This is a genomic window from Vibrio sp. UCD-FRSSP16_30 (assembly GCF_001676025.1).
GTDB lineage: Bacteria > Pseudomonadota > Gammaproteobacteria > Enterobacterales > Vibrionaceae > Vibrio.
In genome coordinates, this window is sequence record NZ_LZFW01000008.1 from 1 (window position 1) to 57,671 (window position 57,671).

Annotated in this window: 48 protein-coding genes and 6 tRNA genes (1 of these 54 running past the window's edge); 30 read left to right on the forward strand and 24 right to left on the reverse strand. The window is 41.0% G+C overall.

The window, feature by feature from the left end; translation table 11 throughout:
- Positions 1-65 precede the first annotated feature (65 nt).
- From A9260_RS05620 to lolB, 10 genes are all read right to left on the reverse strand, one after another.
- A tRNA-Leu gene (locus A9260_RS05620) sits at positions 66-150 on the reverse strand.
- 69 nt (positions 151-219) lie between these two features.
- A tRNA-Met gene (locus A9260_RS05625) sits at positions 220-296 on the reverse strand.
- A gap of 80 nt (positions 297-376) precedes the next feature.
- A tRNA-Gln gene (locus A9260_RS05630) sits at positions 377-451 on the reverse strand.
- 29 nt (positions 452-480) lie between these two features.
- Positions 481-565 (reverse strand) — tRNA-Leu (locus A9260_RS05635).
- 53 nt (positions 566-618) lie between these two features.
- Positions 619-695, reverse strand: a tRNA-Met gene (locus A9260_RS05640).
- Between the two features lie 320 nt (positions 696-1,015).
- Positions 1,016-2,107 carry a redox-regulated ATPase YchF gene (ychF, locus tag A9260_RS05645; RefSeq protein ID WP_068697034.1) on the reverse strand — a complete coding sequence of 364 codons (1,092 nt, stop codon included), beginning with the start codon at positions 2,105-2,107 and terminating at the stop codon, positions 1,016-1,018.
- 10 nt (positions 2,108-2,117) lie between these two features.
- Complete coding sequence (pth, locus tag A9260_RS05650; protein WP_068697036.1) at positions 2,118-2,708, reverse strand: aminoacyl-tRNA hydrolase; 591 nt, start codon at positions 2,706-2,708, stop codon at positions 2,118-2,120.
- A gap of 198 nt (positions 2,709-2,906) precedes the next feature.
- Positions 2,907-3,854 carry a ribose-phosphate pyrophosphokinase gene (locus tag A9260_RS05655; protein WP_068697038.1) on the reverse strand — a complete coding sequence of 316 codons (948 nt, stop codon included), beginning with the start codon at positions 3,852-3,854 and terminating at the stop codon, positions 2,907-2,909.
- A gap of 26 nt (positions 3,855-3,880) precedes the next feature.
- Entirely contained in the window at positions 3,881-4,753 is an 873-nt protein-coding gene (gene ispE, locus A9260_RS05660; RefSeq protein WP_068697039.1) for a 4-(cytidine 5'-diphospho)-2-C-methyl-D-erythritol kinase, read from the reverse strand.
- The gene (gene lolB / locus A9260_RS05665) at positions 4,750-5,376 is read right to left on the reverse strand and encodes a lipoprotein insertase outer membrane protein LolB (RefSeq protein ID WP_068697040.1); all 627 of its coding nucleotides are present in this window, start codon (positions 5,374-5,376) and stop codon (positions 4,750-4,752) included. The genes ispE and lolB overlap by 4 nt, the downstream gene beginning before the upstream one ends.
- Before the next feature lie 114 nt (positions 5,377-5,490).
- On the opposite strand from lolB, the gene hemA reads away from it, so the two are divergent.
- The 8 genes from hemA to ybaK all read left to right on the forward strand — a co-directional run bounded on the left by hemA (position 5,491) and on the right by ybaK (position 13,036).
- Complete coding sequence (gene hemA, locus A9260_RS05670; protein WP_068697041.1) at positions 5,491-6,741, forward strand: glutamyl-tRNA reductase; 1,251 nt, start codon at positions 5,491-5,493, stop codon at positions 6,739-6,741.
- A 15-nt stretch (positions 6,742-6,756) separates the two neighbouring features.
- The gene (gene prfA, locus A9260_RS05675) at positions 6,757-7,845 is read left to right on the forward strand and encodes a peptide chain release factor 1 (RefSeq protein ID WP_068697042.1); all 1,089 of its coding nucleotides are present in this window, start codon (positions 6,757-6,759) and stop codon (positions 7,843-7,845) included.
- A gap of 3 nt (positions 7,846-7,848) precedes the next feature.
- Complete coding sequence (gene prmC / locus A9260_RS05680; RefSeq protein WP_082957066.1) at positions 7,849-8,709, forward strand: peptide chain release factor N(5)-glutamine methyltransferase; 861 nt, start codon at positions 7,849-7,851, stop codon at positions 8,707-8,709.
- On the forward strand, positions 8,709-9,092 hold the full coding sequence (locus A9260_RS05685; RefSeq protein ID WP_068697043.1) for a SirB2 family protein: 384 nt from the start codon (positions 8,709-8,711) through the stop codon (positions 9,090-9,092). Before prmC ends, A9260_RS05685 begins: the two co-directional genes overlap by 1 nt.
- Positions 9,093-9,095: 3 nt before the next feature.
- Complete coding sequence (locus A9260_RS05690) at positions 9,096-9,905, forward strand: SirB1 family protein (RefSeq protein WP_068697044.1); 810 nt, start codon at positions 9,096-9,098, stop codon at positions 9,903-9,905.
- A gap of 25 nt (positions 9,906-9,930) precedes the next feature.
- Positions 9,931-10,782, forward strand: a complete 852-nt coding sequence (gene kdsA / locus A9260_RS05695) for a 3-deoxy-8-phosphooctulonate synthase (protein ID WP_068697046.1) — start codon at positions 9,931-9,933, stop codon at positions 10,780-10,782.
- Between the two features lie 110 nt (positions 10,783-10,892).
- Entirely contained in the window at positions 10,893-12,548 is a 1,656-nt protein-coding gene (ushA, locus tag A9260_RS05700) for a bifunctional UDP-sugar hydrolase/5'-nucleotidase UshA (protein ID WP_197485255.1), read from the forward strand.
- A 14-nt stretch (positions 12,549-12,562) separates the two neighbouring features.
- Entirely contained in the window at positions 12,563-13,036 is a 474-nt protein-coding gene (ybaK, locus tag A9260_RS05705) for a Cys-tRNA(Pro) deacylase (protein ID WP_068697047.1), read from the forward strand.
- Between the two features lie 40 nt (positions 13,037-13,076).
- On the opposite strand, the gene A9260_RS05710 is transcribed toward ybaK, so the two are convergent.
- A complete protein-coding gene (locus tag A9260_RS05710; RefSeq protein WP_068697048.1) occupies positions 13,077-13,709 on the reverse strand; it encodes a LysE family translocator in 633 nt (210 codons plus the stop codon).
- A gap of 112 nt (positions 13,710-13,821) precedes the next feature.
- Between A9260_RS05710 and A9260_RS05715 the strand changes: the two genes are divergently transcribed.
- Positions 13,822-14,265 carry an Lrp/AsnC family transcriptional regulator gene (locus tag A9260_RS05715; RefSeq protein ID WP_068697049.1) on the forward strand — a complete coding sequence of 148 codons (444 nt, stop codon included), beginning with the start codon at positions 13,822-13,824 and terminating at the stop codon, positions 14,263-14,265.
- 78 nt (positions 14,266-14,343) lie between these two features.
- Here A9260_RS05715 and rluF read toward each other — a convergent pair whose 3' ends face one another.
- Both rluF and smrA read right to left on the reverse strand, forming a co-directional pair.
- Positions 14,344-15,345 (reverse strand): 23S rRNA pseudouridine(2604) synthase RluF, encoded by a 1,002-nt coding sequence (gene rluF, locus A9260_RS05720; RefSeq protein WP_068697050.1) that lies wholly within the window; start codon positions 15,343-15,345, stop codon positions 14,344-14,346.
- A gap of 8 nt (positions 15,346-15,353) precedes the next feature.
- Entirely contained in the window at positions 15,354-15,947 is a 594-nt protein-coding gene (smrA, locus tag A9260_RS05725; RefSeq protein WP_068697051.1) for a DNA endonuclease SmrA, read from the reverse strand.
- Positions 15,948-16,359: 412 nt separating this feature from the next.
- Between smrA and A9260_RS05730 the strand changes: the two genes are divergently transcribed.
- Positions 16,360-16,436: transfer RNA gene (locus A9260_RS05730), tRNA-Pro, on the forward strand.
- Between the two features lie 211 nt (positions 16,437-16,647).
- The gene (locus A9260_RS05735) at positions 16,648-17,631 is read left to right on the forward strand and encodes a hypothetical protein (protein ID WP_068697052.1); all 984 of its coding nucleotides are present in this window, start codon (positions 16,648-16,650) and stop codon (positions 17,629-17,631) included.
- A 35-nt stretch (positions 17,632-17,666) separates the two neighbouring features.
- Here the strand turns inward: A9260_RS05735 and A9260_RS05740 are convergent, their stop codons facing one another.
- From A9260_RS05740 to A9260_RS05755, 4 genes are read right to left on the reverse strand one after another with little or no spacing between them, the layout of a single operon-like run.
- Entirely contained in the window at positions 17,667-18,206 is a 540-nt protein-coding gene (locus tag A9260_RS05740) for a hypothetical protein (RefSeq protein WP_231892570.1), read from the reverse strand.
- A 10-nt stretch (positions 18,207-18,216) separates the two neighbouring features.
- Positions 18,217-18,861 (reverse strand): C39 family peptidase, encoded by a 645-nt coding sequence (locus A9260_RS05745; protein ID WP_068697054.1) that lies wholly within the window; start codon positions 18,859-18,861, stop codon positions 18,217-18,219.
- A gap of 52 nt (positions 18,862-18,913) precedes the next feature.
- Positions 18,914-19,237 carry a carbon storage regulator gene (locus A9260_RS05750; protein WP_068697056.1) on the reverse strand — a complete coding sequence of 108 codons (324 nt, stop codon included), beginning with the start codon at positions 19,235-19,237 and terminating at the stop codon, positions 18,914-18,916.
- A gap of 23 nt (positions 19,238-19,260) precedes the next feature.
- The gene (locus A9260_RS05755) at positions 19,261-19,755 is read right to left on the reverse strand and encodes a hypothetical protein (RefSeq protein ID WP_068697057.1); all 495 of its coding nucleotides are present in this window, start codon (positions 19,753-19,755) and stop codon (positions 19,261-19,263) included.
- Between the two features lie 527 nt (positions 19,756-20,282).
- Between A9260_RS05755 and A9260_RS05760 the strand changes: the two genes are divergently transcribed.
- The 3 genes from A9260_RS05760 to A9260_RS05775 all read left to right on the forward strand — a co-directional run bounded on the left by A9260_RS05760 (position 20,283) and on the right by A9260_RS05775 (position 24,943).
- Positions 20,283-20,927, forward strand: a complete 645-nt coding sequence (locus A9260_RS05760; RefSeq protein WP_068697145.1) for a helix-turn-helix transcriptional regulator — start codon at positions 20,283-20,285, stop codon at positions 20,925-20,927.
- Between the two features lie 175 nt (positions 20,928-21,102).
- Positions 21,103-21,663 (forward strand): outer membrane beta-barrel protein, encoded by a 561-nt coding sequence (locus A9260_RS05765; protein WP_068697059.1) that lies wholly within the window; start codon positions 21,103-21,105, stop codon positions 21,661-21,663.
- A 628-nt stretch (positions 21,664-22,291) separates the two neighbouring features.
- Positions 22,292-24,943, forward strand: a complete 2,652-nt coding sequence (locus A9260_RS05775) for a beta-N-acetylhexosaminidase (RefSeq protein ID WP_068697062.1) — start codon at positions 22,292-22,294, stop codon at positions 24,941-24,943.
- A 607-nt stretch (positions 24,944-25,550) separates the two neighbouring features.
- Here the strand turns inward: A9260_RS05775 and A9260_RS05780 are convergent.
- On the reverse strand, positions 25,551-26,363 hold the full coding sequence (locus A9260_RS05780) for a DUF2057 family protein (protein WP_068697064.1): 813 nt from the start codon (positions 26,361-26,363) through the stop codon (positions 25,551-25,553).
- A gap of 215 nt (positions 26,364-26,578) precedes the next feature.
- A complete protein-coding gene (locus tag A9260_RS05785) occupies positions 26,579-27,634 on the reverse strand; it encodes a porin (protein ID WP_068697065.1) in 1,056 nt (351 codons plus the stop codon).
- A gap of 1,439 nt (positions 27,635-29,073) precedes the next feature.
- On the opposite strand from A9260_RS05785, the gene A9260_RS05800 reads away from it, so the two are divergent.
- On the forward strand, positions 29,074-29,766 hold the full coding sequence (locus A9260_RS05800) for an oligogalacturonate-specific porin KdgM family protein (RefSeq protein ID WP_068697077.1): 693 nt from the start codon (positions 29,074-29,076) through the stop codon (positions 29,764-29,766).
- Positions 29,767-29,881: 115 nt separating this feature from the next.
- Here the strand turns inward: A9260_RS05800 and A9260_RS05805 are convergent, their stop codons facing one another.
- Positions 29,882-30,706, reverse strand: coding sequence for a DUF2797 domain-containing protein (locus A9260_RS05805; RefSeq protein ID WP_082957068.1), 825 nt, complete (start codon positions 30,704-30,706; stop codon positions 29,882-29,884).
- 591 nt (positions 30,707-31,297) lie between these two features.
- Between A9260_RS05805 and gltX the strand changes: the two genes are divergently transcribed.
- From gltX to A9260_RS05855, 10 genes are all read left to right on the forward strand, one after another.
- Positions 31,298-32,725 (forward strand): glutamate--tRNA ligase, encoded by a 1,428-nt coding sequence (gene gltX / locus A9260_RS05810; RefSeq protein ID WP_068697078.1) that lies wholly within the window; start codon positions 31,298-31,300, stop codon positions 32,723-32,725.
- Between the two features lie 191 nt (positions 32,726-32,916).
- A complete protein-coding gene (locus A9260_RS05815; RefSeq protein WP_068697080.1) occupies positions 32,917-38,289 on the forward strand; it encodes a response regulator in 5,373 nt (1,790 codons plus the stop codon).
- Positions 38,290-38,301: 12 nt separating this feature from the next.
- On the forward strand, positions 38,302-39,363 hold the full coding sequence (locus A9260_RS05820; RefSeq protein WP_068697082.1) for an HD-GYP domain-containing protein: 1,062 nt from the start codon (positions 38,302-38,304) through the stop codon (positions 39,361-39,363).
- 446 nt (positions 39,364-39,809) lie between these two features.
- Entirely contained in the window at positions 39,810-41,111 is a 1,302-nt protein-coding gene (gene tig, locus A9260_RS05825; protein ID WP_068697083.1) for a trigger factor, read from the forward strand.
- A gap of 111 nt (positions 41,112-41,222) precedes the next feature.
- Positions 41,223-41,846, forward strand: coding sequence for an ATP-dependent Clp endopeptidase proteolytic subunit ClpP (gene clpP, locus A9260_RS05830; protein ID WP_068697085.1), 624 nt, complete (start codon positions 41,223-41,225; stop codon positions 41,844-41,846).
- A 67-nt stretch (positions 41,847-41,913) separates the two neighbouring features.
- Positions 41,914-43,191: an ATP-dependent protease ATP-binding subunit ClpX gene (clpX, locus tag A9260_RS05835; RefSeq protein WP_068697086.1), complete on the forward strand. Its 1,278-nt coding sequence runs from the start codon at positions 41,914-41,916 to the stop codon at positions 43,189-43,191.
- 396 nt (positions 43,192-43,587) lie between these two features.
- Complete coding sequence (gene lon, locus A9260_RS05840; protein WP_068697088.1) at positions 43,588-45,933, forward strand: endopeptidase La; 2,346 nt, start codon at positions 43,588-43,590, stop codon at positions 45,931-45,933.
- A gap of 245 nt (positions 45,934-46,178) precedes the next feature.
- Positions 46,179-46,454 (forward strand): HU family DNA-binding protein, encoded by a 276-nt coding sequence (locus tag A9260_RS05845; RefSeq protein ID WP_068697090.1) that lies wholly within the window; start codon positions 46,179-46,181, stop codon positions 46,452-46,454.
- A 157-nt stretch (positions 46,455-46,611) separates the two neighbouring features.
- Positions 46,612-48,468 carry a peptidylprolyl isomerase gene (ppiD, locus tag A9260_RS05850; RefSeq protein WP_068697092.1) on the forward strand — a complete coding sequence of 619 codons (1,857 nt, stop codon included), beginning with the start codon at positions 46,612-46,614 and terminating at the stop codon, positions 48,466-48,468.
- Positions 48,469-48,641: 173 nt separating this feature from the next.
- Positions 48,642-48,947: a ComEA family DNA-binding protein gene (locus tag A9260_RS05855; RefSeq protein ID WP_068697094.1), complete on the forward strand. Its 306-nt coding sequence runs from the start codon at positions 48,642-48,644 to the stop codon at positions 48,945-48,947.
- A 21-nt stretch (positions 48,948-48,968) separates the two neighbouring features.
- Here A9260_RS05855 and rrtA read toward each other — a convergent pair whose 3' ends face one another.
- Positions 48,969-49,520 (reverse strand): rhombosortase, encoded by a 552-nt coding sequence (gene rrtA / locus A9260_RS05860; RefSeq protein ID WP_082957069.1) that lies wholly within the window; start codon positions 49,518-49,520, stop codon positions 48,969-48,971.
- 5 nt (positions 49,521-49,525) lie between these two features.
- Between rrtA and A9260_RS05865 the strand changes: the two genes are divergently transcribed.
- Entirely contained in the window at positions 49,526-50,140 is a 615-nt protein-coding gene (locus tag A9260_RS05865) for a tRNA-uridine aminocarboxypropyltransferase (protein ID WP_068697098.1), read from the forward strand.
- Positions 50,141-50,164: 24 nt separating this feature from the next.
- Here the strand turns inward: A9260_RS05865 and A9260_RS05870 are convergent, their stop codons facing one another.
- The 3 genes from A9260_RS05870 to A9260_RS05880 are packed head-to-tail and all read right to left on the reverse strand — an operon-like array spanning position 50,165 to position 53,360.
- Positions 50,165-51,478 (reverse strand): anti-phage deoxyguanosine triphosphatase, encoded by a 1,314-nt coding sequence (locus A9260_RS05870; RefSeq protein ID WP_068697103.1) that lies wholly within the window; start codon positions 51,476-51,478, stop codon positions 50,165-50,167.
- 23 nt (positions 51,479-51,501) lie between these two features.
- The gene (yfbR, locus tag A9260_RS05875) at positions 51,502-52,089 is read right to left on the reverse strand and encodes a 5'-deoxynucleotidase (RefSeq protein ID WP_068697106.1); all 588 of its coding nucleotides are present in this window, start codon (positions 52,087-52,089) and stop codon (positions 51,502-51,504) included.
- Between the two features lie 56 nt (positions 52,090-52,145).
- The gene (locus A9260_RS05880; protein ID WP_068697108.1) at positions 52,146-53,360 is read right to left on the reverse strand and encodes a pyridoxal phosphate-dependent aminotransferase; all 1,215 of its coding nucleotides are present in this window, start codon (positions 53,358-53,360) and stop codon (positions 52,146-52,148) included.
- A 226-nt stretch (positions 53,361-53,586) separates the two neighbouring features.
- On the opposite strand from A9260_RS05880, the gene A9260_RS05885 reads away from it, so the two are divergent.
- The 4 genes in view from A9260_RS05885 to menC are tightly spaced (at most 49 nt apart) and all read left to right on the forward strand, a layout consistent with a single transcriptional unit that may run on beyond the window.
- Positions 53,587-54,891 (forward strand): isochorismate synthase, encoded by a 1,305-nt coding sequence (locus A9260_RS05885; RefSeq protein WP_068697109.1) that lies wholly within the window; start codon positions 53,587-53,589, stop codon positions 54,889-54,891.
- Positions 54,888-56,624 carry a 2-succinyl-5-enolpyruvyl-6-hydroxy-3-cyclohexene-1-carboxylic-acid synthase gene (gene menD, locus A9260_RS05890; protein ID WP_068697110.1) on the forward strand — a complete coding sequence of 579 codons (1,737 nt, stop codon included), beginning with the start codon at positions 54,888-54,890 and terminating at the stop codon, positions 56,622-56,624. The genes A9260_RS05885 and menD overlap by 4 nt, the downstream gene beginning before the upstream one ends.
- Positions 56,625-57,464: a 2-succinyl-6-hydroxy-2,4-cyclohexadiene-1-carboxylate synthase gene (gene menH / locus A9260_RS05895; protein ID WP_082957070.1), complete on the forward strand. Its 840-nt coding sequence runs from the start codon at positions 56,625-56,627 to the stop codon at positions 57,462-57,464.
- A 49-nt stretch (positions 57,465-57,513) separates the two neighbouring features.
- Positions 57,514-57,671, forward strand: partial view of an o-succinylbenzoate synthase gene (gene menC, locus A9260_RS05900; protein ID WP_068697111.1) — the start only. 838 nt of this gene lie beyond the right edge of the window; the window shows 158 of its 996 coding nt (coding positions 1-158); its start codon is at positions 57,514-57,516; its stop codon lies beyond the right edge, outside the window.

Consider the following 57,671-nt stretch of genomic DNA (forward strand, 5'->3'; position numbering starts at 1 on the left):
CAAAAGCCAGTGCCTTACCGCTTGGCGATAGCCCAACAGTGATATCATTTAAGATATCTAAATAATGGTGCGGTCGGAGAGACTTGAACTCTCACACCTTGCGGCGCCAGAACCTAAATCTGGTGCGTCTACCAATTCCGCCACGACCGCAGCAAAGCTTTTACTCTAGCGAAGAGTATAGTTAAGAAGACTCATGGTTCGTCTAAATAACATTGTAAGTGGTGGCTACTGCGGGATTTGAACCTGCGACCCCATCATTATGAGTGATGTGCTCTAACCAGCTGAGCTAAGTAGCCACTTTAATTTTGAGCGAGTGAGGATAAACTAAACTCGCTTTATTTCCAATGATTTTCTTTGAAAATCTAGAAATAAATAGTGGCTGGGCTACCTGGATTCGAACCAGGGAATGCTGGCATCAAAAGCCAGTGCCTTACCGCTTGGCGATAGCCCAACAATGATATCATTAAGATATCTAAATAATGGTGCGGACGGAGAGACTTGAACTCTCACACCTTGCGGCGCCAGAACCTAAATCTGGTGCGTCTACCAATTCCGCCACGTCCGCAGCTTATTCTGTAGTTTTACTGATCAATTGGTTAATCAATAAAGCATTGTATATGGTGGCTACTGCGGGATTTGAACCTGCGACCCCATCATTATGAGTGATGTGCTCTAACCAGCTGAGCTAAGTAGCCATTTATTACCTTTTCTCAATGCTGCAATACAGCGTCGAGAACGGAGCGCATTATGCGTATATAGCCGGAAACCGTCAATAGTTTTTTTGAAGATTTCGTCTGTAACGGTCTGTTCGAACTTTTTTTAAACAAAGCGTCCTGTTTTTATGCAAAAAAGTCGATGAATCATCGCCGTTCTTATCAAATTGAGACGAGTGACTTAGCATAAAGAGCAACGTGATAAACAAGATGAATATTGCGAAATAAATTAAACCGTCGATAAAACAAAGAAAGATCGCCAAAGCGATCTTTCTAATTTAGGTCAAGTATCAGGTAATAGGTTAAACGTTAAAGCGGAAGTGAATAACATCACCATCTTTAACGATATAATCTTTACCTTCTAGACGCCATTTACCGGCATCTTTAGCACCACTTTCACCCTTGAATTGAATGAAATCATCGTAACCAACAATTTCTGCGCGGATGAAGCCTTTTTCAAAGTCTGTGTGGATCTTACCTGCAGATTGTGGCGCTGTTGCCCCAATAGGGATAGTCCAAGCGCGAACTTCTTTAACACCGGCTGTGAAGTAAGTTTGTAGTGTTAGCAGATCGTAACCAGAACGGATCACGCGGTTTAGACCGGGTTCTTCAATGCCCATATCAGCAAGGAATTCAGCACGATCTTCATCGTCAAGCTCTGCCATTTCAGATTCGATAGCGGCACAAACAGGAACAACTACGTTGTTTTCTTTTTCTGCAAATTCACGAACTTGATCTAGGTATGGGTTATTTTCAAAGCCGTCTTCAGCAACGTTTGCAATGTACATTGTTGGTTTAAGCGTTAGGAAGTTTAGGTAGCCAACTGCTGCTAGTTCTTCTTTGCTTAGCTCAAGAGTACGAGCCATGCCGCCTTCAGTTAATACTGGAAGTAGCTTTTCAAGAACCATTAATTCAAATTTAGCGTCTTTATCGCCGCCTTTTGCTTTCTTAGCATTACGGTGCATTGCACGTTCACAGCTGTCTAGATCGGCAAGCGCAAGTTCAAGATTGATGACTTCAATATCTTCAATTGGTGATACTTTACCTGAAACGTGAACGATGTTTTCATTCTCAAAACAGCGAACAACGTGACCGATCGCATCAGTTTCACGGATGTTTGCTAGGAATTTGTTACCTAGACCTTCACCACGAGATGCTCCAGCAACCAGACCTGCAATGTCTACAAATTCCATTGTAGTTGGCAGAACTTTTTGTGGATTTACGATTTCAGCAAGAGCGTCTAAACGTAGATCGGGTACAGGTACTATCCCTGTATTTGGTTCGATAGTACAAAACGGGAAGTTAGCCGCTTCGATACCTGCTTTAGTAAGTGCATTGAATAGTGTTGATTTACCAACGTTTGGAAGACCAACGATGCCACATTTAAAACCCATGATTAAAACCTTATTCTGCTTTGAACGTGTGTAAGCGATTTTGTGCTTTAGTTAAACCGTCTTTTAGCAATATCTCTAAGCTGCGAACGGACTCGTCGACTACTGCATCTAGGCATTCTTGCTCTTTCGTTGGAGCTTTGCCTAATACATAGCCCGCAACTCGGTCTTTATGACCGGGATGACCTATGCCTATGCGTAGTCGGTAAAATTCTTTGTTGTTACCTAATTTGCTAATGGTGTCTTTTAGTCCATTGTGACCGCCATGGCCACCGCCTTTTTTGAATTTGCCAACACCTGGTGGTAGATCAAGTTCATCGTGGGCGACCATAATCTCTTCCGGTTTTATTTGATAAAACTTAGCCAGTGCCGCGACTGATTTTCCTGAAAGATTCATGAAGGTGGTTGGAACCAAAAGGCGAAGATCGTAACCACTGGCAGTGATTCGACCGGTTAAACCAAAAAACTTAGGTTCATTTTTTAGTGTCACATTGTGTATACGAGCTAATTCTTCGACTACCCAAGCGCCTGCATTGTGACGTGTTCTCGTATATTCAGGTCCGGGATTTGCCAGACCGACAAGTAATTTGATTTCTTGGCTCAAGATTTCGCTCTCGTAATAGGTGACAATGATAGTCTGTGACAATAAAAAGCGCGATATGATAGCACGCAACTGAGTTTAGGGTAAGAAATAGCTAAGAGTAAAAAATCCCGGCGCTTAATAGTAAGGACCGGGATTCTTGAATTTATTTTGGTTCGCTAGAACTAAATGTATAACAACTCAACGAGTTGCTAAGCATGATTAGTTGCTGAACATCGCTGAGATAGACTCTTCGTTGCTAATGCGACGAATAGCTTCTGCAAGCATGCTAGACAAAGTTAACTGAGAAACTTTACCTGTAGCGGCCATCTCTTTGCTCAATGTAATTGAATCGGTAATGATCACCTGGTCAAGTACTGAGTTTTTGATGTTTTTAGCTGCACTACCAGAGAATACTGCGTGTGTAGCGTAAGCAAATACTCGTTTAGCGCCACGCTCTTTAAGAGCTTCAGCTGCTTTACATAAAGTACCGCCAGTATCAATCATGTCATCAACGATAACACAATCGCGACCTTCAACATCACCGATAAGGTTCATTACTTCAGAAACGTTTGCACGAGGACGACGCTTATCAACGATAGCGATATCGATATCGCCTAACGCTTTAGCCGTTGCACGAGCGCGTACAACGCCACCTAGATCAGGAGATACCACAACTGGATCTTCTAGACCACGGTTAGCCATATCTTCTAGAAGAACTGGAGTACCGAAAATGTTGTCTACTGGTACATCGAAGAACCCTTGGATTTGCTCCGCGTGTAAATCGATAGTTAGAACGCGATCAACACCAACGTTAGATAGGAAGTCAGCGACTACTTTTGCTGTAATTGGCACACGAGCAGAGCGCACACGGCGATCTTGGCGAGCGTAGCCGAAGTAAGGGATTACAGCTGTAATACGGCCGGCAGAAGCACGACGCATAGCGTCAATCATTACTACCAATTCCATCAGGTTATCATTGGTAGGTGCGCATGTAGATTGGATGATAAATACATCACTACCACGAACGTTTTCATTAATTTGTACAGCGACTTCGCCGTCAGAAAAACGGTCTACAGTAGCATCACCTAGAGAAATATATAGGCGATCAGCAATGCGTTGGGCTAGTTCAGGTGTTGCGTTACCAGCAAATAGCTTCATATCAGGCACGGTGGAAACCTCAAGGTTGCGTCCAGTTAATCGGGTTGATTTTGGGCAGAATACTGCGCCAATGTCAGGTGCAAAGGAGATATATTGTTTCCTTGTGCAACAAATGCTGTTGTATTTTCGGGGAGTTGTCTTAGTATGGCTTTTGCTTCTTGTTGAGTATTAAACTCTGCAAAAACGCAAGACCCTGTTCCCGTCAATCTTGACGGCGCATATTGTAACAGCCATGAAAGTTGCTTATCAACCTCTGGATACAGTAAACGCACAATTTTTTCGCAATCGTTTTCGTAAGGACTACTTTTTAGCTCTTGCCAACTGCGTTTTATACTATTTCGGGTCAAATCTGGGTGTGAGAATATGTCCGCAGTTGAAATGCTCACATTCGGTCTTACTACTAAATACCATTTCTGTTGTGGGTCAACTTTAGTCAAGCTTTCACCAACCCCTTCAGCAAATGCGGAAAACCCCTGCACAAAAACGGGAACATCAGCCCCTAATTTTAGACCTATTTGTGCCAGTTGCACTAAAGGCAGGTTTAATTGCCATAAATAATTTAGGGCAACAAGAGTGGTGGCCGCATTAGATGAACCACCACCGATACCTCCACCCATTGGCAGTATTTTATTAATCTGGATATCTGCGCCTAATGACGCGATGCCAACTTGCTCTCTTAGGGCAACCGCCGCCTTCCAGATAAGATTTTGCTGAGTAGGAACACCCTCTAACTGCGGCGTGATCGAGATTTCACCACTGCTATTAGCCTTAATCGTTATCTCATCACCAAAGTCGATAAACTGAAAGAGAGTTTGTAAGTCGTGATAGCCATTAGGGCGACGACCAGTGATGTATAAAAAAAGATTGAGCTTGGCAGGGGAGGGCCATGTGCTAGAGGTGCTTATCATTGTGTTTCCCACTTGCTGATGATGATATTCAGTTTGATAGGGGGGCTAGAAAGCGTCATCTTGTTGGGTAAGATAACATTATCCACTTCCTGATAGCCTTTATAATCCATTATCCAAGTTTGCTGTGCTTGGTTTTGTTCTAAAGAGGCCAGTGTGCCGTTGTCAGATACTTGAAATGCATCAGCGCCGGTGGGTTGCCCCTTGATCCAATCTCGCATATGGATAATGGGTAAGCGCATTCCGGTTAATTGATAAAATAACAGGTCCGCATCTTTATCAAAGTAGCGTTTACCCTGCATATCCGTCACTTTAGCACCGTCTTGATCCATGACTAGACTCAGCACTGTTTTACCTAAAAAAGTAGATAAGCGCAGTTCACTACTGTCTGGGGATTGTTTCCAATGGAAGTTGAGGCTTTGGCGCTGTGTTGGGCCTATATAGCCAAGCTTTCCAGATATTTTAAAGTGGCTGAGAGCCGCTAGTTTCTGTTGGTGAGCTTGATATTGAACATTATGAATAGGTGTATGCTGAGTACTTTCACACCCAAATAGTGCTAGTACTAGCAAAACCGGTGTAAACCTGACCAACCATTTCCAAAAAAAAGGCGTTTGAGTGATTTGCATATCAAGAATTCGCGCTATGATTCAAGGTTTGAGGCAATGATACAATAAAGCCCCTTTTATTGCTGTAGTGCTTCAAGTAAAATTACCCCTTTGTTTTGTCTGTCTAAGTAATCCATGCCGCTATTGACCATAGGTATCAATCACAATACTGCTTCAGTTGATCTGAGAGAGAAAGTCGCATTTTCTCCAGATAAGCTGAACGATGCCTTTCAACAGTTACATTCCATGCCAACGGTCAAAGGAAGTGTGATTTTATCTACCTGTAATCGCACAGAGCTGTATGTTGATACAGAAAATAGTAATGATATTGTAGATTGGCTGATAGGTTTTCATCAAGTGAAGGCCGATGATTTAAAGCCGAGTCTTTATACTTATACAGGTGAAGAGGCTATTCAGCATTTAATGCGAGTGGCTTGTGGTTTGGACTCTTTGGTTTTAGGTGAACCTCAGATCCTTGGACAAGTAAAAAAAGCTTATGCTGACGCCAAAGAAAACGCCACTGTACATGGCAATCTAGACAAGCTATTTCAAAAAGCATTCTCAGTTGCGAAACGTGTGAGAACAGAAACTGACATTGGTGGCAGTGCGGTATCTGTGGCTTACGCCGCTTGTACTTTGGCTAAACATATATTTGAATCATTAGATCGTTCTAAGGTGCTATTAGTTGGCGCTGGTGAAACCATTGAGCTTGTAGCAAAGCATTTATCTGATAATGGTTGCCGACAAATGACAGTGGCAAACCGAACTCGAGAACGAGCGTCAAGTTTAGCCAACCAGTTTGATGCGCAAGTTATCAGCCTAAGTGAAATACCATTAGCACTGGCAAATGCTGATATAGTCATTAGCTCTACCGCAAGTCCTCTTCCTATTATAGGTAAAGGTATGGTAGAAAGTGCCCTTAAATCTCGCAGATATAAACCGATTCTATTTATAGACATTGCAGTGCCACGAGATATAGAAGCGCAAGTGTCAGAGTTAAGTGATGCGTATTTGTATACTGTTGATGATTTACAATCCATTATTGACCAAAACATAGAACAGCGTCGTTCCGAGGCAGTTCAAGCAGAAAAGATTATCGCGATTGAGAGTAAAGAGTTTAAAAGCTGGTTACGTTCTCGAAAAGCGGTAGAAAGTATCCGAGATTACCGACATGCATCTGATGTGGCGCGTCGAGAGCTGTTAGCAAAAAGTTTACAGACCTTGAGCTCCGGTGGTGATCCAGAAAAAGTATTACTAGAGTTAAGCAACAAACTGACCAATAAACTTATCCATGCTCCGACTAAAGCGCTTCAAGAAGCAGCAGAGCAGGGAGAGTTAGACGATTTGGCTGTATTAAGAAAAGGCCTTGGTCTTGAAGACCTATAACCAATTAAGAAGAATATGAAAGCATCTATATTAGTAAAATTGGAGACGCTAGTTGAGCGTTATGAAGAAGTGCAGCACTTACTTGGTGATCCTGGTGTTATCGGTGATCAAAACAAGTTCCGCGCGCTCTCAAAAGAATACTCTCAGCTAGAGGAGGTCACTAAGTGCTTCCAAGCCTATCAGCAAGCTCAAGAAGATCTTGAAGCGGCGCAAGAGATGGCAGCTGAAGATGATCCTGAGATGAAAGAAATGGCTCAGGAAGAAATAAAAGATGCAAAAGCTAACATTGAATCGCTAACGGATGAGTTGCAAATTCTTCTGTTACCAAAAGATCCAAATGATGAGCGTAATTGTTTCTTAGAAATTCGTGCAGGCGCTGGTGGTGATGAGGCCGGTATATTTGCGGGTAACTTATTCCGTATGTATTCAAAATTTGCTGAAAAGAAAGGCTGGCGTGTTGAAGTAATGAGTTCAAATGACTCTGAGCAAGGCGGCTATAAAGAAGTCATCGCTAAAATTTCTGGTGACGGCGTATACGGCACTATGAAGTTTGAATCTGGTGGTCACCGCGTGCAGCGTGTACCAGAAACTGAATCTCAAGGTCGTGTACATACTTCTGCGTGTACTGTGGCAATTATGCCTGAAATTCCAGAAGCCGATCTTCCAGAAATTAAAGCCAGCGATCTGAAAATAGATACCTTCCGTTCATCAGGCGCAGGTGGTCAGCACGTAAACACCACCGATTCTGCTATTCGTATTACTCACTTACCAACAGGTACAGTAGTAGAGTGTCAGGATGAGCGTTCTCAGCATAAAAACAAAGCTAAAGCAATGTCGGTACTTGCCGCTCGTATTAACCAAGCTGAAGAAGCTAAGCGCGCTGCGGAAGTCTCTGATACTCGCCGTAACTTATTAGGTTCAGGGGATCGTAGTGACCGTATTCGTACTTATAACTACCCTCAAGGCCGCGTTTCAGATCACCGTATCAACCTGACTTTATATCGTCTAAACGAAATATTGGAAGGGGATTTACACGCCCTGATCGATCCTGTTATGACAGAGCACCAAGCGGACCAACTTGCTGCATTGGCAGAGAATCACTAAGCAGTGCCTTTTGCTAGTATTCAAGAGTCGCTAAATTTAGCGACTCTACGTTTAATGGAGTCAGGTTCAGAGTCTGCCAAGCTTGATGCATCCGTATTGCTTTGTCATGCGTTGCAAAAGCCTCGCAGCTATTTACTGACTTGGCCTGAACGTCAGTTAACAGAAGTTGAATCTGAACGTTTTGATGCACTATTAAAACGTCGTATAAGTGGAGAACCGATCGCTTATATTGTCGGCGAACGAGAGTTTTGGTCGCTGCCGTTTAAAGTTTCTCCGACAACCTTAATCCCTCGCCCTGATACCGAACGGTTAGTGGAACTCGCGCTCGATAAAATCATATCGTCAAGTGCTTTAAAGGTACTTGATTTGGGCACTGGAACAGGTGCAATTGCGATTGCACTAGCATCAGAGTGTCCAAATACTGAATTTATTGGTGTTGATTTGCAGTCAGATGCTCAACGTTTGGCCACCGAAAATGCTCATCATTTAGGTATCAATAATGCTTGTTTTTTACAAGGAAGTTGGTTTGAACCTGTCGTGGACGATGGGCCTTTTCAAGTGATTGTTTCTAACCCTCCTTATATTGATGAGCACGATCCGCATTTATCCGCCGGTGATGTTCGCTTTGAGCCAGACTCAGCTTTGATTGCTGCAGACAATGGCTTTGCTGACCTACGCTATATCGCGAGGCATGCTAGGGAATACCTTGCAAATGACGGTTGGTTATTAATGGAACATGGCTTTGAGCAAGGCGAAGGAACACGACAAATATTAATCGATATGGGTTATCAATCCGTATCTACCGAGCAAGACTATACCGGTCAAGATAGAGTGACTTTAGGACAATTTAAGGGAATAAAATAATGTACGTTGCGCTAAAACATATTCATTTAATGTTAATCGCACTGAGCGCAGGACTGTTCTTGACTCAGTATATTTTAATGGTGACAAAATCACCGTTACAAGAGAAGAAATTCATTAAAGTTGTACCGCATGCTGTTAATGGCCTGCTTATCCTTTCTGGCATTATGTTATTGCTTGTGACCGGCTGGGTTCCATTTAAGCCGGGTTCTGAGTGGCTAACAGAGAAATTTACTTGCCTGCTTGCGTATATCGCTCTTGGCGTATTTGCATTGCGAATGGGTAAAAACCAACTGCTACGTGGTTTTGCATTTTTAGGTGCAATGGGTTGGTTATTAATGGCATTTAAAATTGGTATGACAAAGATGCCAATATTAATGGGGTAAGAAATGCCAGATCTGTGGTTTAAAGGTCTTGATGATTTAGAGTTAGTGGAAGGCGCTTTGCGTCTTTGCGCTCAAGTCGATCCAGAAGTGAATGCCACTTGGGTTGAACTTCAGTTAGAAAAAATGCTCGATGAAGCCGAGCAGGTTTTATCGAAAGAAACTCATGAGAAAGCGCGCTTTGATGCCTTATTACGTCTGTTTTATCAGCAATGGGGCTTTGAGGGGGATTGCGAAAATTACTTCTCATCAGATAACGCATTTATTGAAAAAGTATTGCAACGCAAAAAAGGCATTCCTGTCAGTTTAGGGGCTTTGTTGCTTTATTTGGCCCGTAAGCTTGGCTTTCCAATTAAAGGGGTGAGTTTTCCAACTCAGTTTTTATTAGTTGTTGAGTGGCCGGGAATGAAGCCTGATTATATTAATCCATTTGATGGTGAGTATGTCGCTAAACACACCTTACAGTCTTGGCTGAAAGGGGCGGAAGGCAACGCGGCAATGTTGAAGCCCGAGCACTTATCGATAGCTGATACCTCCACCATTATTGGTCGTTGGCTTGGCGTGCTAAAAGGCGCTTTGATGCGTGAAGAGCGCTATACTCAAGCTCTAGCTTGTAGCAATATTGCATTAAGCTTAGTTCCAGAAGATCCGTATGAAATCCGTGATAGAGGGTTTATCTATCAGCAATTAAATTGTTTTCAAATTGCCAGACAAGATTACGAGTTCTTCATCGATAACTGTCCTGAAGATCCAGCAGCCGACATGTTAAGACTGCAGCTAAACGCCATTAACGATGAGCCAGTGGTTCTGCACTAGCTATCAACAATTAAGAGAGATGAATATGCAACAAAAAATTGTTCAGGTTGGTGATATTCCTGTAGCCAATGACAAGCCTTTTACTCTATTTGGTGGGATTAATGTTCTTGAATCCCGTGATCTTGCGATGCGCGCTTGTGAGCAGTACGTTGAAGTCACCGATCGTTTAGGCATTCCTTACGTATTTAAAGCTTCATTTGATAAAGCTAACCGTAGCTCTGTTCATTCTTATCGTGGTCCAGGCCTTGAAGAAGGGCTGAAAATCTTTGAAGAGCTAAAAGCAACATTTGGCGTAAAGATCATTACTGATGTGCATACTGAAGCGCAAGCTTTGCCTGTGTCTCAGGTAGTCGATGTGATTCAATTACCTGCATTCTTGGCTCGCCAGACCGATCTTGTTGAAGCAATGGCTAAAACGGGTGCGGTGATCAATGTGAAGAAACCGCAATTCATGAGCCCAAATCAGGTGGGTAACATCGTTGATAAGTTTGCTGAATGTGGCAACGACAAGATTATTCTATGTGAACGCGGCGCGTGCATGGGCTATGACAATCTTGTGGTTGATATGCTTGGTTTTGGCGTAATGAAAAAAGTATCAAACGGCAGTCCAATCATTTTTGATGTCACGCACTCACTGCAAATGCGCGATCCAAGTGGCGCAGCTTCAGGTGGTCGTCGTGAGCAAACGGTTGAACTTGCAAAAGCCGGTCTAGCAACGGGTATTGCCGGTCTATTTATTGAAGCGCACCCAGATCCAGATAATGCACGCTGCGACGGACCTTCAGCATTACCACTTGATAAGCTTGAACCTTTCTTAGCTCAAATGAAATCACTAGATGATTTAATCAAGAGTTTTGCGCAGATCGATATCAAATAGAGTTTATATTTCTACACTCTGTGATTGTTATAATAAAAACGGGCATTGCATTCGCAAGCCCGTTTTTTTGTTGCTATTTTTCTAATATATTTCATTAGAAAAGAAGCGCTATGGAACAGTTAAGTATTAAGTCATTGCTACTGGCAGCTGCGGTAGGAGGATTAACCGTAGGCTGTGCATCAGAGACAATTGTCGAGACTGATAAGGCACAAAATCTAACAATCTTGCACACCAATGATCACCATGGGCGTTTTTGGCCTAATAAATACGGTGAGCTTGGGATGGCGGCAAGAAAGACGCTCATCGATCAAATTCGCAATGAAGTGGAATCTGAAGGTGGCGTGGTGTTATTGCTGTCTGGTGGTGATATTAATACCGGTGTTCCTGAATCTGACTTACTTGATGCCGAACCTGACTTTAAAGGAATGACGCTTTTAGGCTATGACGCAATGGCCATTGGTAACCATGAATTTGATAATCCGTTGTCAGTCTTAGAAAAGCAGCAGCAATGGGCTCAATTTCCGATGCTGTCTGCCAATATTTATGACAAGCAAAGTCAAATGCGTAAATTTCAACCTTATGAAATGTTTGAAAAAGACGGCTTAAAAATTGCGGTTATTGGTCTCACTACAGAAGATACTGCCAAGATTGGTAACCCAGAATATATTCAAGGATTGGAGTTTAGAGACCCAAAACCTGAAGCGAAACAATTACTGCAAGATATAGAGTTAACAGAGCAGCCCGATATTACGATTGCAGTGACCCACATGGGCCATTACCAAGATGGCAAGCATGGCGGCAATGCTCCAGGTGATGTGGCTTTGGCGCGTTATCTTCCTCAAGGTGCATTGGATATGGTGATTGGTGGGCATTCCCAAGAGCCTGTATGTATGGAAGGTCCCAATTTAGTTAAACAACAATTTAAGCCCGGTGATGAGTGTCAGCCAGACCAACAAAATGGTACTTGGATTATGCAGGCTTTCGAGTGGGGTAAATACGTTGGTCGCGCCGATTATGAGTATAAAGATGGTGTACTAAATCTTGTTCACTATGAGCTTGTGCCTATTAACTTAACTAAAAAAGTTAAAGTCGATGGTAAGAAACAGCGCGTTATTGTCGGTGAGAAAATTGAGCCTGATTCTGATGTCGAAGATTTTTTAGCGCCTTATCAAGAGCAAGGTCAAGCGCAGCTGAATGTAAAAATCGCACAATCTAATGGCAAGCTCGAAGGCGACCGTAATAAAGTCAGGTTTGAACAAACCAACCTTGGTCATCTTATTGCAACAGCGCATATGCAGCGAGCTAAAGCTGATTTTGGGGTGATGAACTCCGGAGGGGTTAGAGACTCTATTGCACAAGGGGATATTACCTATAAAGATGTTCTCACTGTCCAGCCGTTTAGCAACATCATTACTTATGTCGATATGACAGGCAAAGAGGTCGTTGAATATCTGAATGTCGTCGCGACAAAACCGACAGATTCTGGCGCGTATGCGCAGTTTGCAGGCATTAGCATGACAGTGACTCAATCCGGCGTGCAAGACATTAAAATAGCCGGTAAGCCTCTCAATGAAAACGAAATCTATCGTTTTAGTATCCCTAGCTTTAATGCCGCTGGTGGCGATGGGTATCCAGTACTTACTCAACATCCCGGTTTTGTAAACACAGGTTTCGTTGATGCCGAAGTATTGAAGGAGTATCTTAAAACTCATAGTCCAATTGATGTAACTCAATACGCTCCGACGGGAGAGGTGAGTTACCCATAAAATAAGAGAATACTATGACACCTGCTGTGCGTTTATTGAAAAAGAACAAAGTACCTTTTGAGCTTCATCAATATAAGCATGATCCAAACCATAACAGCTTTGGCTTGGAAGCGGTTGAAGCGACAGGTAAACCCGCAGAGCAGGTGTTTAAAACGTTACTCTTTTCCTTAGATGGCAGCGCCCAAGGCCTTGCAGTCGCGGTTATTCCCGTCAACAAAAAACTCAACCTTAAACTCGCGGCAAAAGCCAATAAGTTAAAAAAATCGGCCATGGCTGATCCTATCTTAGCGCAAAAGATTACAGGGTACTTAGTTGGTGGCATTAGCCCGCTGGCGCAGAAAAAAAGCCTACCCACCTTTATTGACCAAAGTGCAGAGTTACTAACGACGCTATGTATTAGCGGTGGTAAGCGTGGTCTTGAAATTGAAATGTCCCCGCAACATCTCGCTTTGCAAGTCCAAGGAAGCTTTACTGACTTAGCTGAGTGACTATTCATAATAGACGCTACAACTGATGCTATAACGTACGTTACAACATAGGTATAGCCGTTAATAGCAGCAGGGATGCCATTGCGATATTAAATCCTCTTATCCGTAACGGCGTTGTCAGCCATTGTTGCAACTGACTGCCTGCTACTGTCCACAGCGTAACGGATGGGATGTTAGCAAGGGTGAATGCACCCGCAACGATGATTAGCTCTATCCACGCACCAGAGGCGGTAAATAAGGTAATAGCAGTTAGAGCCATTGACCAGCCTTTTGGGTTGAGCCATTGAAAACTGGCCGCAGCTAAGAAACCCATTGGTTTAAAGGTGGTATTAGCTTTTTCTGCATCGTTAGTTTTTACTTTATTGCTAGTGACTACTTTATTACTTGTTATTTTGCTACTGGCTATTTTGAACGCCAAATAAAGTAAATACCCTAAGCTGACATATTTTAATACTGCGTGGCTTTGAGGATAGCTATTGAATGTCCCGATAAGCCCAATGCCAACCAGGATCAACATCAAAGCAAAGCCAATCGTTATCCCTAACATGTGTGGAATGGTTTTCTTAAAACCTATGTTAGCGCCTGAACTCATCAGCATGATGTTATTTGGTCCAGGAGTGGATGTGGATACCAATGCAAAGAGTAATAGCGCACTAAATTGTTGAAGTTCCATGATGTCACTTTTCAATATTGGGTGATTTATGAAACAATTTTAAGTGGAGGTTAGTGCGATTATTTGCTTATATTAATGCTAATTCCCTTATATGTGACAATAAAAATTCAATATGGATAGTTTTGACGAAAGAATATTGCAGGCACTAAAGAAATCAGGAAAGGTGGCTAATGTTGAGCTAGCTAATCAAGTGGGATTATCAGCCTCTGCAACATTAAGAAGAGTGCAAGATCTTGAGCGCAAAGGGGTGATTAAAGGCTATAAGGTTGTGCTTGATCATTCTCAGCTAGGCGTTGCTTTTATTGCTTATGTTTCTATTGGACTTTCTTCTCACAGTAAAGCGGCGCAACTGGCGTTTGAAGAGCATGTATATTTTGTCGATGAAGTGGTGGAATGCCACAACATCACCGGGGCAAATGAATATTTATTAAGAATAGAAACCTGCGATCTTGCGTCGTATAAACGCATTCATGCCGATGTTCTGGGGGAGTGTGAATATGTTAAGTCCATCACCACTATGGTTGTGATGGACTCACCTAAAGATGAAAGGCAATAAACTGCGCTTAAAATCTACTCATTGCGCAGTTAATCGGTTGCCAGTCATTTAGTGTTAATGGCTTTATTAACGCTGAATCTATCTTTTAAGCGTTAATGTGCCTTTGATGCGTGGCTTAGGTGCATCACTTGAAGTCGATGGCTTAGCCTTGACATAGCTTTTTTTGCCGGCAGGTTTACCAGTTGATGATTTATCATTAGGTCTATGTCTGCTTGGTGAAAACTTACCATCGAACACTTGTCTCTGATCATCACGGTTACGACGTGCACGAGACGCTTGGTTTTCTTCTCGGTTGTCATACAGTTTAGCGTCAGTTGCTCTTCTTATGCGCTGACCTTTAGCATCTTGCTTAGATGCTTCTTCGGTACCGACCGAACCATCACTTAGCTCAAGTAAGGTTTTGACCTCATCGTCTGATAGGTAACGCCATTTACCGTTAGGAATGCCATCAATTGTAATATTCATTATGCGTACGCGACGAAGCTTGAATACTCGATAATCTAATGCTTCACACATACGTCGAATTTGACGGTTTAAACCTTGAGTTAATACGATACGGAAACTGTATTCGGATTCTTTAGTAATTTTACACGGCAAAGTGACTGTATCTAGGATTGATACACCGTTGCCCATTTTCATTAGAAATTCAGGCGTAATCGCTCGATCAACACGAACAACGTATTCTTTTTCGTGGTTATTACCGGCACGTAGAATTTTATTTACGATATCACCATCGTTGGTTAAAAAGATAAGCCCGTCAGAAGGCTTATCTAAACGTCCGATAGGAAAGATACGTTCTTTATGTCCGATATAATCAACTATGTTTCCTTGTATATCGCGCTCGGTGGTACAGGTAATTCCTGTTGGTTTATTGAGTGCAATATAAATAGGTTTACGTTTTGCTCTCAAGGATTTGCCATCCACAAGAACGTCATCTTCAGGCAGAACTTTCGTGCCCATCTCTGGTATTTTACCGTTAATGGTTACTCGGCCTTGTTCAATCAGTTTGTCAGCTTCTCTACGTGAGCAATAACCTGTCTCACTGATGAATTTATTTAATCGCTTTGCGTTGTCGGACATAGTTCTCTCTATATGAGTTTGCCAAGACGTTTTTGGTGTCGTTCTCGGTTCTCTAGTTTCTTTTCTGTGTTCTTTTTCAGCATAACGTATACAGCGCCACTTCCACCATGAAAAGGTTGAGCTGAATGAACACAAAGTACTTCATTGAGTTGTTGTAGCCAAAAAGAAACATAACTTTTCATCAGTGCTGGTGGCGTGGAGTTATGCCCTTTGCCGTGCACAATAATGAGTGTTCTAACTTCTAGCCTTAAACATTGTTTAAGGAAATGGACTACTTCGTCTCTTGCTTGGGTTAAAGTTCTTCGATGCAAGTCTAGCTTTGCTTGGATAGGGTACTTTCCAAGTCTTAGTTTTCGATAGACACCATCTTGAACACCACTAAGTTTAAACTCAATAATGTCGTCTGGTTTTAGCATCGGGGCATTATCAAGCGTTAAATATTCAGGCAATTCTTCTTCAATACTCACTGCCGCTCTTTGCCTCAATAGGTGATTTTCATCCGTTATATGGGCTTTTTTATGTACAGCAGTATTGTGTGAGAGAGGTTTTACGTCTCCCATCATTTCCTGAAAGGAAAAATCATTGTCAAATTCTTCAGACATAGAAATCAAGAAATTGTTTGAGATAGGGAGATTATAATTGGAAAATGACGAACGTCACTTAATAAATAAAAACCGAGGTAATAGATTACCTCGGCGCAACAACCGGTTGCTAACAGATGTAGTGAGGAGATACACATTCATAACTGAATGAGTAATTCATGTTAAGTGCTGAGTAAAATGCTGTCATGATCCAGATCAAGTGTCATCAATATGAAACTGATTGTCATTGGTTGTGGCGGTTAATTTTGATTTATATGCGATATAGAGCAATAAATAGGCATATAAAATAAACATTAGATAATTTCTAAAATTAGGTGTTGCACCGTACGAAAATATCAGTATTATACGGCTTCTCAACAGGAAAGAGTGATTGTTCTGGTTGAGTTTTAGGAAGTTCCTAAATAAAAAATATCGGTGAATAGCGCAGCTTGGTAGCGCATCTGGTTTGGGACCAGAGGGTCGGGGGTTCGAATCCCTCTTCACCGACCACATTTAGAAGCCCCGCACTTGTTGCGGGGCTTCGTCGTTTCTGAACGTCAAAACTGTTATTTTTAATTATCCCTTCTGCTTTTTCCATTCTACTTTTGCTGCCTCATTACATTTCTTTATACCCTGCAATTGATTTATTTTTAACCAGATATTTGCCTTTAAGTGAAAAATTGTCTAAAAATTAAACACTGCGCGTAAGAGGGAGCTTGGGATGTTAGGCAAACTGAATATCTGGTGTGGCACAGCTCTACTGTGTATGAGTCAAAATATTTTTGCAGAAGAGAGCAATGATGTCACTTTGACAGTCAGTGATGTTATAGACAAACCTGGCGTCCTCTCCCCTAAAGGAACTTGGTCATTAGAAGGATCTCTTAGCTTTACTCAAAATACTTCAAATCGAGTTTCAGTTGTGGGTTATACCGTTCTTCCAACATTAATTGTTGGGCGTATAGAGGTAAGTGATGCTGACTATGTAACGACAACATTTGGTTTAACAGCAAGGCTTGGCTTAACCAATGCGACTGAGTTCGAGTTACGTTTACCTTACGTATATCGCAATGATCAGGTCATTGTTCGACCTATCGAAGATGGTGCCAGTGACGTGATTAATCTATCTAATAGCGGTGGCTCTATTGGGGATTTAGAAGTTGGATTGCGCCATCAGTTTAACTTTAATAGCACTCCCTATTGGATAGGGGGTTTAAGAGTTAAAACGCGCACAGGTCGCTCTCCTTATGAAATAGATATTGATGAATCGACCAATACGCTAGAAGATGTTTCAACAGGTTCTGGTTTTTGGAGTGTCGAGCCTAGTCTGACGATGCTTTACCCTTCTGATCCAGCAGTCTTATTCGTCAATTTAGGCTATATCTATAATATCGGTGATACGGTAGAGATAGGTGGCGATAAACAGAAAATCGAGCTAGGGGATACTATTTCTCTTGGTGGGGGGATGGGCTTTGCAGTAAATCCAGATCTTTCGTTTTCATTAGGTGTTAGCCATAAAACAATTTTAAAGAGTAAGATCAATGGACAGAAATCTGATGATGCTAAGTTACTTCATTTAGATTCTTTAACGGTTGGGATTAACTTGAGAATGAATGAGCGCTCTTCTTTGAACGTGAGTGCGCAAGCTGGATTAACCGAAGATACTCCTGATTTTCAGCTTGCTCTAAGAGTGCCGTATTACTTCTAATATGTAGGTTTACTTTTTCGACTATCAAACATGGGTTAATAATGATGATTTAGCATAGAGCTTTTAAGTCTAAGATCATCTTGAATCTGCTTGTTTACTCCTTTCACCTGTGCATCGATATCAACCACTGTATCTAAACCGAGCACACTATTGTCTAGTGTATTTTGAATAATATTGATAATACTAGAACTGGTGACTGTAGCAGAAGCCTGTGACTGCTCATAAGGCGCCTGTGTGTTGGCAATGACATTGCCTTTACCAACTTGAACTATATTGACCAAACTTGAATTTACTGCGGTTTCTTGAGCTTGTTTGGTTGAGCCGGCTGTTAGCGTCCCATTACGAAATACAAGATTGGCAATGGTCGTTCTATAAATGTTTTTACCGTTTACTGCTGCGCTGATACTAATTCCGATATCGACAATATAATCATTTGCCAATTTGAATCCACCACGCATAGTAGACAGTGTTGTATCATCTATAACATGACTACTTGGAAGGTTAATTTCATTGGCATATGACAAGCCACTATGTAAAAGATACAAAGCCAATGCTGTAGTGAGCTTACTATTCATAATATTACTCCTAGTAGTCGCCTGAGACTGGTAGTGTAATGCTAAATACCCCTAAAGATTCTCTAGATATCCCTGTATCTAAAGGAGAAGATTGATAAAGAGAGTAGTTCTCATCTTGAATAAAGCCTTCTCGACCTATGTTAGCTTCATTGCGAACTAACAGGACTAACCCTTGATAGTAAGGGGCAAAATCTTCAATTGAAATCACTAATGTTCCACGAGAGGGATCACCCAAAATTACTTTGTTATCGGTTATGCCTTTAATAACAACAAAGTGCATATACCCATCGAAATTTATAAGGGTAATTCCAGGAACACCAAGTTCTCGTATTGTCTTTAAGTCGATTCTAAATCCGTCAGCATTTAAGCCAATCGATCCTAAGTAGTTCTTCATATCAAGAAGTGAGAATCCGCTTTTATTGATAATTTCTTTATCGCCTTGCTCGTACATTACATCAAATATTTGTTGTTCTTTGAGTGGACGCTGATAGTGAAAGTGTAGCAGTGAGGCTAGGGCTGCAGATCCACAGCTAAAGTCGTATTGCTGAAGATACACATCACCAAATACATTTTCTTTGTAACTTTTTACAGGAATAGAGTAGTTCGCCCTATGGGGTAGAAAGTCGATAGCAAAAGTTGATGCTGATAGACTCATCAGCATCAACGTTATTAGACATTGCCTTATTTTTTCCATAACGATATCTAATCTACTTAATACTCAGGTTCACTATGGTTGAATTCTGAATTAGGACATTATTACCTGTGTTTTGAATAACACTTGATATACCAGAATTATCCGAAAATGCGCCTGAAGCCATGATATTACTACCACTTACCGTGTTGTCGGCTACGTTACCATCAATAGCACCATCGATATCAGAAGCTAAACTTGTGAAATCCATCTCCACGTGTTTTTTTCCTCTAGATTGCTCCATGATATCGATAGATACTGCCGAGCTAGGTAACGCGATTTCTTCAGCCTGTACATAGAAGGTCAGTATTAAACTTAGTGTATACAGTGCCGAGCGCATCGTTACCTCCTAGCTACTTTGGTTTAGTTGCTGTGTAAGCTGGCATTGGTATTCACAGATTGTTGAACAAGTGAGTTTGCTCCAGCATTTTGCGCAACTGTTGTAATACCAGCAATGTGACTCATACCGTTTATAGAATTTGAAGTAGTAACATTGAGTGCACCTGCGGCTGATCCTGTAGGAGGTACATCTTTGTCTTTGCTTGGCTTATCCTGACTACTACCAAAGTTACCATTAACATTGGCATCATTACCTCTGACGGCTCCCTTTAGATCTGAATTAGCGACAACAACATTTGCTTTGACGTCGATACTATTACGTTCATCATATGTAAAACTATCTCTAATATCCAATGTTGAAGTTGTTTGTGATGCAGCAGCTTCTACTGGGTCCTCTGAATCACCGCCACCACCATTACCACCACCACCATTACCACCACCACCACCACCAGCTAAAGCACTACCACTAAGTAAAATGGCCGCAAAGGCAATTGCTAGGTTTGTTTTGTATAGACTCATAATAATTTCCCCGTTTCCTTTCTTCTTCAGTTGAGGTTTGTTGCAAAATACTACGTTACTCTCACAGCTCCTCGAGAGTTCTGTGATTATAGGTAAGAGAAATTAATCTGGGGTTGAGCAAATGGCACTGATCGTATGGATTGATGTTTTATTAATATTAATTTCTTTTAAATCAGTTAATTAACGTGGTTTTTTTGAAAGGTTGTTTTGAGTATGAATAGGAATGTTAAAATAGTTTGACTAAGGTTTAGAGTGAAAATTATCAGTGAATGACTTAATTTACGGGTACTAATGATTCGAATGTTTTTACCTCCGAAAAACAAGTTCTTAACAGTAAGTATGAGCCGTTTTCGTTAGAAGAATTACGGCATGTTTAAGGCTTAGATTGGGCATGAACTCAGTCTTAGTTAGTACTAATTGCTTTCTCTATGGTTAACTTTGAACTATATTTTTGTATAAATATTAACCAGCACAAAGGATGGTGGCATAGCTAAGTTGTCATGTTAGCCACTACTAGAGCGTTACCAATGAGCACTAGAAATCTACTGATCTTAGCGGAGAAGAATCTACAGACGAGTTTGTTAGAAAAACAACTGTCATCTTGTCTAGATTTAAATGTATTAGTCTATTTACCAGAGGAAGCCATTTCAAAAAGTCATAGTTTGGTGACTGATCTTGTATTAATTGAACATAGCTATTTATGTGCGATGGAAGGGCGGTGTTTGCTTCCGGACTTTGACGTGCTCAATTGGCCTTTGCTGGTGCATGATGTTCCTGCAAATTTAGTTGATGAAGACATTTTACGTTGGAAGCAATTGAAGGGAGTTTTATCGAAAAACGCATTAATAAAGCACATCAATGAAAGTATTGAATATATTTTAAATGGAGGCTTATGGTTGCCACGCCCTTATATGGAGCGATTAGTCTCTAATTATCGATGCAGTGATCTTTCTAGTGAACAACAAGATTCAGGTCTAACATCTCGCGAGCAACAAATTTTGGATCTTCTTGCCTACGGAATATCCAATAAACAGATCGCATCTCGCTTATTTTTATCTGAGAGTACTGTAAAAAGTCATATCTATAAGCTGTATAAAAAACTCAATGTTCATTCTCGACATGACGCTGTTAGGTATGCGCGAATGAATGATTACTCATTGACTAAATCCTAGCAGCTTACCTTTACTCTATTCTGAGTATTCAATTCATCGTGTAGATAGATCACATTTTTAACGCAAATTTTGTTTTAAAGCTACAATTGACCCTAAGTAGAAAGGTTTGATTAATTACAAGGTCTACCATTAAGGATGGTTAGATCTTGAAGTAGCTTAAAAGGATATAAAGCTAATGAAAAAGCACATTCTCACGATTCCCCTGATGCTGTTGATTTCATCAACTGCATCCTCAGCTGAGTCTGACAATATTACATTCTCTCATTTTTATGGGGGAGTAAAATTAGGCAGTGCTAACTATGGTGACTTAGGATCATCAGTTACCGATGCTACCAGTGTCGATGACTCCCCTTTTTCTTGGGGCGCATTTTTTGGTATTCAAGCCTTACCATGGTTGGCGTTTGAGTTAGGTTATCATGACTTAGGTAAAGCCGATTTAAAGGATGTTTCGGGTAGTTATGATGCAAAAACACTGGATTTAACCGCGAAGGGATCTTACGAATTGGTGGATCGCTTATCGGTATTCGGCAAAGTAGGCTTTCAAGCCTATGAATGGAATGCAAATGGTGAAAATGTCTATGAAGATGACAAAGGCTGGACTCCTCATTTAGGTATTGGGGTTGAGTATCAACTTCATAAAAAATGGTCAGGAGCACTAGAGTACACTTGGTATAATGATATTGGTGGTCCAGATATAAATTATTACGGCATTTCAGCAACTTATCATTGGTTCTAACCAGTCTCACACAGTAACGGTATACAAATGCATTGGTTTAAGAATAAGCCAGTGCATTTTTTTGCATGATACTAATCAGCATCCACAGACACCTCCCAGCTTGATTTACTCTCCTTTTATCTCTTACTTTAAAGTTAATTCTCAATGAAAATTTAGTGTTTGAGCACATTTTATTATGAAAGAATGGCTTAATCAGTGTGGTCGATCTTTTTATTGGTGTGATTTCTTTTTTTTGTGATTTATTCCTGAAAAACAAAATATTGTTAGTTGTTGTTATTAGTATGTTTTTTTGCTTGGTCACTATTTCATACAGTAACTTTGTATTTAGAGTTAAAAGTAAGTTGTTGGCAATATTATTTGTGATGTGAATCAATTTACCTTTGCAACATTGCCGTGTTGATAGTCACACTTTTGATATAAAAATAGTTTCATTCTATGTTTGATTTATGGTGAAATCGACTTTTATTTTTGATTTTAATTATTAAAATCAATTACTTAGCATTGATTTGGGGCGATATTCTAATCGTTTTCTGGCTTACAACTAAATTTGCAAAGCAAATTAACTCAATTTAAATTGTAGGTAGAAATTAAAATAAATAATAAATTTTGAATATAGAAGGGATGGACAATGTTAAAGAAGAGTTTAATCGCTACCTCTGTGATTACCGTGCTTGTGGGCTGCTCATCGGCGCAGAACTCAGTGCAAACTACAGTAGATCAACTGGCTAATAATCTTGATATTAAATATGAAGTATTAACTAACCATGGAGCAAACGATGGTCTGAAGTGTCAAGACCTAGGTGCGGAGTGGGCATCATGTAACCAAGTTAAGATGACACTGACCAATGATGGTGAAGCAGTGGATTCAAATGACTGGGCTATTTATTTCCATAGCATTCGTTTGATTCTAGATGTCGATAGCGATCAATTTAAGATTACTCGTATTACCGGTGATCTACATAAACTTGAACCCACCGATAAATTTGCTGGATTTAAAGCCGGTGAGAGTGTTGATGTTGTCTTTACTGGCGAATACTGGCAGTTATTTGAAACTGACTTCTTCCCAGGCGCATTTGTTACAGCTGACAATGCAACGCCAAAACAATTAGTGTCTCTAAGTAATGTAGACATGACGGACTTTGTTACTGGTCTTGAAGGCGACAACCTAAAACGTACACCTGGCGATAATAATGTCTTTGCTACAGCAGCAACACGTTTTGATAAAAACAGCGACGTGAAAAAAGAAGACGTTTCAGCTGCTATCATTCCTGCACCGGCATACACCAAAGTAAAAGAAGGTACTTTAGATATCGCTGGTGGTTTGAAGCTTGATACGGCGGCATTCTCTGCTGATCAGGTACAAGCATTACAAACTCGCGCCGATCTATTAGGTGTGAACTTACAAGGTAAAACCCCACTTAAAGTGGCTATTACGCCAGCTGAATTTAAAGACGAATTCGCTAAAACAGGTGCATACACTTTAGATATCGCAAAAGATCATGTTGAAATTAAAGCATTCGATGAAGCAGGTGCTTTCTACGCAATGCAGTCTATCTTTGCTTTAGTGAACCTTGATGCACCAACGCAGCTTCCTTTGCTAGATATTAAAGATGCTCCACGCTTTGATTACCGTGGCGTAATGGTTGATGTCGCACGTAACTTCCACTCTAAAGACGCTATCTTAGCAACGCTTGATCAACTTGCGGCGTACAAGATGAATAAACTTCACCTTCACTTGTCTGATGATGAAGGCTGGCGTTTAGAAATTCCTGGTTTACCAGAGCTTACAGATATCGGTTCTAAGCGCTGTTTCGATCTAGAAGAGAAAACGTGTTTGTTGCCACAGCTAGCATCAGGTTCTACGACAGACAACTTTGGCTCAGGACACTTTAGCCGCGCAGACTACCTTGATATTTTGAAGTATGCGAAAGCGCGTAACATCGAAGTTATCCCTGAGATCGATATGCCAGCACACGCACGAGCGGCTGTTGTTTCTATGGAAGCTCGTTACGATCGTCTGATGGCGGAAGGTAATGAAGAAGCCGCTAACGAATATCGTCTAATGGACCCGCAAGATACGTCTAACGTTACTACGGTTCAGTTCTACGATAAGAGAAGTTTCATTAACCCATGTTTAGATTCTTCATCTCGCTTTGTAGACAAAGTGATTACTGAAGTTGCTGCTATGCACAAAGAAGCAGGCATGCCACTAACAACTTGGCACTTCGGTGGTGATGAAGCTAAAAACATCAAGCTAGGCGCTGGATTCCAAGACATTACCGCAGAAGAAAAAGTGGGCTGGAAAGGTAACATTGACCTAACAGTACAAGACAAGCCATTTGCTAAGTCGCCACAGTGTCAGGCGCTAATTAACAGCGGCGCAGTTAACGACTTTGAACATATCCCAAGTCACTTTGCAGAAGAAGTATCAAAACTGGTTGCTAAGCACGGTATTCCAAACTTCCAAGCGTGGGAAGATGGCTTGAAATACAGTGAAGGTCCAGAGTCATTTGCGACTGAAAATACTCGCGTAAACTTCTGGGAAACACTGTACTGGGGTGGCGCAACTAATGTTTATCAGTGGGCAGACAAAGGTTATCAAGTAATCGCCTCTAACCCTGATTACGTGTACATGGATTTCCCATACGAAGTTGATGCAAAAGAGCGTGGTTACTACTGGGCGACACGTGCAACTGATACTCGTAAGATGTTCACATTTGCACCTGAAAACATGCCACAAAATGCTGAAACTTCAGTAGACCGTGATGGTAATGGCTTTGCTGCGAAGGGCGAAGTTGCAGCCAAACCTTTCCTTGGTTTGTCGGCACAACTTTGGTCTGAAACAGTTCGTACCGATGAGCAGTATGAATACATGGTATTCCCTCGCGTACTTGCAGCTGCAGAGCGTGCATGGCATGCCGCTAGCTGGGAAAATGAGTACAAAGCAGGCGTTGAATACTCACAAGAAACCAGCCTTGTAAATAAAGATGCATTGCTATCTGATTGGACTCGTTTTGCCAATGTTATGGGTCAACGTGAACTGGCTAAGCTTGAAAAAGCAGGTATTGACTATCGTTTACCAATTCCAGGAGCAGAAGTTGTTGATGGTAAATTAGCGATGAATGTTCAATTCCCAGGTGTTGAACTGCAATACTCAGTTGATGGAACAAACTGGGTAACGTACCAAGATGATAAGCGTCCATCTGTATCAGGTGACGTTTGGATTAAGACTGTCTCTGCAACAGGAGAGAAAGAAAGCCGAGTTACAATGGTGAAGTAACGTTAAAGTAGGGTGTTTACTTCCTTTTTGGCCAGCACTAGTTGCTGGCCTTTTTTATGCCACCAATAGACGGCTTAATTTCGCTCATTTCTTTTCAATTATTTTTCTTCAAACGAATGTATCCCACCAGTTTCATCGTGAAGCATTAATCGTCGGTTTCTATTTGATAAACTAGCCTTAGAGTCGCTTGATTACAGACTGATTAGAATTCTATGGCAGTTAAAGACATGTGGTCAGGGTGAGATCACGAACGTTATTTGAACAAAATCATGTGCATTATAGGAACAACTCTTTGTGGAATGGATTTGTGGAATGGATGCCACAATGAAGCCATCAGGATGATTTCACGGCGTCTTGTGGAGATGATGCAGATGATTGTCGATATGTTCACTCATGCGTTCGCCCTAGGCGTGTGGTAGGTTGAGGTTGATAGATTGTGTAGGGCGGGAGAGGGTAATGAGTGTCAAGTACGTTGAGTTTTATGGCATATACAAAAGAGGCAGTGTCATTCCTTAAATATTAGGAATTAACACTGCCTTGTTTGATTAGTTAATGACTTTATTTGATTGTTTTTAAAGTATTTTCATGGTTGCTGATCAAAGCGATATTATTGCTCTAATAGCCATTTTAAAATGGCAATCTTCTCTTCTTTAGATGACTTTTCGTACCAATAAGACATCATTTCTGTTGGTTTAGCATCGCTTTTGAGCTGCGTAGTTATGTCAGTTCTATTTTCAAACGCCCATGTGCTAAATGCTTGTTGTTGTTGCGGCGTAGCTTCTGCATACCAGTACTGAACCATTTCTTCTGCTTTAGAGGTAGCAACTACTTGAGTTGTTTGTGGGGCTGCAGTGACGGCAACTGTTGGCGCTTTGTTCGCGTTCGCTTGCGCTGTTTTATGGACAGTGTCTATGTAGCCAGCTGGAACTGAAAACTCTGTGGTCATTGTTGAATTACTTGAAACTAAGGTGAAATCTAACCCCTTTGCAGAAGCTAAACTAATATTTTCAGGGCTCATTGGAAAGGTAAAGTACTGGGTTGCAGTACAGTGCTCATTACAGCTAGAAGTAGATTGCAGTGTTCTTTTTAATGGAAATTGCTGACCGTTATAAGTGACGGTTTTGTACTCATCATAGCTTTGGAAATAGCTTACATTCATGGCTATATAAGATGACGATGTAACATTATTATTTAGTGGGTAGTTGTCTACAAAATTCAGTGAAGATTTCAGAATACTTGGGCCTTTAATTGCTTTGAACTCAGGCTTATATTCCTTACCAGTCACTTGTACATGGTTCAATTGGGTATCTACGCTTGCAATCGAATTGCTGAAGTCACTAGATGAATCCAGTGCTGTACACGCACTTAGAGCCAAAGGTGTTAATGCAACAATCCACGCCTTATTTTTATACAGCATCATAAACTCTCTCGTTTAAATTAAAGTCATTTCACAAAGGATATTGGCTATCAAATATTCGTATACTTGTCGTCCTATTCATTGGCAATATTGAACCTTAATAGTGACTAACATTTAGTTAAATGGTGATAGAAATAAAAAACGCTGACTTTAGTCAGCGTTTTGATTTTATGTCAGTTACTGAGCCTTAATATAGGGCTAGCCTTCAGAAATGAGACTTAGAAGCCGTATTCAAGACCGAAGCGAGTAACGATATCTGTGTCTTTTTCTGCAGTGAAGTCAGAGCGAGCTGCAACACGTACGTATGGTACAAAGCCGTTAATTACGCCCATAACCTGAACAGATGCGATGCTGTTCGCATCATCTTGTGAAGTGCCATTTGTTTCTGAGTCAAAGTTAGCCGCGTAGCCTGCTTTGATACCTAGAGGACCATTCCACCATTGACCAATCACAGAGATAGAGTCTTGAGTTTGCTTGCCTTTAGATACGTCAGCTTTGTTATCAACTTCTTCGTGTTTAAATGCTGCTGCGATACCAAATCCTGCCGGAAGACCTGCTTCAAAACCAACGATGTAAGCTGAAGTTTCATCTAGGTTAGCACGAGTTGCTGCTTCTGCTGCACCCATTAGAGTTACAGTGCTGAAGCTATATTTAGCATTACCACTGTAGAAGTATGCATCACGAGTTGCGCTACCGCCGCCATTGTCGTTGTCATCACGACCAACAGACGCTGCAAAAGTGAAACCGCCGTAGTTTGCTGAGTCAAAACGAACTTGGTTCGATTGACGATCGTAGTGACCGCTGATGCCGCCCCAATCAAACGTTGCACCAAGACCTGGGTTAGAGAACGGCCAGTCAACAATTTCGTATAAAGGAGTTAGAACACGACCAACACGTAGGTTACCCCAGTCGCCTGAAGCGCCAAGGAAAGTATCACGGAAGCCAAGCACACCGCCAGAAACGCCGCCATGACCCCAATCTGTGTTATCTACATAACCAGATTCGATCTGCATAGTGATTAAGAAATTATCAACCATTTCTTTAGAAGCACGGAAACCAATACGTGATTCATTCTCAACTGCGAAACCAGAACTTGCATCACGGTTGTCAGAGACGTTGTAGTTGACCACAGATATTGCAGCAACACCGTACACATCAACATTAAAATCAGAAATAACGCCCACTTGGCCTGTTTCTGCAGCTGCTACGGAAGCTGTAGCTAACACACTTGTTAGTGCAATAGCGATCGCTGTTTTATTGCATACCTTCTTCATTTGTAACTCCTTGTATAGATACTTGTAGGTTGCTTCTCAGCCACTTTCTAATGTGGGGTGCGACTGTAGATGCATATAATGATGAACACTTTGTAAACTTTCAGATTTCTTTTGTTGTTTGTCGTTTATCAGTTTGTTCTGATGGAGTTATATTCGTTGCTGCTGTAAAAAACTGCAATCTAAACTTAATTTTCATCTCGAAAAATGGGATCAAGTGCACCCTTTATGTGAAAGTGGGCTCAGGATCACTATTTAAAATTGAACTTTTGTTTTCTTTGATTGGTTTAATGTTTTTTATGTATAAGTTGTTGTTTTTTATCGGATTTTATTTTGTGTGATAATATATAAATCATAATATAAATATATTAATGAAGTGAATAAGGCGGAATTTTATTATCTACAAGCCCATGCAATCACGATGATCATGTGTGATTTGCAACTTAATTTTTTATGAGAAATAAATTGATTCTGATAATGAAATTGAATCGCTTAGTTGGTTGTTTATTGTAACTTTATGATAAGTATCACATAATCATATAGAAACCATGTTGCTTGAATAATCACAATACTGACTTTTTATTCCATGAATGGCCATTTCATTGCAATTTGTGTTAATAAACAGTCTAAGTCGGGCATGTATACCAAAACCAAAGCTATTGATGCAGATTAAACCCTTAAATTCGGGGATGGACTGTGGTGATAAGAACTAATGACTATAACGAATTGTATACAAATCTTAGGGTTTTCAGCGGATGAAGGGTATGCAATCAGGAATTAATGGTGAGATTATGCACTACTCGCTATATTGCAGCTTTTGACTATCACGCTAGCTATTCGGTTCTCTCTTTAAATTCAGTGAGAGTTGTGCATTTTTATAAATTGATTCACCGCTTATATGACTTTAAAGGCGATTTTAAAGCCTTTAAATCGAAATTATTGAAAGGTTTAAGAGGTGACTGATTTCATTTATCAAGAGCAATGCAGCCACAGTTGACGTGATCGACTTCACTGTTTTACTTTTCTCAATATAAAGGCAACTAAATTCATATCAATCTCATATGAAGCGCATCTCATTAATGTTGCATATTGCATCTTTATCTGTGATCAAGCGCTTGTTTCTATTTTGTTGGTGAGTTCTAAAGCTATTTTATATAACGAGTAAGCTTTTGTTTTATCAGAGTTAATTATCTTTTTGATTTTTTATGAGTGCGCTTGCTGTGATGCATGTTGTATTGTGGCGGAGTGTGTTTGTTTTTAAAGATAAACCTGCACAGGATATACCCAGTCATAAGAATCTAGTGTCATGTGAAATCTAAAGTAATTAGTCATATGGCATAGACAAGTCAACGGATTTTGACTCTTAGGCAGTCAAACGAGCATAACAAGCTTATTGCTTGATGATTCTAATAATTTCAGTTGGTTAAAACACAGGTATATTCATGAAAAAAATTATAGGCTTAAGTGCATTAGCATTAGTTGTTTCATCTCCAGTTTTTGCATCGTCTTATGTGACGGGTAATATTCAGTTCCATGATGATGGTCGTATCCATGGTTCAGAAACCACATCCACATTAGAAGCCGGTCATACTTTTGATAACAGTCTTGGCGGACTGACGCTGTACACTGAGTTTGATGGTATTCAGCTAGGCGAAATTGTTGATGACAACGGTGGGGCAGGTAGACAAGGTACTTATGTGACTGTTGGTGGTGAACAATCATTTAATTTGACCGATCGCTTGTGGGTTGCGGCAGGTTATCAGCACCTAATTCAAGAAGGTGACTCAATTCAATATCGCCCATTGATTAAAATTGGTTATAACTTTGATAATGGTCTTTCAATTAGTAACCGTACCCGTGCGCATATTGATGCAACCGACAACGATGCTGATACTGATTACCGTATGGATAACTACATTGGCTATACGTTCTCAAACACAGAACTGAAGTTAAGCTACAACAACGTTTATATGATTGATGCTGAAACCATGGATCACGAGGTTCGTGCTACTTGGACTCGTAGTGGTGTTCAGCCTTACTTTGAGTTCCGTAGTCAAGCTCATGGTGCAGACAATGCTGCAGGTAATAGCCTAGTGAACAATGCGTTTGTGTTTGGTGCATCATACGGCTTCTAACATCTATTCCTTAATCGGACACTATTTTTATTGTCCTCTATACACCTAGTCTGTTTGTTAGTGTGTTATTTGCCGAGCTGAATATTTAGCTCGGCCTTTTTACTACGATAGGCGTTTAAAACTCTGCGGTTATCTCATAGGAGGTAAATTTACGCATGTTAATCACACCCGTATCGAAGTATAAATATTGTCCCTTGATACCAAGCAATATTCCACCAACCTCTGCGGTCTTATCAAAATTTAATGAGCTGATCTTGCTTGGATATTCAGTCACTGGAAAATCGATCTCCACGACATCTTCATCCAATCGTTGTATCGCATCTTGACCAAACTGCAGTTGCAACTGTGACAGCTTTTCTTCTATTTGTGGAATCAAATCCTCAGCGCGCTGTTTTAAGTCAATATGTTCAGCTTTACCTTTGAGCATATTTCGCCAATTTGTTTTATCAGAAATAAACTCTTTTAGCGCAGTTTCAACTAATCCTGATTGTAAACGAGAGCTTACCTTAAAAATAGGAAGGGCTTGGTTGGCTCCTTGATCGATCCAGCGTGTAGGAATTTGTGTATGACGTGTAATGCCGACTTTTATTGCGGTGGTGTTTGCTAAGTAAACATAATGCGGAACAAAGCAATTATCCTCACCCCATTGCGGCTCTCGGCAAGTCCCCTTATCAAAATGACAGGTCTCAGGCTTCATGATGCACATATCGCATTTCGCAAGCTTAGTCATGCATGGGTAGCAAAAACCTTGGGAATAACTTTTTTTCGTTTTTCTTCCACATTCTTGGCAGTGAATACGCCCAGAGTGTGTCAATTTTAGAGGTTTACCGATAAGTGCCATCAAATCCAGTGACTGATCATCGAGAGGTAATTGGTAACTGACTTGACCATCAGTTAATACCGAAGTCATTTTACGAATATGACCAGTTATTTGAGTCATGTTTAGATCCTTTAATTCTTAGCCATTGTAGCAATCTTAGTATTATACCGAGTAAATATAGACATTAGTTGCAAAGTTTTATGATATTACCTGAACTGGCTAGTTATTGATTTTGTTATTAAATGTCCTTTGGTAAACACAGTAAGTGTGATCCGTGTTACGTTTATTGCCTTGAATGCCATCAGTGTCATATTAATGACATATTTCGATTGTAACGGCGTGAGATGTAACGCATATTGGTTGCAGATGTTAAATAAATTAAAGGAATGCAAATGAATCACCCAACTATGATTGAACACTCTGAATTTGGTCTTATCGGCCGTATCGCTTTATTCTCTCTTACTGCTCTTGTTGGTACTGTTAGCTTTATACTGTAATCACGTCACTTTAGACGTGGATTCGCTATAAAAGAATCAGATTCAACCTGCAATTATTCTGTAATTGTAAATCATCTACGACTTTTAGTTTGTGCAAATCTTACTGTCTTTACTTAGATCCAGTTCCTGACCGTTGTACATTTATACTTCGGTGCTAAAATAGCGGCAAATTATGCGCTTATCCAAGCAACTGGACTGTTATAAGGTAAATTCAATGACGGTAAAAACTCGTTTTGCCCCAAGCCCAACCGGCTATCTACACGTAGGTGGTGCACGTACTGCACTTTACTCTTGGCTTTATGCTAAAAACCAAGGCGGTGAATTTGTACTGCGTATCGAAGATACTGACCTAGAACGTAACTCTCAAGAAGCAGTCGATGCCATTCTTGAAGGTATGAAGTGGATGGGTTTGGATTGGGACGAAGGTCCTTACTACCAGTCTAAGCGCTTTGATCGTTACAATGAATGTATTGATCTACTTCTTGCCGAAGATAAAGCTTATAAATGTTATGCATCTAAAGAGCTTCTAGAAGAGATTCGTGCAGAGCAAGAAGCTAACAAAGAAATGCCTCGTTATGATGCTGAACATCCTCAAATTGTAGCCGCAAACGCAGCCGCAAAAGACGGTGATGACTTTGTTGTTCGCTTCCGTAATCCTAAGCAGGGCAGTGTTATTTTTGATGACCAAATTCGTGGTCATATCGAAATTAGCAACACGCAGCTTGATGATCTGATCATTCGCCGTACTGATGGCGCACCAACCTATAACTTTGTTGTTGTGGTTGATGATTGGGATATGGGAATTACGCATGTTGTGCGTGGTGAAGATCATATCAACAATACTCCTCGTCAAATCAATATTTATGAAGCACTAGGTGCACCTGTACCAACTTTTGCACACTGTGCAATGATCTTGGGTGACGATGGCGCTAAATTATCTAAACGTCATGGCGCAGTATCGGTTATGCAATACCGTGACGAAGGTTACTTGCCGAATGCACTTAACAACTACCTAGTTCGTTTAGGCTGGTCTCATGGTGACCAAGAGATCTTCTCCGAACAAGAAATGATCGAATTCTTTAGCCTAAATGCAGTTTCAAAATCAGCTTCTGCGTTTAATACAGACAAACTATTATGGCTTAACAACCATTACATTAAATCTTCAGAGCCAGAATACGTTGCTAAATATCTACAATGGCATTTAGATCAACAAAACCTGAATACTGATAATGGCCCAGCGCTTACCGAAGTTATTACTCTTGTAGGCGAGCGTTGTCATACGCTGATTGAGCTTGCACAGCAAATTCGTTACTTCTATGAAGACTTTAGTGAGTTTGAAGCGGGCGCTGCTAAGAAACATCTTCGCGGTGTGGCAAGAGGACCACTTGAACTGGCTCTAGCAAAAGCTGAGGCATTAACTGACTGGACTACTGAGTCTATTAAAGATGACATCATTAAAGCGGTCTGCGATGAGCTAGAAATTGGCATGGGTAAAATTGGTATGCCACTTCGCGTTGCCGTTACTGGCGGTGGTCAATCACCTTCGGTAGATGCAGTGATGGAACTCATTGGTAAAGAGCGTGTTGTCGCTCGTATTAAACTGGCTCTTGCCTTTATTACTGAGCGTGAGGCTAATGCTTAATTAGCATTACTACTTTATTGACCAGTTAAATCACTCAAACCGCTAACTTTCAGTAAGTTAGCGGTTTTTTTGTATTATAGTTACCTAGTGGCATATTCTGTTAGGTACTATTTTTGAAATTCTCCCCAAGTATACATTTTAATAGCTTTGCTATTTATCTTTTGTCGTTTGTTTCGCTGTTGTGTTCATCAATGAGTTTTGCTGATATTCAGTTTTCTGAAGATGAGCGTAGTTGGCTTAGAAAAGGGCAACAAATCAAAGTTGCGGTGTTTGATAATCATTACCCTTATATCTATTTAAATGATAGGGGAGAGTATGCAGGGATTGTTAATGATTACTTGCAATACATTGAAAAGAACACTGATATAGACTTTGTTGAAGTCCCAGTTTCGAACCTCGATGATGCGTATCGCGATACAGAAAATGGCATTATTGATCTGTATCCCATGACGTTTGATTTTAAAGATTCAAAGCTAGATTTAGCTTATACCACCGCTTATCTTCCTTACCATTATTTTGTATTTACTAATATCAGCGCCAATATTGACCCCAATCCTAATAGCATTGATGCGCAAACACTTGAGTTGGCCGTGATTAAAGGTAGTGCTGTTGAGCGCTATCTAGATGCGCATACGTTCTCTTTTACTCGAAAATACTTTGTTGATGATAGGAGTGCGTTAAAGGCGCTTGATGAAGGGAAAGTCGATGCCTATATTGGTGAGAAAGTGTCTTCCGAAAGCTTAATTCAAGGGTTGAACCTCAATAGAATCAAACCACTGCGCTCAACAAAAGAGTTGTACGGAATGAGGCTACAGATGGCGGTTCATCCTGAGGCAACGCAATTACTTTCCATTATTAATAAATCGTTAATGGGTATGCCCTACGATATTCAAAATGGCATCATGGCACACTGGTTTGATCATCAGCCGTTTAAAAATAAGCTTAATGGCTACCTCTATTTCAACCGAACGCCTTACACATTTATTGCTGATTCTGCGATTGGTTTAGAGTTTTCAATATTGCAGGATTTATTCGAATCTATGGGATATGAAAGCGGTAACCTTGCTCCGGCAGATAAAAGCTTTGATTATTCGCAAAAGCTTTTATCTGACAACATGGATTATGTGGCAACGCAATTTCTTTCTGAACAAGATATTAAAAATGACAATGGTGGGCTTGATAAGAATGGTCTTTATTACTCTGAGCCTTACCTTACTCAAGAGTATCGTTTAATTTCTCGTCTTGATGACAAGATTTCTTTTGAGTCTGTGGTTGATAAACAAATAGGTATGGTTGCAGCGGTAAATAACATTGTCGCATCTCAGGCTATAAAAATGCTTGAAACGAGATTTGGACAAAATGTTGATGAACGTTATTCCGATCTAAGTAGTGCGCTTAATGAACTGCAAAATAAAGAAATCGATTACCTACTAGTAGACTCAAGAGAGTTTGCGGTTCATTTAGCTCGCAGCTCTTCAGATTTGCGCGTAAATATCACTCATGATCAAAACACTCGCTTTCGTATACCGCTAAGAGTTGCTTTTAGAGATCCTATATTACGAGATAAGTTCAATGCCGAACTGGTTGGGTTTATGCGCAGTTCTAAATATCGCCGATTAGAGAAACTGTACGAAAATGCAAATTTTCAAGCTAAAGCTCAAAGTAGTGCATTGCTCGCTGATATTGTCAGCTATTTGATACAAGTAAATAGGCTAGAGCTTATTGATCGAGTGCTAGAAGCGTTCAGTTTTTCAGATGGTTTTAACGCCATAGCGCTGCAAGTTGGTGATAACCCTAATCACATTCTAAAATACACGAATAAAAATGGTCAGTTATTAAAGGTTGATGAATTTAGCCGTCAAGGGTTGGTTTATCTTATCAAACCTCTATTACGAGGTGATGGTATTGAGCAAGTCGCTATCGGTGAATTAACCATCTACTCCGAGCTTGATAGCAGTGCTTCCTTTAATCAGAATTACATTCCACCACTTAGTATTTTTGAGGGGGCGAGTTCCACCGATTATGACAATATTCGCAAAATATATGAACGAGCTAATCTGCATGTTTTTTCGTTAAATCTTACCGCCGCAGAGCTTGAGTGGATCAAGCATAATCCCGTGATTCCAGTAGGTATTGATCCTGGTGCATTACCCTATGAGGGGGTTCAAAACGGAGAATATCGAGGTATTGTCGCAGATATCTTACAGGAGATGAGTGAAAAGGTAGGGGTAACTTTTGAACCTATTATGGTCAACTCCTGGCGAGAAACCGTAGATAAAATCGAAGCAAATGAAATCCCTATGGTTTCAGCTGCGATGGAAAATAAAAGCATGTCTTATGACTATGTGACCTCACTACCTCTATTTACGGATCAACTTGCTGTCGCAGGGCATACAGGGGTTGAATATAGCCATGGTTTGGAAAGCTTTAATGGTCGACGAGTGGGTATTCATCATGGTGCATCCAATACACCAGCGCTTATGGATAACTACCCGGAAATTGATTGGGTCATGGTGGATAGTTCAGCCATAGGCTTAGAGATGCTGTCTAAAGAGCAGCTTGATGGTTATGTTGATACCAGTTATGTCATCAATTTTATTTTTAACGAACATTCTTATCGAAACCTATCTATAGTCGATCGCCTAAATTACACCGTGACCCCTACCTTCCATACCTTAAAAAGTAGACCAATATTAGGCTCGATAGTGACCAAGGCCGTTCGCTCAATCAGTGCGAGTCAAAAACAGCAGATAATCAATAATTGGGCATCCAGCCGCGTGATAGAAAAAGTGGACTATCGCATGATCTTGATTGTATCGAGTGTTCTATTGCTGGTTTTATCTGTTTTTTATATTTCCAATCGAAGACTCAAAAAACAAGTTGCGGCAACCAAAGCGGCGCAGCAAGAAGCATTAGCCAGTCGGAATAGGCTGTTTGATATTCTCAACACATCGAGTATTGCGGTCATAATTGTACAAAATGAGCGTATTGCTTACTCAAATAATCGAGCGCTAGAGCAGTTTAAATTAACCAGTGAAGAGTCATATGGTTACTTCATATCTCGGATTTATGTTGATTCGATTGATAGAGAGGATGTGTATCAAGAGCTTGATTTGAAAGGTAAACTTATTGATCGAGAGATGGTGTTTCAACGTGAGGATAGCACTCAATTTACGGCGCTATGTAGCTTCTATTTGATTGATTATCATGATGAGCCAGCGGTTCTTTTTTGGAGCTATGATATTTCAGAAATTAAGAAGCTAAACCAAGAGCTCGCTGATGCCACTATGGTTGCTAACATAGCCAATCAAACTAAAAGTAATTTCTTGGCTAATATGAGCCATGAAATACGTACACCAATGAATGCAATTATCGGCATGTCATATCTCGCTTTAGAAGGGGAGTTGAATCGAAAAGCACGAAACTATATCGGAAAAGTGCATCAATCAGCGCAATCTTTATTGCTTATCATCAATGACATTTTAGACATATCTAAGATTGAATCTGGGAAGTTAGAAATAGAGCAAAGGTCTTTTTCATTAAAGGATATGTTGAGAGACATTGCTAATGTATTAAGTTTTAGAATTGCAGAAAAGAATGTTGATTTCATTTTTAATATTGATAGTTCAATCCCAAGAATGGTTATCGGTGATGAGTTAAGACTCTCTCAGGTGCTGATTAACTTAGGCAACAATGCCACCAAATTTACTGAAGAAGGTGAGATTCTTATTTGTCTTGAAGCGAGTCCAATCCAAGCAGATAAGAATGTCTATCGCTATCATTTTATGGTTCAGGACACGGGAATTGGTATTGCTCAAAACAAAGTCGATACTTTGTTTGAATCTTTTCAGCAAGCCGATGTATCGACAACTCGTGAGTATGGCGGTACAGGGTTAGGCTTGAGTATCAGCAAGCAAATTATCGAATTAATGGGCGGTAAAATCTGGGTGGAAAGCCAGCTTGGCATCGGCAGTAGTTTTCATTTTGAAGTGGAGCTAGAAATTGCCGATAGCAATCACGGTTTACTAGACGATGCTCGGTTAATTACAGAGAAAATTAAACACCAATCTCTGTTTATTGTTGAGCCAACAGAAAAAGGCGTCCAAGCATTAAATAGTGCATTGGCTGCGGTTGAGATAGAGGCACAAGTTACTCATACCTACATGCAACTGCTAGACCTACTGCGAAAGAGTAACGGGAGAGAGCATCTTATCTACATAGCAGATCCCGCTCTTGCCTGTGACTTAATCCAAATGCAGCAAGAACTCGCAACATTAGCTGGTTTTGGTCGGATATTGCTAAGTAGTGCAAATGAAGATAGATGTACTTTAGCTCGTAAACAAGGCATAGAAATATTACCAAGACCTTGGTTGCCATTTGAACTGTTGTCTCAATTAAGTGGTGTTAATGTTATTGATCACGACCTGCAAATTTCTCAGCAACGTGATGATAAGGCCTTGCTTGACGGCATGCGGGTATTATTGGTTGAAGATAATCAATTAAACCAAGAGCTAGTCCTTGGCTTACTTGAGTCGTATGGCCTAGATATTGATGTGGTTGAAAATGGATTATTAGCGGTAGAAAAAGCCAAACATCATCAATACGCCATTATTTTAATGGATATTCAGATGCCAGTGCTTGGGGGATATCAAGCAACGGAGCAAATTAGGCAGTTTGATAAAGTGACCCCCATAATTGCGATGACCGCCAACGCCATGGTCGGTGATAAGGAAAAAGCCACGGCTGCGGGAATGAATGGTTATATTGCAAAACCAATCGAAGTAACTCGATTGATACAAGTATTGGTTAATGCGGCTAAACAAGAACACGATGAGACGGTTTCGTCCGCTTTGCCAATGCTAGATTCGGGTTTAGAGCCAACCTCGGATCCAGAACCAATCTCAGACCTATCTAACGCACCTATATTGAGTGTTGTTCAGGGCTTACAAACCTGTAATCAGAATTTATCTTTGTACATTAAGCTAATGAAAACTTACCTCGTCAATGCTCCCCTGCGCATAGCCGATTTTGAGTCTGCATTAAACGATGCTAATTGGGAGGTTGCTCTGCGTGAATTACATACCTTAAAAGGCACTTCTGCTAGCATCGGCGCTTTAGCTATCGCTCAGCTTTGCACAAACAACGAGCAACAATACTCTTTAACGCCAGAGCAGCTCTCTTCACAATTAGAGCCATTGCGTCATAGCTTAGACAACACCCTTGCTGAAATTAAAAGCTATTTAGAACAGGTTGAATTAAAGCAGAGCGAAGCACTAGCCAAATCCGCTAGCAATAAAAGCACAAGTGATGCTGATTTAGAGAGTGATAAGGGTGATTTATCTGAATGTAATTATGATGAATTGCATGAACAAATAAAATACCTAGGCATTTTGGTCGACAATTATGACTTGCAAGCACTAGAAAAAGTACAAGTTTTAAGGGAGCAACATAGCCAAGCCGAACTACTGCAATTATTTGATAAATTAGAAAGTTCTCTATCAACTTATCAGTTTGATGTAGCGCGTAGTGCTATCGATGACTGGATTACTCGCAATACACAATAAATAGGAATGTAAATGCAAATTGAAACAACAGCTTCATTTTCTCAGCTACAAAAGCCCTTGCTATTGATTGTTGATGATACCCCTGAAAATATTGATGTATTAGCGGGGTTACTCAAAGATGACTATCGGATTCGTGTTGCGACTAATGGTGAGTTAGCACTAAAGCTTGCGCAAGTAACGCCATTACCGGATCTGATCTTACTTGATATCATGATGCCCGGTATCGATGGCTTTGCGGTATGTGAGAAGCTCAAGCAGCAAAGTAATACCCAGCATATTCCTGTTATTTTTGTGACCGCAAAAATCTCATCTGATGATGAAATTAAAGGCTTGCAGTTGGGCGCGGTAGATTACATTGCTAAGCCAATCGTACCGCCGATTGCAAGGCAAAGAATTGAAACTCACTTAGCGTTATCCAATCAAAATAAGCTGCTGTACGTCAAAGTGAAAGAGCAAACAACAGTCATTAAAAATACCAATATTGAGCTTCTTAAAAGATTGGGTAGGGCGGCTGAATTTAAAGACAATGAAACGGGGATGCATGTACTTCGTATGGCCAATTATGCTTATCTATTGGCCAAGTCCTGCGGTATGTCAGATGAACAAGCCGATATATTAAAAGAAGCGGCCCCGATGCACGACATCGGAAAAATAGGTATTCCTGATGGCATCCTCCTTAAGCAAGGCAAATTGGACGACGAAGAATGGCGAGTGATGCGCAACCACGTACAAATTGGTGTCGAGATATTAGGCGATTGCAGTAGTTCAAAACTAATGGAAATAGCTCGTATTGTCGCGCTCACCCACCATGAAAAGTGGGACGGTTCAGGTTATCCCAATGGGGTGTCGCAAGAGGAGATCCCTCTAGAAGGACGCATTTGTGCAATCGCTGATGTGTTTGACGCTCTTACTTCTGTGCGCCCTTATAAAAAGGCTTGGACAGTAGAAGATGCGCTAAATTTGCTCATTGAAGAGAAAAATAAGCACTTTGATCCTGCGCTGGTGGATTTATTTTTACAACAAGAGCCACAAATTCGAGAAATTATGCGCCTTTATGCGGAGCCAGATTGCTAACTTTCACAATCGGTATGAGCATCTAGTTCATGCCGGTTTTAAACTTAATGACCGTATAGCAATATGGAAGTTTGAGAGAGATCTCGTTTTTTGAACGAATACATCAATTTTTGGGTTTACTATTGATTTTAGTAAACCTGCCCCCATTGTATCTTTCAGTGAGATTATATTTATGTCTCACAGTGATTATTTAAGAGTGTTTAGGTCACATCTCGACAGAGCCAGTCTATGTCGGTAGAATGTCGCGTCAATTTATTACTCTGAGGTTAATTGGAGATGTCTTGAGTTTAAGGTATCGCTAATTGATTCGTTGTTGCGTTAAGCTGCAGCGACACTCTCTTTTGTATTTAGTTGCCTCTTTGAGGCGCACACTAGGATGTTGTCACTCTCATTAGGGTCGTGACACGATGCTCAGATAACTGAGCTTTTGTTGAGGTTTAAAAATAATGCAAGCTACTGTTGAAACTCTAGAAGGTCTTGAGCGCCGTCTAACTATCACTGTTCCTGCTGCTAACATTGAAGATGCAGTAACAGCTGAACTACGTAACATCGCTAAGAATCGTCGTTTTGACGGTTTCCGTAAAGGCAAAGTGCCTATGAAAATGGTAGCGAAAATGTACGGTCAAGCGGTACGTAACGACGTTATGGGTGAAGTGATGCAGCGTCACTACATCGAGTCTATCGTTAAAGAAAAAATCAACCCAGCGGGTGCACCAACTTTCGCACCAGTAGAAACAGCTGAAGGCCAAGATGTTGTATTTACTGCAACTCTAGAAGTTTTCCCTGAGATCGAACTTAAAGGTCTAGAAAACATCGCTGTTGAGAAACCAGTAGTAGACGTTAAAGAAGCAGACGTAGAAAACATGCTTGAAACTCTACGTAAGCAACAAGCTACTTGGACAGAAGTTGATTCAGCTGTTGAAGAAGGCATGCGTGCTACTATCGATTTCACAGGTTCTATCGACGGTGAAGAGTTTGAAGGCGGTAAAGCTGAAAACTTCCCACTAGAAATGGGCCAAGGCCGTATGATTCCTGGTTTTGAAGACGGTATTGCAGGTAAAGTTGTTGGTACTGAGTTTGAAATCGACGTTGCTTTCCCAGAAGATTACCACGCTGAAAACCTAAAAGGTAAAGACGCTAAGTTCACTATCAAAGTGAACAAAGTTGAAGCACGTGAACTTCCTGAGCTAACTGACGAGTTCGTTGCTAAATTCGGTGTTGTAGAAGGCGGCGTTGACGCACTTAAGACTGAAGTACGCAAGAACATGGAGCGTGAACTTAAGCAAGCTGTTAAGACTCGCATCAAAGATCAAGCAATCGACGGTCTAGCTAAAGAGAACGACATTACTGTTCCTGCTGCACTTATCGAGCAAGAAATTGGTGTTCTTCGTCAGCAAGCTGCTCAACGTTTCGGTGGCAACACTGACGCGGCTGATCAACTTCCTCGTGAATTGTTCGAAGAGCAAGCTCGCAAGCGCGTAGTTGTAGGTCTTCTACTTGGTGAAGTAATCAAAGCTGAAGAGCTAAAAGCTGATGATGAGAAAGTGAAAGCACTTATCACAGAAATGGCGACAGCGTATGAAGATCCTTCTGAAGTGATTGCATACTACGAAAGCAATGAAGAAATGATGAACAACATGCGTAACGTTGCTCTAGAAGAGCAAGCAATCGACGCTATCATTGCTAAAGCTCAAGTGACTGACAAAGAAGAGTCATTTGATGCAATTATGAACCAACAACCTGCATAAGGACGTTGAGTTTGCGTAGAGGGTTGACTTTTAAGTGAGTCTTCTACTAATAATGGTCCGTATGAGATAATCATTCGGGCCATTTGTTTTTAGGGATAGGGGTATAACATTATGAGCTACCAAGAAAAAAATGTAATGTCGCCAATTGTCGATGCACTCGTACCTATGGTGGTAGAGCAGTCGTCACGCGGTGAGCGTTCTTACGATATTTATTCTCGCTTGCTTAAAGAGAGAATTATCTTCCTGACTGGACAGGTTGAAGATCACATGGCCAATCTGGTAGTGGCTCAGTTGCTGTTCCTAGAATCAGAAAATCCAGAAAAAGATATTTTCCTATACATCAACTCTCCAGGCGGTAGTGTGACTGCAGGTATGTCTATTTATGACACCATGCAATACATCAAGCCAAATGTGAGCACAGTCTGTATGGGGCAAGCATGCTCTATGGGTGCGTTCTTGTTAGCTGGTGGTGCACCGGGTAAGCGTTTTGCGCTTCCAAGTTCTCGTGTGATGATTCACCAACCACTAGGCGGCTTCCAAGGCCAAGCATCTGATATTCAAATTCATGCTCAAGAAATTTTGACTATCAAAAACAAATTAAACACACTTCTTGCTGAACATACAGGTCAGCCAATGGAAGTGATTGAGCGCGATACCGATCGCGACAACTTTATGTCTGCAGAAGACTCTGTTAAATACGGACTTGTAGACTCAGTATTGTCTCGAGGCAAATAAGCCGTCGGTTCAAGATTTTTTGATGTAAACTTTAATATATTAAAGTTTAAAGCTAAGAGGTTAGCTAATGACAGATAAAAGCAAAGAGAGTGGCAAGCTTTTGTACTGCTCTTTCTGCGGAAAAAGTCAGCATGAAGTTCGCAAGTTGATCGCGGGACCGTCCGTTTACATCTGTGACGAGTGCGTTGATCTTTGTAACGATATTATTCGTGAAGAGATCAAAGAGGCTCTACCTAAGAAAGAGTCAGAGGCTTTGCCGACTCCACGAGATATTCGTGAACACCTTGACGATTATGTTATTGGACAAGAATTCGCGAAGAAAGTGCTTTCAGTAGCGGTTTATAACCACTACAAGCGCCTACGCAATGGTGATAAAACTGCTGAAGGTGTTGAGCTTGGTAAGAGTAATATCTTGCTGATTGGCCCAACAGGTAGTGGTAAAACGTTACTTGCAGAAACGCTAGCTCGTTTCCTTGACGTACCATTTACTATGGCCGATGCAACAACATTAACAGAAGCGGGTTACGTGGGTGAGGATGTAGAAAACATCATCCAGAAACTGCTTCAAAAATGTGATTATGACGTTGCTAAAGCTGAACGCGGTATCGTGTATATCGATGAAATTGATAAAATTTCACGTAAAGCAGAAAACCCATCGATCACTCGTGATGTGTCTGGTGAAGGTGTACAGCAAGCACTACTAAAACTGGTTGAAGGTACAATTGCTTCAGTTCCGCCTCAAGGTGGTCGTAAGCACCCTCAACAAGAATTCTTGCAAGTTGATACCTCGAAGATCTTATTTATCTGTGGTGGTGCATTCTCTGGCCTAGATAAAGTGATTGAACAACGAGTTGAAACAGGTTCTGGTATTGGTTTTGGCGCAGAAATTCATGCCAAAAATGATACTAAGAGCGTTAGCGAGATGTTCCAGAAGGTAGAACCAGAAGATTTGGTTAAATATGGCCTTATCCCTGAGTTTATCGGTCGTCTTCCAGTGACTACTACTCTAACTGAACTTGACGAAGCTGCTCTAATTCAGATTCTTAGCCAACCTAAGAATGCTCTGACTAAGCAATATGCTGCGTTGTTCGACATTGAGAATGTAGAGCTAGAATTCCGTGAAGATGCACTAAACGCTATCGCGAAACGTGCAATGGAGCGTAAAACTGGTGCTCGTGGTCTTCGTTCAATTCTTGAGAACGTACTTCTTGATACCATGTATGAATTGCCTTCGTTAACAGACGTAAGCAAAGTCGTGATTGATGAAAGCGTAATCAATGGTGAATCTGAACCGCTGATGATTTACAACTGTGGCGATAACCAAGCTGTGATTGCTGAATCATAATAAGAAACTCATGCAGTAAAAAGCGAGCAGTAGCTCGCTTTTTTTATATCTGATGATCTAGAGTTAACAGCTGAGTTATTGCTAATTCTATGTTTATACCAATCGTAGCAATTCTCTGATCAGCCTAGCTGGTTAAAACACTTGATAACCGCGTTGAAATTTTTGATTGTAGAATAACTACTTATCAAAAATATTCGCCTTGTTCTCAAGTGTTTTTCCTGCGCTATTTCTGATCATTTAATTACTGTGATTGGTATTATCCAGCAAATTCAATGAAAACACAGCAAAATGAGCACTATTTAGTTAAGTTAAGTGATTCTTATTGTGACAGGTATTGATTCTACTGAAAGTGACCTTATATAAAGAGCATAAGCCGAAAACGGAAGAGAGAGATTTATGAACCTGGAGCGTTCCGAGCGTATTGAAATACCCGTGCTGCCATTACGAGATGTGGTTGTTTATCCACATATGGTCATTCCTCTATTTGTTGGTCGTGAAAAGTCGATCAACTGCCTTCAATCAGCAATGGATAACGATAAGCAAATCCTGCTAGTTGCCCAAAAAGAAGCCGATACAGAAGAGCCGACCAAAGACGATTTATTCCAAGTAGGTACTGTCGCCACTATTCTGCAGTTATTAAAACTGCCTGATGGTACTGTTAAAGTACTCGTAGAAGGTCAGCAACGCGCTAAGCTTCACTCAGTACGAGATGATGAGTTCTTTGTTGCTGATGCCGAGTTTCTTACCACACCAGAAATGGATGATAAAGAACAAGAAGTGGTTGTGCGTACTGCACTGAGCCAGTTCGAAGGTTTTATTAAACTGAACAAAAAGATTCCACCAGAGGTATTAACCTCTCTTAATGGAATTGATGATGCCCCACGTCTTGCCGACTCTATTGCCGCTCACATGCCACTAAAACTTGCTGAGAAACAGCGAGTACTAGAAATTGTAGATGTTAACGAACGTCTAGAGTTTCTAATGGGAAGCATGGAATCAGAGATTGATATCCTACAGGTAGAAAAGCGAATTCGTGGCCGCGTTAAAAAGCAGATGGAGAAATCCCAGCGCGAGTACTATCTGAATGAGCAAATGAAAGCGATTCAGAAAGAACTTGGTGATATGGATGATGCACCTGACGAATTTGAAGCACTAAAGGCTAAGATTGAAGAATCTAAAATGCCTCAAGAAGCTCGTGAAAAAACCGAGCAAGAGCTACAAAAATTAAAAATGATGTCTCCGATGTCAGCAGAAGCCACCGTTGTACGTAGTTACATCGACTGGATGGTAGGTGTGCCTTGGGCAAAACGCTCAAAAGTGAAGAAGAACCTAGCAAAAGCGGAAGAGGTTCTTAATGCCGATCACTTTGGTTTAGAGCGTGTTAAAGAACGTATTCTTGAGTATTTGGCGGTGCAAAACCGTATTAATAAGCTCAAGGGACCTATCTTGTGTCTTGTGGGGCCTCCAGGTGTGGGTAAAACCTCTTTGGGTCAGTCTATTGCGGCCGCTACAGGGCGTAAGTACACCCGAATGGCTCTAGGTGGCGTGCGTGATGAAGCTGAAATCCGTGGTCACCGCCGCACTTACATCGGTTCAATGCCGGGTAAGCTGATTCAAAAAATGTCCAAAGTTGGGGTTAAAAACCCGCTGTTTTTGCTTGATGAAATCGACAAAATGTCTTCTGATATGCGTGGCGATCCGTCATCAGCATTACTAGAAGTATTGGATCCAGAGCAAAACAACGCATTTAATGATCACTACTTAGAAGTGGATTATGACTTGTCAGATGTCATGTTTGTAGCAACCTCAAACTCTATGAACATCCCAGGTCCACTACTTGATCGTATGGAAGTTATTCGTTTATCGGGTTATACCGAAGATGAAAAACTTAACATTGCGAAAAACCATTTACTTGATAAGCAAATCAAACGTAATGGCTTAAAAGAACACGAGATTGAAATTGAGGACTCTGCCATTATTGGCATCATCCGCTATTACACTCGTGAAGCTGGTGTGCGTAGTTTAGAGCGTGAAATCTCTAAGATTTGTCGTAAAGCGGTGAAGAATATCCTTCTTGATAGCTCACTGAAAAAAGTGGTCGTTAACCAAGACAACCTTAAAGAATACCTTGGTGTTCAAAGGTGTGATTACGGTAAGGCTGACAATCAGAATCGTATTGGACAGGTTACCGGTCTGGCATGGACAGAAGTAGGTGGTGATCTATTAACCATCGAAACAGAATCAATGCTAGGTAAAGGTAAACTGACTCAGACCGGTTCGTTGGGCGACGTGATGCAAGAGTCAATCCAAGCTGCGATGACAGTGGTAAGAAGTCGCGCTGAAAAATTGGGTATCAATACCGATTTTTATGAAAAGCGTGATATTCACGTTCACGTACCAGAGGGCGCAACACCAAAAGATGGCCCAAGTGCTGGTATCGCAATGTGTACTGCTTTGGTGTCTAGCTTAACGGGTAATCCAGTTAAAGCTGAAGTGGCGATGACTGGTGAAATTACGCTACGTGGTGAAGTTCTTCCAATTGGCGGATTAAAAGAGAAGTTGCTTGCGGCTCACCGTGGTGGCATTAAAACAGTCTTGATTCCTAAGGATAACGAACGTGATTTGGAAGAGATTCCAGATAATGTTAAGAAAGACTTAGTGGTTAAACCGGTACAATGGATTGATGAAGTCCTTGCTGTTGCACTGCAAAATGACCCAAGCGGAATCTCCGTAGAAGGCTAAAATAGTGATAAATAGCAAAAAATAGTACGTAAATTAAGCTGATGAGGATAAATTACTTGTCAGCTTTTTTATTGAACGCTACTTTAACTAGTGAAGCTATAACCCTTTCATAGCAAGGGGCAGTGGTTAGATTAATAGAACAATGATACATAAAAATGTCATAAACGAATTTCTTTAAATAACGTCATAAATTAATGGAATTGACCTACTCTAATTTTAATTGAGTAGTAATAGGGGAACATATAGTGAATAAAACTCAGCTTATCGAAAAAATCGCAGATAGCGCCGACCTTTCTAAAGCTTCTGCTGGCCGCGCTCTAGATGCAATCGTTGAATCAATCAGTGAATCACTACAAAGTGATGATCAAGTTGCTCTAGTTGGCTTTGGCACATTCAGTGTCCGCACTCGTGCTGCACGTACAGGTCGTAACCCTAAAACGGGTGACGAAATTCAAATCGCAGAAGCTAAAGTGCCTGCATTTAAACCAGGTAAAGCTTTGAAAGACGCTGTTAACTCATAAAAGCTCTTCAAATTAGATCTGATAGCACATTATCGTTATCAAACCCTGTATTTATGCGCATCCTACTGGTGCGCATTTCTTTTTCTGATATTATCGAGCGAAAGAGTTTTAGAGCCTGCACATACTACAGGCCGCATTTTCGGAGTTTCACACTATTATGATGGAAAGATTACGCGAAGGCGTAAATAGCGTTGCAGTTAAGATCATTCTAGGTTTGATCATTCTTTCTTTCGTCTTCACAGGCGTAAGTGGCTATTTAGGTGGTGGCAGCAGTACTGCCGCTAAAGTGGGAAATACTGAAATTTCTCGCGCAGAATTTGAGATGGCGTATCAAAATGAACGTAATCGAGCTCAGCAACAAATGGGCGATTACTTCACTAGCCAACTTGGTGACCCTGCGTTTGTACAGTCGTTCCGTCAACGAGTGTTGGACCAAATGGTTAATCAGATATTGCTAGAGCAATACGCTGAATCTATGGGTCTACGAGTTAGTGACCAAAAGGTTCGTGAAGTATTATTGAGCATGCCTCAATTCCAAAGTAACGGACAATTTGACCAAGAAGTTTACCAAGCAGCACTTCGTCGTGGTGGCTACAATGCAGAAAGCTTTGCAGAGTACTTACGTAGCGACATGGTTCGTCAAAAAATCCTTGGTGCAGTAGAGCAAAGTGAATTTGTACTTCCTAAAGAAGTAGCACAAGCTTCAATGCTTCTAACTCAAACTCGTGACATTCGTACTGTTACGATTCAACCGAGTGAAATGGCTAAAGCAATTGTTCCTACAGCAGAGCAACTTCAAGAGTTCTATAAAAATAACCCTGACCGCTTTACTCGCCCTGAGCAATACAAAATTTCTTATGTTGAGCTATCTGCTAAACAGATGAAAAAAAGTGATGTAGTAACAGACAAAGAAGCGAAAGATTTCTACGAGAAGAATATCGACCGTTATTCTACTCAAGAGCAACGCAGTCTTAGCCACATCCTAGTTCAGGATGAAGCGAAGGCAAAAGAGCTATTAGCACAATTAAAAGCGGGCAGTGACTTTGCAACTGTTGCCAAAGAAAACTCAGAAGATCTTGGCTCAGCTGAAAATGGCGGTGCTTTAGGTTGGGTTGAAAAAGGCGTAATGGACCCTAAATTTGAAGCAGCAGCATTTGCGCTACAAAGCACGGGCGACTACAGCGATGTTGTTAAATCTGATTTTGGTTACCACATCATTAAGCTAGATGCTCTAAAAGCACCACAAGCTAAACCATTTGCGAAAGTGGTTGATGAAATCAAAACAGAAATGGCAGATCAGCAAGCCGTTGACCGTTTCTATGATCTACAAAACAAACTAGAGACTGTTGCGTTTGAATTCCCTGATTCACTAGATGATGCAGCTGAAGCTGTTGGTCAGAAAGTGGTGACGACAGACTTTATTTCAAATGCGGATGCTCCAGCTGTACTTAAAACACCAGCTGTTATGCAAGAGCTGCAAACACCTGAAGTCAGTGAAGATGGTTTGAACTCTGCTGTAGTAGAAGTCGACCCTGAGCACATCATCGTTGTTCGTATTGAAGATTCTCGTCCACAAACGGTTCTTCCTTACCAAGAAGTTGCTGAGCAAGTTAAAGCGCAGTACCAACAAGTTGAAGGTCGTAAGCAGGCAACTGAGCTTGCAGATAAAGTTGTGACAGCGCTTGAAGCAGGTGACAATTCACTGCTTACAGATAAGCACTTGAGCTTTAGTGATGTAGAAAACATTAACCGCAGTTCGGCACTATCTAATACGGTATTTGCGATTCCTCGTCCAACTGAAGATGCGAAGCACTATGCAAAATCAGTAGATGCAAATGGCAATATCGTGGTGATTGAATTGGTTAAAGTAAACAATAAGATTGATGCACAGTACAATGAGCAAATTGGACAACAGCTAAAATCGGGTCTTGTACAACAAGATCTAATGGGTTTACTACAAACATTACGTCAAAAGACTGATATTGAGTACCATCTTTCTGGAGATGCACAGTAATCTCTTATTGAGTGTTACATAACTTCACGGGCCGCATTATGCGGCCCGTTCTAGTTTTAGTCATAACAAATACCTTAGTTTCCTTGTTTCTTCTAGCTTAATAACTGAAGTTCGAACCGAATTGGCTTGCACTGATTTTGTTGAACTGATTTTGTTAAATTAAGGAGATAGGGATGACTGTCGCAAAATATAAACGTTATTTAAGCTTTATTCTTTTAGCACTATTACCGTTTGTTGCTTATTCTGCTGATGAAGTGAAAGGTGATCAGTATGAAGGGATTGATATTGAAGTTAATATTAATACCGCTTCAACAGATGAATTAGCCACTTTGTTATTAGGAGTAGGGGAAACCAAAGCACAGCAAATTGTGGCTTATCGAGAAGTGCATGGCGCGTTTAAGCATGCAGATGACCTACAACAAGTGAAAGGAATAGGCCAAGCAACGGTTGATAAAAATCGTTCGCGGATTCGATTGTAAACGCTCTTCTCGGTTATTGTATTATCTGAGGTTGGGCTTAATTTGGCGGATATAACGAACCAGTAGTGCTATGACTAAACCAGAAATAGCGCCAATGAGATGTGACTCTGTAGATACTCGTGCATTGATAAGCTCTGCGGTGCCCAGAGTCACTAATCCGGTGTTTTCTGCTAGCAATTTGATGGCAAGTCCCAACAACAAAAAGCAACTACTACGCCTTCCGTTGATAATTTCTTGGCAGGCAAAAAAGGCAAATAAGCCATGCAGTATTCCAGATAGCCCGTAATATATGTGAGTATGGGTAAAAAGCAGTCCGCATCCGATGCTAAAGGATAGTGTGAGCATGGCAAGAATAAGCGGTTTAACTTTGGCGTTAAATAAGTAGCAAATAACCCACAGGCCTGCCAGATTCATCAGTAGATGGTAAGTGTTAGTATGGGTAAAGTTACCCGTAATGAGTCTCCACCATTGATGGGTTGCGATAAGGTCTTGTTCCCAACGCAGTGCGTCAGAGAGAGCGGGGATTAACAATACCGCTAAAATTAAGCTAAAGGCAATTAGGAATTTATACACGTTTTATGTCCCGATACTGTAAGCAATGTGGTCGTGCGAAGAAAGCCTGTTTGTGTCAATGGATACAAACAATTGAAAGCTCGACTGAAGTCGTTATTTTGCAGCACCCAAGTGAGGTGAATCAAGCGAAAGGTACTGCCAAGATCATTGAATTGAGTGTGTCACCTTGTCATTTATTCGTCGGTGAAGATTTTTCAGCCCACTCTCAGGTCAATCAATGGTTAGCAGAAACGGACGTTATTAATATATTGATGTTTCCCTCTCAAGAGTCTTTAGAGTTGACTGCTAATACCTTTAAAGCAAAGCCAAATTGTAAGACTCGTTTGTTTCTTATTGATGGCACTTGGAAGAAAGCCTTTAAAATGTATCAGCTTTCACATAATTTGCACTCGCTAGTCCAAGTTCACTTGCCAACCGATATACAAGGTCGTTACACCATACGAAAAGCGCCAAATGATGCCGCTTTATCAACGGTGGAAGCCGCCTACCATGCATTAACATTATTAAATGCCTGTGATGCGAGTCCATTAATCACTGCATTTGATAAAATGATAGAGTTTCAAATATCGCAACTACCAGAAGGTACTTATGATAAATACTTTGGTGGGCGAAATCGGTAGTTGGTTAATATTAATGGGTAAAAATTAGCTGGCAAACATTTTTGAATGCATCTTTTGCGCGTAGCCATCTGTCATCGCCGAGATATAATCACAGATCACTCTAAATCCCTGATCTTGTTCATCTCTAGCCAATCGCCATTTATTTTTGGTCGCCTCTGGCAATAACCTTTCAGGATCGCCACTTAATGCCTCAAATAAATCAATAATGATCTGTTGTCCTTTATATTCAATCAATTGGACTTCGGTTGCGTGAATAACATAATGGCTAACAAAATCTTTAAATACCTTGAGCACATCGAGCATTGGTGTACGCAAGGTGGCGTTGTAGCAAATGAGTGGATGTGAAAAATTGCCTTCATCTACAACGCTAATTTCAGCACTGGTCAGCAGTGCATTAACGATACTGCCTATCGCGTCTTTACGCAGGTAGTGCTCTCCCGAAAATAGCTTCTCACTTAGCGAATCTATCTCATTTTCCATCCATGGCTGTCCACAATTAGCCAGTTGACTTGCTGCAGACTCAAGCCATTGCTGTTTTGACACTAAGCCCAACACAATGGCATCTTCTAGATCGTGTACGCCATAGGCTATGTCATCGGCAAGTTCCATGATGGAGCAGTCTAAAGACTTAAAGCGAGTCTTTTTAGTTACATAGCGCTCACCATTATGAGGTTTGAGGCTACAAAAATAATCTCGCTCCTCACTCGGCAAACCTTCTAACACCCAGTTAAAATAGCTGCTATCAATATCAAAAACGCCCTTGGCTGGCATCCAGCGACTGGCTTTGAGTTGTCTTGGGTTGTCGATTCCGTCGGGGATAGAATCACGCTCTACTTGGCTTAATAATGACGGGTATTTTAGTAACCCAAGTAAAGTACGTCGACACAGGTCCATGCCATGATACTGAGTATAAGGTTCTAGTTGACTGACTATCCTAAAGGTTTGTGCATTACCTTCAAATCCACCATGTTCACGCATCATATAGTTAAGAGCAATTTCTCCTCCATGACCATAGGGTGGGTGCCCGATATCATGAGCAAGGCACAAGGTTTCAATAAGGCTAGTGCTAGGTAAGATAGTGCTGAGATCAGCATGTTTAGATTGCAGCTGAGCTAAGATCCCAGAGCCAATTTGCGCCGCTTCCAACGAGTGGGTTAAGCGTGTGCGGTGAAAGTCGTTGCCTCCAGTACCATGCACTTGTGTTTTTGCTTGTAAGCGCCTAAATGCGGCAGAGTGCAATACCCTTGCTCTATCTCTTTGGTAAGGATCACGATGGTCATTTAACCTCGCTTTTTGCTCAGTATTGATTCGGTGTTGCCAAAGGTTATCTATGTCCATGCTATATAGGCTACTTTATTTAATTAACTGATTTCATCAAGGGTTAGCTCAAAACTGGCGGAAAAGGTTTTGAGGAAATAACACATTTCTGGAGAATCTCTTTCTTGCAGGGTTTGTTCCAAGCGTCTTTTGGCTGCCGCAAATTCATGATTACCCGCAGACAGTTCTTCTAAGCATTTTAGATAAGCACAAATGCAGTCTGCTTGCTTGACGATGCAATGCTCTTCATCGCTTGCTTCACCGCTAATGAGAAAGGGTTTAAAGTCTTCTAGCAACTCTTCTGGCACCATAGACAGGAGCTTTTCTTCGGCGGCCGCTTCAATTTTTTTATATTCTTTTGCAATATAAGGATTATAGTATTTTACTGGCGTTGGCAAATCGCCTGTTAGTACTTCACTACTATCATGGTACATACCCAATACCGCAATTCTTTCTGGGTTGACGTTACCATTAAATTTCTTGTTTTTGATAATGGCGAGGGCATGAGCAACAAAAGCGACCTGAAGGCTATGTTCAGATATATTTTCTTTTGATACTGAGCGCATCAGTGGCCAGCGTTGAATAAGCTTCATTCGAGCTAAATGTGCAAAAAAATGACTTTCCTTGTGCATGCTAATTCACCTTATGTATAAAACAAAAAAAGAGGCGCTAGGCCTCTTTATATAAATTATTGACGGTATTGAGTAATAAAGCGCTCAAAGCGACTGATTGCTATCTCGAGATCTTCGACATAAGGCAATGTCACTATCCTAAAGTGATCCGGTTTTGGCCAATTAAACCCAGACCCTTGTACTAGCAATACCTTTTCTTGTTGTAAAAAGTCTAGCACCATCTTCTGATCATCATGGATTTTATATATTTTAGGATCAAGCTTAGGGAACAGATAGAGTGCCCCTTTAGGTTTGACACACGATACCCCTTTAATGGAGGTGATCATTTCGTGCGCTTTATCTCTCTGCTCTAGTAAGCGTCCGCCAGGTAAAATTAATTCATTGATACTCTGATAACCGCCCAGCGCTGTTTGCACGGCATGCTGCATTGGAACGTTGGCACATAGGCGCATTGAAGCCAGCATGTCCAAACCATCAATATAACCTTTAGCTAACTGCTTAGGTCCAGTGATAAACATCCAGCCACTGCGAAATCCACAAATACGATAGGCTTTAGATAAACCATTGAAAGTGACCATTACTACATCATCAGCCAATGTCGCAATTGAGGTGTGGGTTGCGCCGTCGTAAAGAATCTTATCGTAAATTTCATCAGCGAAGATAATCAGGTTGTACTGACGGGCTATCTCAACAATCTGCAATAAAAAATCTCGGCTATAGACCGCACCTGTTGGATTGTTTGGATTGATGAGCACTATGGCACGGGTTTTTGCCGTGATTTTTGCTTTTATATCTTCAAGATCGGGAAACCAATCAGATTGTTCATCACAAATATAGTGAACAGGTGTACCACCAGATAGAGAGACAGCTGCGCTCCATAGAGGATAATCAGGCGCAGGGACTAGCATTTCATCACCGTTATCAAGTAATGCTTGCATCGCCATTACAATCAATTCAGAGACGCCATTTCCCATGTAAACATCTTCAACGTCTAATGAGAGTAACCCTTGTCGTTGGTAATACTGAACAACGGCTTTTCGAGCTGAGTAAATGCCCTTAGAGTCACAGTAACCTTGAGATGTGGGTAAATGTCTTAATACATCGACTAAAATCTCTTCCGGCGTATCAAAGCCAAAAGGGGCTGGGTTGCCAATATTTAATTTAATAATTTTCTGCCCTTCCTCTTCCATGCGTTTAGCATGTTTGAGCACTGGACCGCGAATGTCGTAGCATACATTATCGAGTTTTGATGACATCTCGATATTTTTCATTGTCAACCCTTAACATTTATCGATGTGAATTATATCAAATTACACTAAATTGACGTTTTTTAGTAGAGAAATATACATTCAAACCATTGAGTTATCGTTATTTCACAGCTTAAATTTATGTTTACTCTACAATTGTAGGTGTGTCACTTGATTTGGCTAATCACTCACTCTAGAGTAGGCGATCTAGTGAGTAAATAATAAGAAAAATAGAGGGTTAGGGGTTACATTGTCTCATCTTGAAAATGCTATCAAACAGCTCACTCAACAAGTTGATTCTGCGTCTATCGATGCATGCCGTGTCGAGGTCGCAGTAGAAATCATGAATCATGATTCTGTTCTCCCGTGGATGGCGAATCAACCTATTTTTCCGAAGTTTTATTGGCAGTCTAGGGATACGACGGAAGAGGTCGTAGCACTGGGGCAAGTCAGAACTTTTGATGAAATTAATCCGGCCTATTCTGTGCTTAGCCAAGACCAGCGTATTTGGGGAGGCTATGCTTTTCCTTATAAAGAAAACAAAGGACGCTGTTTAAACTCATTTTTCTTTTTACCTTCTATTGAGTTAATCCGACGAAATAAAAAATGGTTTTTGGCGGCTAACTTAACCCAAGATAGAGATTCTGTGCGTCAGGCGATCTCTTTGCTAACTCTCAATACTTCCAATTTTTCAAAGCAACTTCCACAAATAGAGACGGTGACACACAGCCCTAATAGAGCGATGTGGAATGATAATGTTGAGTTGGCATTAAATAATATTATCCATACCGATCTTAAAAAGGTGGTTTTGGCTCGCCAAACAACCATTAAACTGGATGCGCCTTTGCAAGGTGTTGAGCTATTAGCATTAAGTCGTAAACAAAACTGCGATAGTTTTCATTTCTTGTTTCAGCTAGAAGAAGGGCATTCATTTATAGGATCAACCCCTGAACGGTTATATAGCCGTCGTGGTTCATTAATAGAAACGGAAGCTTTAGCCGGAACAACAGGTCGAGATAGCCAGCCCCATAAAGATTTACAGCTGGCCAATTGGTTGATTAATGACAAGAAAAACCTACAAGAAAATCAGTATGTCGTTGATGACATTGTGGAGCGTTTAGCGCCGTTTTGTAGCAATATTGATGTTGAAAATGAAGCTCGCTTGGTGCGATTGCGTAGTGTTCAGCATTTAAAACGCCATATTCAAGCCGAGTTAATTAAACACGCAGATAAAGGTAAGTTATTACAAGCTTTGCAACCCACCGCCGCTGTTGCAGGATTACCAAGGCATCTAGCCCTTGAGTTTATAGAGAAGCATGAACCTTTTTCTCGTGCTTGGTATAGCGGGTCTGTGGGGTACATTAGCGAGCAAAATGCAGAGTTTTGTGTATCAATTCGTAGCGCGTTAGTTCAACAAGATTGCCTTCATTTATTTGCCGGGGCAGGCATTGTCCCAGGCTCTGAGGCAGAGCATGAATGGCAGGAGTTGGATAAGAAAATGTCAACCTTACTGAGCTTAATTACCGAGCAAAATGTGTTGGAACAAGCATCATGAGTCGCCAATCTTTCGCTGATCTTTCCCAAGCGCAGATGAATCGAATATGGTCTTCTATTATCCTTGAAGAAGCGGCACGTTTTGGTGCAGAGCATGTGTGTTTAGCTCCGGGCTCTCGTTCTACTCCCTTAGCTCTTGAATCAATTAAACAAACTAATTTAACTCTTCATACTCACTTTGATGAAAGAGGTTTAGGTTTTTTTGCGTTAGGTTTAGCCAAAGCGTCGCAAAAGCCAGTTATTGTTATTGTTACCTCGGGGACTGCGGTTGCCAATTTATTACCAGCGGTGGTCGAAGCGAATCTCACTGGCGAGAAGTTAATCTTACTCACCGCGGATAGACCCCCTGAACTGGTTGGTGTGGGCGCTAATCAAGCGATTGTACAACAGGGCATTTTCTCAAGTCATGTCACTCAGTCGATATTGCTTCCTAGCCCGACAAGCACGATAGATGCTCGATGGTTATTATCAAAGATTGATAACGCTCTGCATAATCAGGCAAAAATGAACGGCCCCATTCATCTTAATTGTCCTTTTCCTGAGCCACTTTATATCGAAGATTGTCCTTTATTATCAGAAGTTAAGGAGCTGCCATTAGCTTGGTTACAATCAAATCGTCCTTATACGCAAGCCCCTAATACGCAAGCACTTAATACTCAAGCTCCTGTATTAGAAGACAGCTCTGATCATTTGTCGCATTTTTTTAAAAAGCACTGTCACTTAAAAGGCTTAATTATTATCGGGCGACTTGCCCATGATAAGTCCATCCAAGTGCTTGAACTTGCCAAGCAATTAGGCTGGCCGGTATTGTGCGACCCTCAGTCTGGAGTGAGTTCAGATTGGCATGGTTATGATGTTTGGCTACAAAATGACGAAGCTCAATCTAGGCTAAGCCAGTGTGATGTCGTGGTGCAGTTTGGTGCAAGACTCGTCTCCAAACGACTACTGCAATTTTTAAAACAGCGCGTCTCAGATACAAGCTTTACTCAATATGCACTGAGCAGTAACGAAGCGGGTATTTTAAATCCTGATCATTTACCTATGCTGCGTTTTTCAGGCCAGTGGCAACAGCTTGAAGTACTATCATCAGAAAATAATGGCTGGGCTGATGAGCTAAAGCATTATGCAAAGAGGGTGACTCGTGAAACTAACACGCTGCTCTCAAGTGATATTACTGAGCTAGAAGTCGCTCATCGGTTACATGAACTCACCGCAGGCTATCAGCTGTTTTTAGGTAATAGCTTAGGTGTACGTTTGCTGGATATGGTCTCGGAGCATTTAGATGTTACTACCTATTCAAATCGTGGCGCGTCGGGTATTGATGGCATCATCGCAACCAGTGCGGGTGTTGCTGCGGGTAACCGTCAGCCGACATTAACCTTAATTGGCGATACCTCACTGCTACATGATCTTAATTCCCTGTCATTGCTGGCAAAGCAAAGCAGCATCGTATTGTTATTTAATAATGATGGAGGAGCGATTTTTGATATGTTGCCCGTTGATGAAAGCCATAAACAGTCTCTTTATCAAATGCCGCATGGCCATCAATTTAAGCACTCGGCTGCACAATTTAATATGCACTATCATCAGCCAGCGACATGGCAAGAACTCACTCAAATAGTCGAGGATTTTAATCCTACAGCGGGGCGCTCTTTAATGATTGAAGTAGTTACTCCAGCAGGGCAGGCCAGTCGTCATATTAAAACATTGTGCTCACAAATTAAGGGCCAGTAAGTGCCCCAATTAAATCCATCAGCCACTTCACTGGTTACTTTGCGCCTTGCAGCAAGCAAACCAAGCTTACGATTACTGTTTGTGCATGGTTTTTTAGGCAGTAGTGATGATTGGCAATCGATAGTGCAATACCTTCCGACAGATTGGGACTTATATGCGCTCAATCTTCCCGGACATGTTGGCAATAGTGATCCCCTGCCAAGCAACTTTTCAGAATTTACTTACTTCATTGATGAACAAGCGCAAGCTTTAGCAAAAGATAACGTCCCTGTGGCCTTTGTTGGCTACTCTTTAGGGGCGCGGCTATTGATGCACTTAGCGCTAAAATTAGAAACTCACACTCCAAATACTCACCTCAACACAATGATTGTCCGTGGTTTTGTGCTTGAAGGAGGAAACTTTGGCTTGCAACAACAGTCTGATATATCAACGCGCTGGGAAAATGACCGCCGTTGGATTAAGCGCTTTAATGAGCAAAGTCTGTGTGAGGTATTGAATGATTGGTATCAGCAACCGGTTTTTTCGTCATTAAATGCTCAGCAAAGAAAGCAATTAGTCGCGCAACGTTCAATCAATGATGGGAAAGCTTTAGCGCAAGTGATGTCAGCGACTTCATTAGCAAAGCAGGCTTATCTATTAGAAAACCTACAACATAGTCAGCAGCAAGTGCACTATATTGTGGGTGAGTATGATCAAAAGTTTTCTCTATTATATGAGCGTAATCAGGTGTCTTTTGAGGTGATAGAAAAGGCTGGACATAACACTCACAAAGAACAGCCTGAGAAATATGCCAAAAAATTGACACAGCTCTTATCCATAGTGAGCACAGACTCGCTATGATGCCCCCAAGTAGGGGTATCACCTATGTTGGCTTAGGAAATTAATAATTATGAGAAAAGCGAATTTATATCGTTATCAGCTAGAAATGGATAGCGGTGTTATTCTACGTGAACAAAAGCTTACTCAGCGAGAAGGTTGGGTGGTTGAGCTTACCGAAGATAACCGTACGGGTTATGGTGAAGTTGCTCCCTTGGTTGGCTTTAGCCA

Bases quoted from the DNA above. Each gene is read 5' to 3' on its own strand.
- ychF (WP_068697034.1), bottom strand. From the start codon at position 2,107: ATGGGTTTTAAATGTGGCATCGTTGGTCTTCCAAACGTTGGTAAATCA.
- ispE (WP_068697039.1), bottom strand. From the start codon at position 4,753: ATGATAAGCACCTCTAGCACATGGCCCTCCCCTGCCAAGCTCAATCTT.
- lolB (WP_068697040.1), bottom strand. From the start codon at position 5,376: ATGCAAATCACTCAAACGCCTTTTTTTTGGAAATGGTTGGTCAGGTTT.
- hemA (WP_068697041.1), top strand. From the start codon at position 5,491: ATGCCGCTATTGACCATAGGTATCAATCACAATACTGCTTCAGTTGAT.
- prfA (WP_068697042.1), top strand. From the start codon at position 6,757: ATGAAAGCATCTATATTAGTAAAATTGGAGACGCTAGTTGAGCGTTAT.
- A9260_RS05685 (WP_068697043.1), top strand. From the start codon at position 8,709: ATGTACGTTGCGCTAAAACATATTCATTTAATGTTAATCGCACTGAGC.
- A9260_RS05690 (WP_068697044.1), top strand. From the start codon at position 9,096: ATGCCAGATCTGTGGTTTAAAGGTCTTGATGATTTAGAGTTAGTGGAA.
- kdsA (WP_068697046.1), top strand. From the start codon at position 9,931: ATGCAACAAAAAATTGTTCAGGTTGGTGATATTCCTGTAGCCAATGAC.
- ushA (WP_197485255.1), top strand. From the start codon at position 10,893: ATGGAACAGTTAAGTATTAAGTCATTGCTACTGGCAGCTGCGGTAGGA.
- ybaK (WP_068697047.1), top strand. From the start codon at position 12,563: ATGACACCTGCTGTGCGTTTATTGAAAAAGAACAAAGTACCTTTTGAG.
- A9260_RS05710 (WP_068697048.1), bottom strand. From the start codon at position 13,709: ATGGAACTTCAACAATTTAGTGCGCTATTACTCTTTGCATTGGTATCC.
- A9260_RS05715 (WP_068697049.1), top strand. From the start codon at position 13,822: ATGGATAGTTTTGACGAAAGAATATTGCAGGCACTAAAGAAATCAGGA.
- rluF (WP_068697050.1), bottom strand. From the start codon at position 15,345: ATGTCCGACAACGCAAAGCGATTAAATAAATTCATCAGTGAGACAGGT.
- smrA (WP_068697051.1), bottom strand. From the start codon at position 15,947: ATGTCTGAAGAATTTGACAATGATTTTTCCTTTCAGGAAATGATGGGA.
- A9260_RS05735 (WP_068697052.1), top strand. From the start codon at position 16,648: ATGTTAGGCAAACTGAATATCTGGTGTGGCACAGCTCTACTGTGTATG.
- A9260_RS05740 (WP_231892570.1), bottom strand. From the start codon at position 18,206: ATGAATAGTAAGCTCACTACAGCATTGGCTTTGTATCTTTTACATAGT.
- A9260_RS05745 (WP_068697054.1), bottom strand. From the start codon at position 18,861: ATGAGTCTATCAGCATCAACTTTTGCTATCGACTTTCTACCCCATAGG.
- A9260_RS05750 (WP_068697056.1), bottom strand. From the start codon at position 19,237: ATGCGCTCGGCACTGTATACACTAAGTTTAATACTGACCTTCTATGTA.
- A9260_RS05755 (WP_068697057.1), bottom strand. From the start codon at position 19,755: ATGAGTCTATACAAAACAAACCTAGCAATTGCCTTTGCGGCCATTTTA.
- A9260_RS05760 (WP_068697145.1), top strand. From the start codon at position 20,283: ATGAGCACTAGAAATCTACTGATCTTAGCGGAGAAGAATCTACAGACG.
- A9260_RS05765 (WP_068697059.1), top strand. From the start codon at position 21,103: ATGAAAAAGCACATTCTCACGATTCCCCTGATGCTGTTGATTTCATCA.
- A9260_RS05775 (WP_068697062.1), top strand. From the start codon at position 22,292: ATGTTAAAGAAGAGTTTAATCGCTACCTCTGTGATTACCGTGCTTGTG.
- A9260_RS05780 (WP_068697064.1), bottom strand. From the start codon at position 26,363: ATGATGCTGTATAAAAATAAGGCGTGGATTGTTGCATTAACACCTTTG.
- A9260_RS05785 (WP_068697065.1), bottom strand. From the start codon at position 27,634: ATGAAGAAGGTATGCAATAAAACAGCGATCGCTATTGCACTAACAAGT.
- A9260_RS05800 (WP_068697077.1), top strand. From the start codon at position 29,074: ATGAAAAAAATTATAGGCTTAAGTGCATTAGCATTAGTTGTTTCATCT.
- A9260_RS05805 (WP_082957068.1), bottom strand. From the start codon at position 30,706: ATGACTCAAATAACTGGTCATATTCGTAAAATGACTTCGGTATTAACT.
- gltX (WP_068697078.1), top strand. From the start codon at position 31,298: ATGACGGTAAAAACTCGTTTTGCCCCAAGCCCAACCGGCTATCTACAC.
- A9260_RS05815 (WP_068697080.1), top strand. From the start codon at position 32,917: ATGAGTTTTGCTGATATTCAGTTTTCTGAAGATGAGCGTAGTTGGCTT.
- A9260_RS05820 (WP_068697082.1), top strand. From the start codon at position 38,302: ATGCAAATTGAAACAACAGCTTCATTTTCTCAGCTACAAAAGCCCTTG.
- tig (WP_068697083.1), top strand. From the start codon at position 39,810: ATGCAAGCTACTGTTGAAACTCTAGAAGGTCTTGAGCGCCGTCTAACT.
- clpP (WP_068697085.1), top strand. From the start codon at position 41,223: ATGAGCTACCAAGAAAAAAATGTAATGTCGCCAATTGTCGATGCACTC.
- clpX (WP_068697086.1), top strand. From the start codon at position 41,914: ATGACAGATAAAAGCAAAGAGAGTGGCAAGCTTTTGTACTGCTCTTTC.
- lon (WP_068697088.1), top strand. From the start codon at position 43,588: ATGAACCTGGAGCGTTCCGAGCGTATTGAAATACCCGTGCTGCCATTA.
- ppiD (WP_068697092.1), top strand. From the start codon at position 46,612: ATGATGGAAAGATTACGCGAAGGCGTAAATAGCGTTGCAGTTAAGATC.
- A9260_RS05855 (WP_068697094.1), top strand. From the start codon at position 48,642: ATGACTGTCGCAAAATATAAACGTTATTTAAGCTTTATTCTTTTAGCA.
- A9260_RS05865 (WP_068697098.1), top strand. From the start codon at position 49,526: ATGTCCCGATACTGTAAGCAATGTGGTCGTGCGAAGAAAGCCTGTTTG.
- A9260_RS05870 (WP_068697103.1), bottom strand. From the start codon at position 51,478: ATGGACATAGATAACCTTTGGCAACACCGAATCAATACTGAGCAAAAA.
- yfbR (WP_068697106.1), bottom strand. From the start codon at position 52,089: ATGCACAAGGAAAGTCATTTTTTTGCACATTTAGCTCGAATGAAGCTT.
- A9260_RS05880 (WP_068697108.1), bottom strand. From the start codon at position 53,360: ATGAAAAATATCGAGATGTCATCAAAACTCGATAATGTATGCTACGAC.
- menD (WP_068697110.1), top strand. From the start codon at position 54,888: ATGAGTCGCCAATCTTTCGCTGATCTTTCCCAAGCGCAGATGAATCGA.